At 30.4% G+C, this 57,671-nt stretch carries 55 protein-coding genes (1 of these 55 running past the window's edge); 8 read left to right on the plus strand and 47 right to left on the minus strand.

Going from position 1 to position 57,671, the window contains the following annotated elements; genetic code table 11:
- Positions 1–144 precede the first annotated feature (144 nt).
- The 7 genes from ACK2WN_RS03570 to ACK2WN_RS03600 form a co-directional block, all read right to left on the minus strand.
- Positions 145–1,650, minus strand: a complete 1,506-nt coding sequence (locus tag ACK2WN_RS03570; RefSeq protein ID WP_416154867.1) for a 4Fe-4S dicluster domain-containing protein — start codon at positions 1,648–1,650, stop codon at positions 145–147.
- A gap of 155 nt (positions 1,651–1,805) precedes the next feature.
- Positions 1,806–3,140 (minus strand): MATE family efflux transporter, encoded by a 1,335-nt coding sequence (locus tag ACK2WN_RS03575; protein WP_416154868.1) that lies wholly within the window; start codon positions 3,138–3,140, stop codon positions 1,806–1,808.
- 181 nt (positions 3,141–3,321) lie between these two features.
- A complete protein-coding gene (locus tag ACK2WN_RS03580) occupies positions 3,322–4,323 on the minus strand; it encodes an SPFH domain-containing protein (protein ID WP_416154869.1) in 1,002 nt (333 codons plus the stop codon).
- 59 nt (positions 4,324–4,382) lie between these two features.
- Positions 4,383–4,817: an NfeD family protein gene (locus ACK2WN_RS03585; protein ID WP_300528733.1), complete on the minus strand. Its 435-nt coding sequence runs from the start codon at positions 4,815–4,817 to the stop codon at positions 4,383–4,385.
- Positions 4,818–5,001: 184 nt separating this feature from the next.
- Entirely contained in the window at positions 5,002–6,501 is a 1,500-nt protein-coding gene (locus tag ACK2WN_RS03590) for an NAD(P)H-hydrate dehydratase (RefSeq protein WP_416154870.1), read from the minus strand.
- Between the two features lie 91 nt (positions 6,502–6,592).
- A complete protein-coding gene (locus tag ACK2WN_RS03595) occupies positions 6,593–7,597 on the minus strand; it encodes an anti-sigma factor domain-containing protein (RefSeq protein WP_300528728.1) in 1,005 nt (334 codons plus the stop codon).
- 2 nt (positions 7,598–7,599) lie between these two features.
- Positions 7,600–8,268 carry a sigma factor gene (locus ACK2WN_RS03600; RefSeq protein WP_300528726.1) on the minus strand — a complete coding sequence of 223 codons (669 nt, stop codon included), beginning with the start codon at positions 8,266–8,268 and terminating at the stop codon, positions 7,600–7,602.
- Between the two features lie 756 nt (positions 8,269–9,024).
- Here ACK2WN_RS03600 and ACK2WN_RS03605 point away from each other — a divergent pair.
- From ACK2WN_RS03605 to ACK2WN_RS03620, 4 genes are all read left to right on the plus strand, one after another.
- Positions 9,025–9,864 carry an ABC transporter permease gene (locus tag ACK2WN_RS03605; RefSeq protein WP_416154871.1) on the plus strand — a complete coding sequence of 280 codons (840 nt, stop codon included), beginning with the start codon at positions 9,025–9,027 and terminating at the stop codon, positions 9,862–9,864.
- A 53-nt stretch (positions 9,865–9,917) separates the two neighbouring features.
- Positions 9,918–10,673 carry an ABC transporter ATP-binding protein gene (locus ACK2WN_RS03610; RefSeq protein ID WP_329998965.1) on the plus strand — a complete coding sequence of 252 codons (756 nt, stop codon included), beginning with the start codon at positions 9,918–9,920 and terminating at the stop codon, positions 10,671–10,673.
- A 47-nt stretch (positions 10,674–10,720) separates the two neighbouring features.
- Positions 10,721–11,719: an ABC transporter substrate-binding protein gene (locus ACK2WN_RS03615; protein WP_416154872.1), complete on the plus strand. Its 999-nt coding sequence runs from the start codon at positions 10,721–10,723 to the stop codon at positions 11,717–11,719.
- A 529-nt stretch (positions 11,720–12,248) separates the two neighbouring features.
- Complete coding sequence (locus ACK2WN_RS03620) at positions 12,249–13,238, plus strand: ABC transporter substrate-binding protein (protein WP_416154873.1); 990 nt, start codon at positions 12,249–12,251, stop codon at positions 13,236–13,238.
- Positions 13,239–13,574: 336 nt separating this feature from the next.
- Here ACK2WN_RS03620 and dut read toward each other — a convergent pair whose 3' ends face one another.
- A complete protein-coding gene (gene dut / locus ACK2WN_RS03625) occupies positions 13,575–14,009 on the minus strand; it encodes a dUTP diphosphatase (RefSeq protein WP_300528715.1) in 435 nt (144 codons plus the stop codon).
- 166 nt (positions 14,010–14,175) lie between these two features.
- Here dut and ACK2WN_RS03630 point away from each other — a divergent pair, with 166 nt between their 5' ends.
- Complete coding sequence (locus tag ACK2WN_RS03630; RefSeq protein WP_416154874.1) at positions 14,176–16,428, plus strand: type IA DNA topoisomerase; 2,253 nt, start codon at positions 14,176–14,178, stop codon at positions 16,426–16,428.
- A 48-nt stretch (positions 16,429–16,476) separates the two neighbouring features.
- On the opposite strand, the gene ACK2WN_RS03635 is transcribed toward ACK2WN_RS03630, so the two are convergent.
- The 5 genes from ACK2WN_RS03635 to ACK2WN_RS03655 form a co-directional block, all read right to left on the minus strand.
- Positions 16,477–17,271: a PIG-L family deacetylase gene (locus tag ACK2WN_RS03635; RefSeq protein ID WP_329998959.1), complete on the minus strand. Its 795-nt coding sequence runs from the start codon at positions 17,269–17,271 to the stop codon at positions 16,477–16,479.
- A 228-nt stretch (positions 17,272–17,499) separates the two neighbouring features.
- Positions 17,500–17,976: an HD domain-containing protein gene (locus tag ACK2WN_RS03640; RefSeq protein ID WP_416154875.1), complete on the minus strand. Its 477-nt coding sequence runs from the start codon at positions 17,974–17,976 to the stop codon at positions 17,500–17,502.
- A 409-nt stretch (positions 17,977–18,385) separates the two neighbouring features.
- Entirely contained in the window at positions 18,386–20,275 is a 1,890-nt protein-coding gene (locus tag ACK2WN_RS03645) for an IS1096 element passenger TnpR family protein (protein WP_416154876.1), read from the minus strand.
- Positions 20,276–20,388: 113 nt separating this feature from the next.
- Positions 20,389–20,805, minus strand: a complete 417-nt coding sequence (locus ACK2WN_RS03650; protein ID WP_300528704.1) for a hypothetical protein — start codon at positions 20,803–20,805, stop codon at positions 20,389–20,391.
- A 2-nt stretch (positions 20,806–20,807) separates the two neighbouring features.
- Complete coding sequence (locus ACK2WN_RS03655) at positions 20,808–21,869, minus strand: sulfurtransferase (RefSeq protein WP_329998954.1); 1,062 nt, start codon at positions 21,867–21,869, stop codon at positions 20,808–20,810.
- Positions 21,870–22,094: 225 nt separating this feature from the next.
- On the opposite strand from ACK2WN_RS03655, the gene ACK2WN_RS03660 reads away from it, so the two are divergent.
- Positions 22,095–22,256, plus strand: coding sequence for a hypothetical protein (locus ACK2WN_RS03660; protein WP_300528700.1), 162 nt, complete (start codon positions 22,095–22,097; stop codon positions 22,254–22,256).
- 93 nt (positions 22,257–22,349) lie between these two features.
- Here the strand turns inward: ACK2WN_RS03660 and ACK2WN_RS03665 are convergent, their stop codons facing one another.
- The 3 genes from ACK2WN_RS03665 to ACK2WN_RS03675 form a co-directional block, all read right to left on the minus strand.
- Positions 22,350–23,333, minus strand: a complete 984-nt coding sequence (locus ACK2WN_RS03665; RefSeq protein WP_416154877.1) for a diaminopimelate dehydrogenase — start codon at positions 23,331–23,333, stop codon at positions 22,350–22,352.
- A 208-nt stretch (positions 23,334–23,541) separates the two neighbouring features.
- On the minus strand, positions 23,542–24,186 hold the full coding sequence (locus ACK2WN_RS03670; RefSeq protein WP_416154878.1) for a vWA domain-containing protein: 645 nt from the start codon (positions 24,184–24,186) through the stop codon (positions 23,542–23,544).
- Positions 24,187–24,338: 152 nt separating this feature from the next.
- Complete coding sequence (locus ACK2WN_RS03675) at positions 24,339–24,896, minus strand: helix-turn-helix domain-containing protein (RefSeq protein ID WP_300528693.1); 558 nt, start codon at positions 24,894–24,896, stop codon at positions 24,339–24,341.
- Between the two features lie 142 nt (positions 24,897–25,038).
- On the opposite strand from ACK2WN_RS03675, the gene ACK2WN_RS03680 reads away from it, so the two are divergent.
- Positions 25,039–25,224, plus strand: coding sequence for a hypothetical protein (locus ACK2WN_RS03680; RefSeq protein ID WP_270840193.1), 186 nt, complete (start codon positions 25,039–25,041; stop codon positions 25,222–25,224).
- 214 nt (positions 25,225–25,438) lie between these two features.
- Here ACK2WN_RS03680 and ppdK read toward each other — a convergent pair whose 3' ends face one another.
- From ppdK to ACK2WN_RS03695, 3 genes are all read right to left on the minus strand, one after another.
- Positions 25,439–28,066, minus strand: a complete 2,628-nt coding sequence (gene ppdK / locus ACK2WN_RS03685; RefSeq protein ID WP_300531670.1) for a pyruvate, phosphate dikinase — start codon at positions 28,064–28,066, stop codon at positions 25,439–25,441.
- 134 nt (positions 28,067–28,200) lie between these two features.
- The gene (locus ACK2WN_RS03690; protein ID WP_300531667.1) at positions 28,201–29,046 is read right to left on the minus strand and encodes a pyruvate, water dikinase regulatory protein; all 846 of its coding nucleotides are present in this window, start codon (positions 29,044–29,046) and stop codon (positions 28,201–28,203) included.
- Between the two features lie 5 nt (positions 29,047–29,051).
- Positions 29,052–29,690, minus strand: a complete 639-nt coding sequence (locus ACK2WN_RS03695; RefSeq protein WP_118549809.1) for a helix-turn-helix transcriptional regulator — start codon at positions 29,688–29,690, stop codon at positions 29,052–29,054.
- 589 nt (positions 29,691–30,279) lie between these two features.
- Between ACK2WN_RS03695 and ACK2WN_RS03700 the strand changes: the two genes are divergently transcribed.
- Positions 30,280–30,714 (plus strand): C-GCAxxG-C-C family protein, encoded by a 435-nt coding sequence (locus ACK2WN_RS03700; RefSeq protein WP_286164326.1) that lies wholly within the window; start codon positions 30,280–30,282, stop codon positions 30,712–30,714.
- A gap of 62 nt (positions 30,715–30,776) precedes the next feature.
- Here ACK2WN_RS03700 and arsS read toward each other — a convergent pair whose 3' ends face one another.
- The 28 genes from arsS to mtaB form a co-directional block, all read right to left on the minus strand.
- Positions 30,777–31,754, minus strand: a complete 978-nt coding sequence (gene arsS, locus ACK2WN_RS03705) for an arsenosugar biosynthesis radical SAM (seleno)protein ArsS (protein ID WP_416154879.1) — start codon at positions 31,752–31,754, stop codon at positions 30,777–30,779.
- Between the two features lie 18 nt (positions 31,755–31,772).
- Positions 31,773–32,111: an arsenosugar biosynthesis-associated peroxidase-like protein gene (locus tag ACK2WN_RS03710; protein WP_118549811.1), complete on the minus strand. Its 339-nt coding sequence runs from the start codon at positions 32,109–32,111 to the stop codon at positions 31,773–31,775.
- A 119-nt stretch (positions 32,112–32,230) separates the two neighbouring features.
- Positions 32,231–33,244 (minus strand): heterodisulfide reductase-related iron-sulfur binding cluster, encoded by a 1,014-nt coding sequence (locus ACK2WN_RS03715; protein WP_416154880.1) that lies wholly within the window; start codon positions 33,242–33,244, stop codon positions 32,231–32,233.
- Between the two features lie 52 nt (positions 33,245–33,296).
- A complete protein-coding gene (locus ACK2WN_RS03720; RefSeq protein ID WP_329998492.1) occupies positions 33,297–33,995 on the minus strand; it encodes a TIGR04283 family arsenosugar biosynthesis glycosyltransferase in 699 nt (232 codons plus the stop codon).
- 22 nt (positions 33,996–34,017) lie between these two features.
- The gene (locus tag ACK2WN_RS03725; protein ID WP_300531612.1) at positions 34,018–34,701 is read right to left on the minus strand and encodes a TVP38/TMEM64 family protein; all 684 of its coding nucleotides are present in this window, start codon (positions 34,699–34,701) and stop codon (positions 34,018–34,020) included.
- 54 nt (positions 34,702–34,755) lie between these two features.
- Entirely contained in the window at positions 34,756–35,769 is a 1,014-nt protein-coding gene (locus tag ACK2WN_RS03730) for a phosphotransferase (protein WP_416154881.1), read from the minus strand.
- On the minus strand, positions 35,763–36,449 hold the full coding sequence (locus ACK2WN_RS03735) for a TIGR04282 family arsenosugar biosynthesis glycosyltransferase (RefSeq protein WP_416154882.1): 687 nt from the start codon (positions 36,447–36,449) through the stop codon (positions 35,763–35,765). The genes ACK2WN_RS03730 and ACK2WN_RS03735 overlap by 7 nt, the downstream gene beginning before the upstream one ends.
- A gap of 207 nt (positions 36,450–36,656) precedes the next feature.
- On the minus strand, positions 36,657–37,340 hold the full coding sequence (locus tag ACK2WN_RS03740) for a TVP38/TMEM64 family protein (protein ID WP_329998501.1): 684 nt from the start codon (positions 37,338–37,340) through the stop codon (positions 36,657–36,659).
- A gap of 162 nt (positions 37,341–37,502) precedes the next feature.
- Positions 37,503–38,330: a sulfurtransferase gene (locus tag ACK2WN_RS03745; protein WP_329998503.1), complete on the minus strand. Its 828-nt coding sequence runs from the start codon at positions 38,328–38,330 to the stop codon at positions 37,503–37,505.
- A 336-nt stretch (positions 38,331–38,666) separates the two neighbouring features.
- On the minus strand, positions 38,667–40,736 hold the full coding sequence (gene glyS, locus ACK2WN_RS03750) for a glycine--tRNA ligase subunit beta (RefSeq protein WP_416154883.1): 2,070 nt from the start codon (positions 40,734–40,736) through the stop codon (positions 38,667–38,669).
- Positions 40,736–41,617 carry a glycine--tRNA ligase subunit alpha gene (glyQ, locus tag ACK2WN_RS03755; protein ID WP_118549820.1) on the minus strand — a complete coding sequence of 294 codons (882 nt, stop codon included), beginning with the start codon at positions 41,615–41,617 and terminating at the stop codon, positions 40,736–40,738. Before glyQ ends, glyS begins: the two co-directional genes overlap by 1 nt.
- A gap of 138 nt (positions 41,618–41,755) precedes the next feature.
- Positions 41,756–42,382: a DUF4342 domain-containing protein gene (locus ACK2WN_RS03760; RefSeq protein WP_300528591.1), complete on the minus strand. Its 627-nt coding sequence runs from the start codon at positions 42,380–42,382 to the stop codon at positions 41,756–41,758.
- Positions 42,383–42,397: 15 nt separating this feature from the next.
- Positions 42,398–43,150, minus strand: a complete 753-nt coding sequence (gene recO, locus ACK2WN_RS03765) for a DNA repair protein RecO (protein WP_300528589.1) — start codon at positions 43,148–43,150, stop codon at positions 42,398–42,400.
- A gap of 83 nt (positions 43,151–43,233) precedes the next feature.
- Positions 43,234–44,619, minus strand: a complete 1,386-nt coding sequence (mgtE, locus tag ACK2WN_RS03770) for a magnesium transporter (RefSeq protein ID WP_300528586.1) — start codon at positions 44,617–44,619, stop codon at positions 43,234–43,236.
- Between the two features lie 38 nt (positions 44,620–44,657).
- Entirely contained in the window at positions 44,658–45,557 is a 900-nt protein-coding gene (gene era / locus ACK2WN_RS03775) for a GTPase Era (protein WP_416154884.1), read from the minus strand.
- 26 nt (positions 45,558–45,583) lie between these two features.
- Complete coding sequence (locus tag ACK2WN_RS03780; RefSeq protein WP_006440920.1) at positions 45,584–46,315, minus strand: diacylglycerol kinase; 732 nt, start codon at positions 46,313–46,315, stop codon at positions 45,584–45,586.
- 35 nt (positions 46,316–46,350) lie between these two features.
- Positions 46,351–46,812 carry an rRNA maturation RNase YbeY gene (gene ybeY / locus ACK2WN_RS03785; RefSeq protein ID WP_006440919.1) on the minus strand — a complete coding sequence of 154 codons (462 nt, stop codon included), beginning with the start codon at positions 46,810–46,812 and terminating at the stop codon, positions 46,351–46,353.
- A 57-nt stretch (positions 46,813–46,869) separates the two neighbouring features.
- A complete protein-coding gene (locus ACK2WN_RS03790) occupies positions 46,870–47,871 on the minus strand; it encodes a PhoH family protein (RefSeq protein WP_300528580.1) in 1,002 nt (333 codons plus the stop codon).
- Between the two features lie 244 nt (positions 47,872–48,115).
- Complete coding sequence (locus ACK2WN_RS03795) at positions 48,116–49,231, minus strand: rubredoxin-like domain-containing protein (RefSeq protein ID WP_416154885.1); 1,116 nt, start codon at positions 49,229–49,231, stop codon at positions 48,116–48,118.
- A 153-nt stretch (positions 49,232–49,384) separates the two neighbouring features.
- Complete coding sequence (hpf, locus tag ACK2WN_RS03800) at positions 49,385–49,933, minus strand: ribosome hibernation-promoting factor, HPF/YfiA family (protein ID WP_300528575.1); 549 nt, start codon at positions 49,931–49,933, stop codon at positions 49,385–49,387.
- 344 nt (positions 49,934–50,277) lie between these two features.
- Positions 50,278–52,317, minus strand: coding sequence for a CocE/NonD family hydrolase (locus ACK2WN_RS03805; protein ID WP_300528572.1), 2,040 nt, complete (start codon positions 52,315–52,317; stop codon positions 50,278–50,280).
- 47 nt (positions 52,318–52,364) lie between these two features.
- Positions 52,365–53,765 carry an APC family permease gene (locus tag ACK2WN_RS03810; protein WP_329998516.1) on the minus strand — a complete coding sequence of 467 codons (1,401 nt, stop codon included), beginning with the start codon at positions 53,763–53,765 and terminating at the stop codon, positions 52,365–52,367.
- Positions 53,766–53,787: 22 nt separating this feature from the next.
- The gene (locus ACK2WN_RS03815) at positions 53,788–54,456 is read right to left on the minus strand and encodes a TetR/AcrR family transcriptional regulator (protein ID WP_300528567.1); all 669 of its coding nucleotides are present in this window, start codon (positions 54,454–54,456) and stop codon (positions 53,788–53,790) included.
- Between the two features lie 90 nt (positions 54,457–54,546).
- Complete coding sequence (locus ACK2WN_RS03820) at positions 54,547–55,842, minus strand: MFS transporter (protein WP_300528565.1); 1,296 nt, start codon at positions 55,840–55,842, stop codon at positions 54,547–54,549.
- A 351-nt stretch (positions 55,843–56,193) separates the two neighbouring features.
- Positions 56,194–56,637: a GatB/YqeY domain-containing protein gene (locus ACK2WN_RS03825; protein ID WP_006440915.1), complete on the minus strand. Its 444-nt coding sequence runs from the start codon at positions 56,635–56,637 to the stop codon at positions 56,194–56,196.
- Positions 56,638–56,667: 30 nt separating this feature from the next.
- Positions 56,668–56,847, minus strand: coding sequence for a 30S ribosomal protein S21 (gene rpsU / locus ACK2WN_RS03830; RefSeq protein ID WP_002844447.1), 180 nt, complete (start codon positions 56,845–56,847; stop codon positions 56,668–56,670).
- Positions 56,848–57,046: 199 nt separating this feature from the next.
- Positions 57,047–57,397, minus strand: a complete 351-nt coding sequence (locus ACK2WN_RS03835; protein ID WP_006440914.1) for a histidine triad nucleotide-binding protein — start codon at positions 57,395–57,397, stop codon at positions 57,047–57,049.
- Between the two features lie 128 nt (positions 57,398–57,525).
- A protein-coding gene (gene mtaB, locus ACK2WN_RS03840; RefSeq protein ID WP_416154886.1) for a tRNA (N(6)-L-threonylcarbamoyladenosine(37)-C(2))-methylthiotransferase MtaB crosses the window boundary here: on the minus strand, positions 57,526–57,671 show its 3' portion. 1,153 nt of this gene lie beyond the right edge of the window; the window shows 146 of its 1,299 coding nt (coding positions 1,154–1,299); the start codon falls outside the window, past its right edge; it ends in the stop codon at positions 57,526–57,528.

Here is a 57,671-nt window from a genome sequence, read left to right on the forward strand (position 1 = left end):
TTATCTGTCTTATTTGTGTGTTTAAAATATAAAAATAGCAGGAAAGCAAAAATCTTTCCTGCTATTTTTCTTTTAGATAACCTCATTAACAATGCTAACTTAATGACATTGAATAATTCGCATCTTTTTTTATTTTATCTATAATTATAATTTTCTTTCTAAATCTATATCTTCATATTCTGATAATGTTTCATTAGATAATACTGTCTTTATACTAGACTGTGAATTCTTTTTATCAAATGCTGGTTTTGCTTTTGGCATAGATATAAATTTACCTGCACCATTTATACATCCACCTTCACACATCATACCTTCTATAAAGTTTCCTCCAGCTTTATTAACTTTAGAAAGAGTTAATACCTTTTTAGCTTCTTTTCCTCCAGATACTTTTACTGGTTTAAAATCTACATCTACACCTTTGTCAGCTATATAGTTTTCTATAGCTTTTGTAAGACCACCTGCTGCACCAAATCCTCTACCGAATATAGAGGCTCCATCAGTATCTTCATTCTGGCATTTTGCTAATTCTATACCAAATCCTTCAAATAAAGCCATTAACTCTTCAAATGTAAGTACATAATCAATAGCTCCAACTACATCTTTTCTAAATGCTTCTTTTTTCTTAGCTGTACATGGTCCTATGAACACAACCACAGAATCTGGATCCATATTTTTTATATATCTTCCTGTCGCTATCATAGGAGATACTGTATGAGATATTTTATCTGCCATATCTGGGAACATTACATCTATATATGATACAAATCCTGGACAACATGAATTTGTCATTATATTTGCACCATCTTCCATTCTCTCAACAAATTCATTTGCTTCATGAACTGTAACGGCATCTGCTCCACAAGCAGCTTCGTACATATCTTTAAACCCTAATGATTTTATTGCATTTTTAACCTGACCATAAGTTATTATAGCAGGAACCTGACCTGTTATAGCAGGAGCAACAACTGCATATATATTTTTTTCTTTCTTTTCTAATAATCTAGCAACTGGTGCTATAAGACTTCTATCTGATATAGCTCCAAATGGACATGCAGACATACACGCACCACAGTTTACACATTTTTCCTCGTGTATTATTGCCTTTGATGTTTCTTTATTTATATCAAGAGCTCCTGTAGGACATACTGACTTACAAGGTCTAACCATTTCTGATATAGCATCATACTGACATGCCTTTTTACAAGCACCACAAGATTTACATTTATCCTGATCTATATAAGCTCTACCATTTATATAAGATATAGCTCCAAATTTACAAGCTTCTTTACATCTATGAGCTAAACAACCTCTACATAAATCAGTTACTGTAAAGTCATTTATAGGGCAGCTATCACAAGCTGCTTCTAGTACATATATTATCTGTTCTCCATCTTTTATGTTTATTTTTTCTGTATCTACTTTTTTATTTTCGCCATTTGGATCTAGGTCTAGCGCGATTCTAGCTCTTTCAGCTACAACTTCTCTTTCCTTGTATACACAACATCTATATATAGCTTTATCGCCTTTTATTATTTTATTTGGAATTTTATCTAGTTCCTTTTTTGTTATGTTGTTCTCTCTTGCTAGTTTTACTACTTCTACTAATACTTCATGTTTAAGCTTTTTTAATTGAGTTTCAAATTGAAACACTAATATCCACCCCTTTTTTTACTTTATTTTCACAACTTCGAATTTTATTATATCACAATAGATATATGGTTGTCATTTTTTTATCAATTTTTAGATATTTTTAACATTTCTTTTAATATTTCAAAACTAGCCTTTTCTTAATTTTTTTATTACCTTTATACAGTTTTCATACCAGTATATCTTTCCTTGCTCTTTATAGCTAAATCAGTTTTATATGATATATTTACTGTAATTCCAATAAATACCATTACTATACATTCTGCTACTAACTGACTAGCCCATATCCCATTTACACCAAATTTAGATGCAAATACAAATAAAACTACAGGCAGAATAACTACTGATCTTAAAAGCCCCATTATATTTGAGTATATTGTTTTCTCTATTGCTTGATAATAAATTGTCCTAGTTAGGTTAACTCCTAGGAATATATATGCTGCATTAGTCAGATTAAGACCTATAACAGCCATATCTATTACTTCAGGCGAATTAGAGAATACTCCTGCTATAAATCTACCGCATCCTGCATATGCTAATGTTACTGCAGCTGATACAAATATACACATTTTTATAGTCATATTATAGAAAGTAAGCATATTTTCTTTGTTTTCTGTACCAAAGTTGTAGCTTATTAATGGTTGAACACCCATAGTTATTCCCAATACTATATTGTATATATTAGATGTAGCATAGTTTATTATTGCATATGCTGCTATTCCACTTTCCCCAACAGTATTTGAAAGTGCAATATTGTGGAAGAATATTATTACAGAAAATGCCGCTTCTGCTAAGAAAGATGGAAATCCTATCTTCATAGCTTCAACGAATGCTGATATACCTATATTTGTCTTACCAAATGAAAGCTGACCATGTTTAAATATAAAGTGAGGTAGCATCATCATAAGTGCAATACTGTTTCCTATACCTGTCGCAACTGCTGCACTTTTCACACCCTGCTGAAGTACAAATATAAATACATAATTTAATATAATATTTATCACTGTAGCTGTCATACTGGCAACCATAGCTAGTTTTGGAGCATTATCATTTCTTAAAAAGCTACCAAAAACAACCATAAGTACACTTGAGATACAGAATATAGAGTAGTATCTTAAATATTCAGCAGCTATAGGAACTAATCTTCCTTTTGCTCCAAGAAGTACAACTATAGCTTCTGAAAATGCAACACATACTACACTAATCAACAAGCTCATTACTATTAATGATTTTATAACCTGTCTAAATATATTTACAGCCTTATCAGAATCTCCTTCTCCAAAATTCTTAGATACTAAAGATCCTCCCCCAACAGCTGCCATATTAGATATTCCTATAAAAATCATTATAACCGGTATAACTATATTTACACCAGCTATAGCATCATCTCCTACACCTATCCCTAAAAACATACCATCAAGGACAGTATTAAATGATGCTACAAACATCGCCAATGCAGATGGAACTGTAAGTGATAAAAATTTTTTCTTCATTTCTCTCCTCCATAATATAAACCTTTTTTAACATGCATCTATCCCTCCAACTTATTCCAAAAACAATCCATGCATGTTCTTTACAAAAGAAAAAGAATATCCGAAACGGATATTCTTTTCCACGACTTGTATTATATACCATTTTTATTTTTTAATCTACAATAAAATCAAAAATCTTATACTAATTTTCTTTTGCATCTTCCATTACTTCTTTTATACCTTTAAAAGTACCTAATAGACTAACTGCATCTGAAGGAAGAACTAACTTAGCTGACTCACTCTGACCTAGTTTTTCTAAAGCTTCCATAGATTTTAATGCAAGCATGTTATCATCTATATCTGCTTCTTTCATAGCTTTAAATACTAAAGCTAAACCTTGTGCAGTAGCTTCCTGACTTCTTCTAATCATTTCAGCTTCTCCAGTTGCTCTAGCTATTGCAGTTTCTCTTATCGCTTCTGCTTCCCCTTCTGCTACTAAGATTGCAGACTGTTTCTGACCTTCTGCTTCTCTTATCATAGCTTCTTTCTTAGCTTCTGCTCTAAGTATAGCTGACTGTTTTTCACCTTCTGCCTGAAGGATAGACGCTGATTTGTTACCTTCTGCCTGAAGGATTGCTTCTCTTCTTTCACGTTCAGCTCTCATCTGTTTTTCCATAGCAACCTGTATATCATGAGGAGGCATTATATTTTTAAGTTCTACTCTGTTTACTTTTATACCCCATTTATCAGTAGCTTCGTCTAATATAGTTCTCATCTTAGCATTGATTATATCTCTTGAAGTAAGAGTTTCATCAAGGTCTAACTCACCTATTATATTTCTTAGAGTAGTAGCAGTTAAGTTTTCTATAGCTGATATAGGATTAGCTATTTCGAATACATACTTAACTGGATCTGTTACTTTATAGTAAACTACTGTGTCTATCTGCATAGTAACATTGTCCTTTGTGATAACTGGCTGTGGTGGGAAATCAACAACTAATTCTCTAAGGTCTATAATGTAAGCCATTCTATCTATAAATGGCACTAAAAAATGAACCCCTGTTTTAGCTTCTTTTCTAAATTTTCCAAGTCTCATTATAATACCGACTTTTGACTGTTTTATAACCTTTACACAAGAAAGAGCTATAAGTACAACAACTACAATCAGTACTAAATTTATTATAGTTTTTACTACTGCGGGCATAACGCCACCTCCATTCATCTATTCCTTTTGTATATTATTTAGATATTCTAAATTACAAACTATTTAGTTACAACTAGTTTAACACCGTCAATTTTAACTACTTTTACTTTTTCACCTTTTTTATATGTAACCTCTTTTTCAGATACGGCTGTCCATTTTTCACCTTCTAAATTGACAATTCCATATACTATATTTGATACATCTTTTTCTACAATAGCATATTTTCCAATAAGGGCATCTATATTAGTATTAGATACATAGTTTTCATCTTTTTTCACCATTAATTTTGTTGCTATAAAAAGCATTATACTTGAACTTAATCCAAATATAACTAGCTGCATCGGTATACTTTCTACATAAGTAGTTAAAAACATAGTGGCCAATGCTCCAAAGCTAAACCATATTAATGTAAGCCCTGCTGTAAACATTTCGCCTATACCAAATATAACCGCAACTGCCAACCAAACTAGTTTTATATTTATTCCTAAAAGCATATATACCCCTCCCTTCAAGTATTTTACTTTTTAACAATATTATGTAATTTCTTTCAGTATGTTTTCTTTTTTTCATTATATTACATAATTTCTTTTCAATGATTACAAAAAAGTATCAAATTTTTCTAACTTTAATCAATTTTTTAAATTTTGTAACTTTTTTCTTTTTATTTACAATATTTCTTTATCTGTCCTCAAAATCCTTCATTGTATACGAAATTTTTTCTATAATATCACTTGCATTTACTGTATATTTATCTTCAGCTAATTTATCTCCTATATATCCATGTAGATATGTTCCAACTACTGCTGCATCAAACAGAGATATTCCTTGCCCTGCTAGTGATGTTATTATTCCTGTTAGGCAATCTCCCATACCTCCATTTGCCATGGCACTGTTTCCAGTCATATTTATATATGTAGTATATCCATCTGTTATAACAGTTCTATTTCCTTTCAATAATACTATTGACTTAAGATTTCTTGCTGTTTCTTTAGCTGCGTCTATTCTATTATTGTTTATATACTCCATAGAAAATCCTGTTATTCTAGATAATTCTGCTGGATGAGGAGTAATCAATGTATCCACTTTACTATTTTTTAAAATATCTTTATTATTTTTTAGACAGTTTATTCCATCTGCGTCTATGATTACAGGACATTTTGCTACTTTTAAAATATCTGCAACTATCTTCAATGTTGTTTTATTATCTCCCATACCAGGTCCAATTCCTATAGCATTACTATTTTCAATAAGTTTTTTTACTCTTTCTTCTTCTGAATAATTTACAGTCATAGCTTCAGTAAATACCGTACATAATTTTTCCTGAACATCTGAGTCACTTATAAGTGTAACTAATCCACTACCTGTTTTTACAGCTGATTCTGTAGCAATTTTTGCTGCTCCATAGAATCCTCTACTTCCTGCTACTATACTAATTCTTCCAAAATTTCCTTTATGTGCGTTCTTATCTTTCTTTTTTATAAATCTTTTAATTTCATTTTTACCGATTATAAATTCACTATTATGAAATTTATCTTTAATAGATTTTGGGACACCTATATCTTCTACTACGATTTCTCCAGTATAATCATCTGCTTTATAGTTTAAAAATCCTCGCTTATAAAACTCAAAGCTTATTGTTTTACAAGCCTTAGCTGCAATTCCCTTTATATCTCCTGTATCGCTATCCAAACCAGAAGATATATCTATAGAATATATTTTTTTAGAAAATTTATTCATAGATTCTATAACTTCTGCAAATATACCTGTTACATCTCTCTTAAGTCCTGTCCCAAATATAGCATCTACACAAACATCTGTATTTTTTAACGACTCTTCTAAGACATTTATATTTTCGTCATTTATAAACGTTAAATTCACACCCATATTTTCTAAAATTTTAAAGTTTACAGAAGAACAATCTGTCAATTTTTCTTTTTTACCAACTAAAAATACATCTACTCTTTTACCAAGTATGTATAATTTTCTAGCAATTCCAAGTCCATCTCCACCATTATTTCCAACACCGCATACAACAGTATAAGAATTGTTTTTATCTATATCCATGTTTTTCATAGCTGCATTTACAGCATTTTCCATCATTACAATTAATGGTATTTCAAGCTCTGTAACACAAGCATTATCCATATTTTTAGTAAGATTAGAAGTACCTACTAGCATTAATATCACCAATCTTTCTATTATTTATTTTTAAATTATACTTCTCAATATTATTTTACCATTTATTCAGATTTATTTTAATAATAGTAATTTAATCCTCATCGTCATCATCGTCGTCATGATCATCATCTTCTTCATCTTCTTCATCATCGTCATCGTCGTCTGATTCATATTTTTTATTAGAAGAATTAGAGTTAGTATTATTATTTTTTCTATTGCTATTTTTATAGTAGTCTTCAATTTCATCTATATCATCGTCGTCATCATCTTCATATCCTTCACTTCTGTCTTCTAATTCATCAAGAATTTCTTCTCTTAAATATTCGTATTTTCCATCTTTTAACATCTGATTTAATCTATCCATTGTCATTCCTTCGATATCGTCTTCTTCTATCATCTTCATAGCTGCGTACTCGCCCATTGAAATTTCAGCATTTTGATTCATATTAACCTGATTTTTATCAACTCTTACATACATAATATTTAATCCTTTAAATTTCTGACTTATAAGATTTTTTATTTCTTTTTCATAAGCTAAATCCTCAGCATCTTCAAAACAAAGTCCAACTAATACTCTTCCATTTTTATTATTTTTAGAATCCCGTTTTATTTGTTTGTACAACTGATCTAAAACCATTGAAAAATCGTCATCATCTGATATATCTAGGCTTCCGTTTATTAGAGATGTAGAGTTCACTTTTTTATTTTTATCGAGATTAAGCTCCAAGCTGCTTCCATTTTCATCAAATGATACAGTAGCATAAGATTTTGGAGAAGATGTATATATAACTGCTCCTACTATTATTGCGATCGTTGCAGCAACACTAACCAATCTCTTGTAAATTCTACTCATATTATTCTTGCTTTTTTCCTTTTTTTCTTTAAAATCTATAACATTTGATTTCTCTTCATTTTCTTCGCTCTGGTCAGATAAAATTGCATTTTCTTCAGTATTGTATATATCTTCTTCTAAGAAGTATATCTTATCTCCAACCTTCATCCCTTCTTTATTGTTTATTCTTAAAAATTCTGATTCATTAGTCACAACTATCGAATACTCATCCTTAACTTCTATAATAATCCCTTTGTATAACATAATTATCTACCTTTCTTTATCCATAGTTTTAAATTTCTATATCCTCTAAATAGTATAATTATAACTGTTATAATAAATAACTTGCTCTTTCTAATTACTTTTTCGCTTACATCAAACCTGTCAGACATATTTTTTATAGGTAATCTCTTTTTCACAAACATGAAATCAGTTATATCTTTTTCTCTACTTGATTTTTCAGAAATATCTATTGCTTTTTCTCTTGTATCTTTGTGCTTTGGAGCTTCATTTACAAGTTCTTCAAAACCAAAGCCAAAATCGTCTATTTCCTCTTTTAATTTTTTTATCTCGTTTATTGTAAATTCTCTATTTAAATCATCTTTATCGTGATCTTCTAAATTATCTACTAAGTCAGTTCCTCTCTCTTTATAGTCTTCTATAGATTTATTTTTACTATGTTTATTTTCCTTTTCAAAGAAGTTTTTTAGTCTGCTTTCTATTACCAATCTTGAAAACGCATAAAAATCTCCTCTGCTTTCCTTGTACTTTTCTATAGCTTCAACAAAAGCCATCATTCCAATACTATACTCGTCATCATTTTCTATAGAAACATATCTTCCTGTAAATTTACTTATACACGAAATTATAAACGGTATATGTTTTTCTATAAATTCCTCAGTTGCTTGAGGCTCTATTATTTTTTCATTTTCCATAAAATCATATCCTTCTCTTTATAAAAAATTTTATTTTGAATTCTGCTATTCAACTCAAGATAATATTTAAATTTTATTATCGTTAGAATATTATTATTTATTATATAATACAATATTTTTTCATAATTTAGGTAAGTTTATTATTATATTTAAACTCAATTTTAACTAATTTTCTAAAAATTTTTCAAGATTTTTATTTATTTCAGGATAGTATTATTTTCAATGCTTTCAAGTTATTTATTTTAGCAGTAAATATATCAAATTTTCTAAAAAATTAAAAAAATTTTAAATTTTTGTGTTGACAGAAAAAAATCTCTGAGCTAAAATAAGAACCATAGAAAATGAATCACAAAATTTTCAGAAAAATATTTCAAATTTTTAATTATTAAACGAAAGGGAGAGAATGTTATGAAGACTTTAAAGAATAAACAGAGACGATTTTATTTTAGCCACTATTAGATTGGTTTGTATCGATTCCATGCGAATAGGTACAGGCCGTTAGGATTTTACGACTGTATCTATGTTGGCTAAGTTTCGATTTGTTTGTTTTGTAAAGTTTTTATAAAATATATCGGCCACATAGAACAAATACTATGTGGTTTTTTTATATCTATTTTTATATAAATTGTTTTTATATGAATATTGAAGCCGCATAGAAATATAAACTATGCGGCTTTTATTTTTACAATTTTCACTTTGAAAGTTTAGTTATTAAAAATAAAATCAAAAAAATTTTTAAGAGGAGTGTTTAAATTTATGATTTCAGTAGTTACACAAAGTTTAATTTTAGCAATTATGGCGATTGGGGTATACATTACCTTCAAAATACTAGACTTCCCAGATATGACAGCAGATGGAAGTTACACAATGGGAGCTGCAATATCAGCAGCAACACTTGCAGGAGGATTAAATCCACTAGTTGGAGTACTACTTGCAGTAGTTGGAGGAGCTTTAGCCGGAATGGTTACAGGACTTCTTCATATAAAGGTTAAAATATCTAACCTATTATCAGGAATACTTACAATGGGAATGCTTTACTCAATAAATCTTAGAATAATGGGAAAATCAAACATACCACTATTCACATTCCCTAACCTTTTCAAAGGTGATATACCACCAGTAGTAATAGCACTTATATTTGTACTTATAGCAAAAATATTACTTGATTTATTCTTAAAAACAGGGCTTGGATACACTTTAAAAGGTGTTGGAGATAATGAACAGATGATAAAATCACTTGGAATAAATATCGGAAATATAAAAATACTAGGACTTATGATATCAAATGCTTTAATATCTCTATCAGGAGCTCTAATGGCACAGTTCCAAGGATTCGCAGATGTAACAATGGGAATTGGTACTCTAGTACTTGGTATAGCATCAATAATAATAGGACTTACACTATTCAAAAAAATAAGAGCTGTCGAAGCTACAACAGCAATACTAATAGGTGCTTTCATATACCAGTTCACTATCTACTTCGCATTAAACTTAGGAATGCTTTCTACAGATCTAAAACTTATAAGTTCACTTGTAATAGTTGCATTCTTAGCAGTAGGTAATCTTCAGTTAAAGAAAAAAACAGCTAAAGAATAAAATTTATATTAAAAATACAGATAGAATTAAAACATAAAAAAGGAGAGATAAAAATGCTACAGCTTAAAAAAATAACTAAAACCTTCCCAAATCCATGTGGAGATGACAATACAGTTTTAAACAAACTTTCAATAGATATACCAGACGGAGAATTTGTTTGCATAGTAGGTAGTAATGGTACTGGTAAATCTACTCTATTAAATATAATCTCAGGATTATTAAAAGAAACATCAGGACAGATTTTATTAGATGGAACAGATATCAGTAATCTTCCTGAACATAGAAAAACTCAGGTAATCAGTAGAGTTTTCCAAAATCCAAGCTTAGGAACTTGTCCTTCTATGACAGTTAGAGAAAATCTTTCTCTAGCATTAAACAAAGGAAAACTTTTAAATCTTAGAAAATGCCTAAGACATACAGATGATAAACTTGAATCTTTATTAGAAGGCATATCTCTTGATTTAAAAAAATTCCTTGATACTCAGGTTCAGTTCTTATCAGGAGGACAAAGACAGTCATTATCGCTAATAATGTCTTGTTTAGCAGATCCAAAGGTACTACTACTTGATGAACATACAGCAGCTTTAGATCCAAAAACATCAAATGAGGTAATAGCTCTTACTAACGAAATTGTTAGAAAGAAAAACATAACTACTCTTATGGTTACTCATAACTTAAAACACGCTCTAGAATACGGAGATAGACTTGTTATGCTACACAAAGGTGAAATAGTAATGGATGTTAACGGCGAAGATAAGAAAAAAATGACTGTTGAAGACATTTTAGAAAAATTCGAATACGCTGTATAAAAAATACCAAATCAAATCAAAAAACTAAAAAAACGGAGGAAATTATTATGAAAATCAACAAAAAACTAATCGCACTTATAACTACAGGAATTTTATCCGTATCAATGCTTACTGGATGTTCTGGTGGAGGTGAATCTTCTTCGAATGAAGTTAAGAAAGTTGGTATAACCCAGCTTGTAGAACATCCTTCTCTTGACCAGACTAAAGAAGGATTCATAAAAGCACTAGAAGATAACGGATATAAAGACGGAGAAAATGTAGAAATAGATTATCAGAATGCTCAGAACGACAATCCTACTTCTCAGACAATAGCAAGTAATTTCGTAAATGATAAAAAAGATTTAATATATGCAATATCTACTCCATCAGCTCAGGCTGCATTCAACGCTACACAGGATATACCTGTACTATTCACAGCTGTAACTGATCCGGTAGAAGCAGGACTAGTAAAATCTTTAGATAATAAAGATGGCGGAAATGTAACAGGAACATCAGACTTCCTTTCAATAGACAAAACTATGTCTTTAGTTGAAAAATTAACTCCACAAGCTAAAAAAATAGCTGTTATCTACTCTACAAGTGAAGTTAACTCTAAAGTTCAGGTTGATTCTTTAAAAGAATACGCTAAAACTAAAGGTTGGGAAGTAATAGAAAAAGGAATCAGCGCATCTTCAGAAGTAAATCAGGCTATAACTTCAGTTGTTGGTAAAGCAGATGTTCTTTATGTTCCAACAGATAACCTAGTTGTATCTTCAATGCCTATAATAGCAAAAGTTGCTAATGAAAATAAATTACCTATAATAGCATCTGATGAAGGTTCTGTAACATCTGGAGCTCTTGCTTGTGGTGGTGTTGACTATTATCAGCTAGGATACAAAACTGGTGAAATGGCAGTTCAGATATTAAAAGGTGAAAAACAGCCTTCTGATCTAGCTGTAGAAACTATGGACGAACCAGTTATAACTATGAATGAAGATACTATGAAAACTTTAGGCATAGAAAAACCAGCTGATATGGACGTAAAACTTGTAAAAACAGAAAACTAAGATTTATTTATATAACGAAAAACAATTTAATAAATTTTCAAAAAACTCTTGACACTATGCATTTTATATTTTAGAATATATACAAGTTCAAAAGATAATCAATTTTCAGTAAATTAAAAGAATTGTAAAATATTATTTCAAGAACTAATAAATTATAACGAATTAAAAGGAGAAACTATCATGAAAACTAGACTTTATTATTACTATTATAACCTATATATTTAGAGGCTGTATCTAATAAAAACACTTTGTACGGATACAGACCTCGGTAAATACAATCCAGGGCTTTGTGTCTGTGCAGGTTATAATAAGTCAATTTTTATGAAGTTTCATTACTTATATATAAGCCGCATAGATTGAGAATTATGTGGCTTTCTTTTTTATAGTAATATAATAATCAATAAAAGCCATGTAGTCTTAAACTATATGGCTTTTATTTTTTCCCTGGAACTCGAATCATAACATTAAAAAATTAAAAATAGCATAATCGAAACTTCAAATAAAATAAATTAACTTGGAGGAAAATAAATTGAAATTAAATAAAAAATTATTATCTTTAGTATTATCATTAACATTAGGAGTAACATTACTTACAGGATGCTCAGGTAGCAGTGAATCTTCTGATTCAACTGATGAAGTTAAAAAAGTTGGTATAACTCAGTTAGTTGAACATCCAGCACTTGATCAGGCAAAAGAAGGATTTGTAGAAGGACTTAAAGAAAACGGATTTGTAGAAGGTGAAAACTTAGAAATAGATTTCCAGAATGCTCAGAACGACAACCCTACTTCTCAGACAATAGCAAGCAACTTTGTAAACGATAAAAAAGACCTAATATTCGCAATATCTACTCCATCTGCTCAGGCAGCATTAAACGCTACTCAGGATATCCCAATAGTGTTCACAGCAGTTACAGATGCAGTTGAAGCAGGACTTGTAAAAAGCAATGAATCATCAGAAAATAATGTAACAGGTACATCTGACGCAATACCAGTAGCTAAAGCATTAGAACTTATAAAAAAATTCGTACCAGATGTTAAAACAATAGGTGTTGTATGCAATACAAGTGAAATAAACTCTAAATTACAGGTAGATGCTTTAAGAGAAGCAGCTGAAAAAGAAGGAATAAAAGTAGTAGACAAAGGTGCAACTCAGGCAAATGAAGTTAACCAGGCAGTTGCAGCAGTTGCAAAAGAAGCAGATGTAATATTCGCTCCTACAGATAACTTAGTAGCATCTTCAATGCCAATAATAACTAAAGTAGCAACTGAAAACAAAATACCAGTTATAGGTTCTGAAGAAGGACATGTTGAAAATGGTGCACTAGCTTGCAACGGAATAAGCTACAAAGAACTTGGTAAAAAAGCTGGAGAAATGGCAGCTCAGATACTAAAAGATGAAAAACAGCCTTCTGAAATACCTGTAACTACACTTGATGAAACTGAAACAATAATAAACAAATCAACAATGGAAACACTTGGAATAAAAGATCCTCAGATAGAAAACGCAACATTTAAATAAGAATTAGAAAATGGCTGTTGTAGTATTTGCAACAGCCTATTTTTATGTATATAATCGCAATTATATTCCTACGTTAATGCTAGTTCTCTATCGGATTCGGAGCTACAGGCAAAATAGCGAATATATTAAAAAGGCTGTTTCAAATATTTTTAGAATGTAATCATCTTTGCTTAAAATCGCAAATAAATCAAAACCGACAATCTGCAAGCGCCTCGCAACTTTCAAATGTTTTATATTAATGTGCGAGGCGCTGAAGCCTGGAGGTGAGATTATTTGCGATTTCAAGCTTTTAGATATTATACTAAAAAATTTGAAACAGCCTCTTTCTATATATCACTATTTTGTTCCTGTAGATCCGAATCCACCTTTTCCTCTTTCTGAGTCAGTTAGTTCTTCTACTTCTACTACATTTACTTCGTATATTGGTTTTATTACCATCTGAGCAATTTTCATATGTTTTTCTACAACAAATGTTTCTTTCCCATGGTTTATAAGTATTACACCTATTTCTCCTCTATACCCTTCATCTATTGTTCCAGGAGTATTTAAAACAGTTATAGAATGTTTTAAAGCTAGTCCACTTCTTGGTCTAACCTGAGCTTCTGTCATATGAGGAAGCTGTATTGCTATTCCAGTTTTTATTAGTCTAGTTTCCCCTACTGGTATTTCAACTTCAGAAGTTGAGTAAAGGTCCATACCTGCATCGCCTTTGTGTGCAAAATTAGGTATTATCGCATCTTCATTTAATTTTTTTATTTTAAGTTCAAACATGTGTTCCCTCCATTATTGATAAATTTCTACATTTATTATATACTAAGTAAGTGCAATTTTGTATATAATTTAAATGTAAAGTTTTATAGAATCATTTATAAAATAAATTTTAAAAAGTTATAAATATATTTAAAGATTATAAAATAAGTAAAAAGGTGGCGAGCAGATGAAATTAATACTGGCAGAAAAGCCGTCAGTAGCAAAGACCATAGCCTCTTTCTTAGGTGCTAAAACAAGAAATAAAGGCTATTTCGAGGGAAATGGATATATAGTTACTTATGCTGTAGGACATTTAGTTTCCCTTTATGACGTAAAAGACTACGACAAAGAAAAATATTCTGGCTCTTGGAAAATGGAAAACTTCCCCTTTATTCCGCCAGATAAATTTAAATTTAAAGTAGATAAAAGCAAAAGAGAACAGTTTAATATAATAAAATCTCTAATTAAAAGAGATGATATTGAATGCATAATAAACGCAACCGATAATGATAGAGAGGGAGAGCTTATAGCATTTTTAATTTTCTTCCTTATAAAACCAAAAATTCCTATAAAGAGAATACTAGTAAATGAATGGACTCCTGAGGATATAACTAGAGGTATGGAAAACCTTAAGGAAAACAACGAAATGTTAAACCTTCAAGCTGCTGGATACACTCGACTTATAACTGACTGGCTTATAGGGATAAATTTCACATCAGTTGCTACTTTAAAATATGGAAACGGAAAAATGTTAAACATTGGTAGAGTTATCCTACCTACAGTTAAATTAATCTACGATAGAGATATGGAAATCAAAAATTTCGTACCTGAAACATATTACGAAATAGAAGGAAAGTTCGGAGCTGCGAACGGAACTTATAAAGGTAAGTACATATTTAAAGGAAAAGAAAGTAGAATCGACGATTTAGAAGAATGTCAGAAAATAGTATCTGATATAAAATCGGATAAAGGTGTTATAAAAGATAAGAAAGTTACAAATACTAAAGAATATGCTCCAAAGCTATTCTCCCTTACATCTTTACAGGGGTATATTACTTCTAAATACGCTAGATTTACTTCTGACAAGGTACTTAGTGTCTGTCAATCTCTTTATGAAGGAAAGGGAAAAGGTGGATTTATCACATATCCTAGAACAGACTCTATCTATCTAGAAGAAAGTTTAGCATCTAAAGCTGAACAGACTTTAAATAAAATAAAAGAAAATCTTCCTTATAAAGATAAAATCAAATTCACTAAAACTAAAAGAGTTTTTGACTCTTCAAAGGTAGATAGCCACAGTGCCATAATGCCTACTTACATACTTCCAACAGGACTTACTGAAGATGAGATGATAGTATACAACGCTATAAGAGATAGATTTGTCGCAAGCTTCATGCCTCCTGCAGAATTTGAAAATACAGATATAAAAACAGATGTAGACGGAAAAATATTCCAAACTAAAGGAAAAGTTCTAAAATCTAAGGGATACTTAGAAGTATATAATAAAGAAGATAAAAGTGAACTCCTTCCTTTTGTTGAAAAAGGAGAGGAAGTAGATGTGCTAGGTGTTGCACCAGTTGAAAAGCAGACTACTCCACCAAAATCATACACAGAGGATACACTTCTAAAAGCCATGAAAAACTGTGGTAAAAATGTATCTGATGACGATACAACTGTACTTTCTGGATATTCAATCGGTACATCAGCTACTAGAGCTGATGTCCTTAAAAAGATAAAAGATGTCGGTTATGTTAAAAAGAAAGGTAAATCATACTATATAACAGAGCTTGGAATAAATCTCGTTGAAATCTTCCCTGTAAAAGAGCTTTTAGACGTCGATTTTACAGGTAAACTAGAAAAAAGTCTGAGCGATATTCAGAAAGGACAATTCACTAGAAAAGAATACCTTAACAATATCTGCTCTTTCGTGGTAAGAAGTGTAAATACTATGAAAATGGATTCAAGAAAAAATATAAATCCAGAACACTATGTTTACAGTACTAAATATAAAAAATACGTCAAAGAATCTTCTCTAAAATCTATGGAAGAAAAAAGTAAATCTGGTGCTAAAACTACAAAGGCTAAAAAATCAGATTCAAGCTCAACAAAAGCATCTTCTTCAAAATCCACTTCAAAAGATTCTGGAGAAAAACAAAGCTTAGGTAAATGTCCTGTATGTGGTTCTAACGTATATGAATATGAAAAAGGATTCTTCTGTGAAAACTACAAAGAATGTAGATATGGAATTTGGAACGAAGATCAATGTTTTAAAAAGTTTAAAAAGAAACCTAACAAAACTATGGTAAAATCACTGCTAAAAAAAGGTGAAGCTAAAGTAAAATCATTTACCGATGCAAGTGGGAATAAGTTTGATGCTATAGTTAAATATCAAAAAAATCCAGCCAATGGAGCTTATGGTTGGATAATAGAAAGAATATAATTATAATAACAAACCAAAGGCGATTGAAATCTCTCAATCGCCTTTTATTTAGTAAATACTTAATACTGATGTATAGTCAGGATCTTTATATAAATGATCGAAGTATGAGTGGGCAGAGGTATATCCTATTCCCAATTTTCCTCTATTTTCATCTATAACCTTGTACTGATCCATAGCTTTTTTAGCTCTATCTCTTTCAGCTTCAGTTTCTGATTTATAGTATTCTCTTTTGTCTTCTGGTATATATTTTATGTATTTTGGTTTCATAAAATATCTAGCATCCTTTATTTTGTGCTCATCGCTAAGTCTTTTCAAAACTTCTCCATTTTTTCTGTGCATTATATGATCATCGTATTTATAATGATGTGCCACATGTGTAACACTTCCAAGTTCATTTTCAAATTTCAGCATAGTCTTTTCCATAAGTTCATAATGAGTTCCAGATTTATTATCATCATCTGCAAGTATTATTATATTCTTTTCTTTAACACCAAGTTCAAATAAAGCTGCTTTGAATTCATTATTTCTAAGTGTTTCTTTTTCTTTTCTAGAAAGTCCTTTAAATCTAGGATTTCTTGCAAAAACATTTACACCTGAACCATCTGAAACTAGTACAACATATACATTGTCAGCTCCACGCTCTTCTATTGCCTTTGTAATTGCACTAACTCCCCATAAAATTTCATCATCTTGATGTTGTGGATAAAATACAACATGTTGTTTAAAGCTTTTGTTTGTTATTTTATCAATTATATTATCTTGAGCACCTAAAGCTGTATTCGCTATTCCTAAAAACAAAATTGAAAGCATACTAATAATTATTTTTATTTTTTTATTTTTCATATTATCACCTCTAGTATTCTTTATTTTGTAAACAAGTTATTACTTTGATTTTGCATATATTAACATACTTCATTATTTAATGCTAGGATATGGCTAATCTTGTTATAATTTGTCATAGTTTAAGGTGATTTTTTAATAAATTAAATCAATTTTGTATTATTATTTAAATTTTATATGAATTATTATATTAAAATATAACAATTTTGTATTTTTTAAAACTAATTTTCTTTAAGATATAGCTATTCTCTTCACCTTATTCCAAACTTTTTTGTATCTTGGCTCTACAGTTTCTTTCATAGCACATATTTTATCTGCCATACAAACTAACCAACCTTCTTTTGTTTTTGGCGGAACTGGTGTCAGTGGAAACATATGCTTCTTAATTATATCTTCTTCTATTTCTGAAATATCAAAATCTCTCATAGCATTTTTTAAAGATTTCATTGGATGGAAAAATCCATGCCACTTGTGACTATCATCCTTTTCATGCCAATCGTATAAAAAATAATCGTGAAGCAACGCACCTCTGATAAGTGCTTCTTCGTCTACATCTATATTAAATTTCTCAGCAAGTTCTAAACTCTTTTTAGCAACTAATATACTATGCTCATATACAGAAACATCTCCATGCTGAATGAAATTTTTAGTTTCTTTAAATCTACCTTTTTCTTCTAATATTTGTATCATGTCGTTTATTTTTTCCATAAGCATGCCCCCTTTGTTCATACTTATATTAACACTTTTTCCTTAATTAGTTCTAAAGTTTTTATAAAAAATAATTAATTATTGTAAACTTATTTCGAATTATTTTCTAATTATTTTTCATCTACTTCTTTTTCTTGTTCTAGCTTTTCTTTATCTAATTTTGCATAATACTCTTTAGCTTCCCTATCTGCTTTTTTAACTTTTTCAACTACATCATCTTTATAAATATCAGTAGTTGTTATTATTTTTTTTCGAAATATACCACACTATTTACAACATATATAATAAATACATAACAAATAATAATACATCATATTATTATCATTCATTTTTTCTTAATATATTCATAAACCTCAAATATAAAAAGCACAGAAAACTATACTACAGTATAATCTTCTGTGCTAATCTTTTACATCTTATCTATAGATAACTCTTTTTTTAATTTCAACTTAATTCCAGATATCCTACAAATTTCTCTAAGTGCAACCTCTAAAATAGCATTTGAAACATGTACTTCTTTTGGTCTTTTAGAAAATATCTGATGAATAAATTTATCTGCTATTGACTTAATTATATTATCAGATGGACTCATATATATTTCATCCTCTATTTTTTTATTATTTCCAAATACAAAAGCTATAGAAATTGTATATTTATTATAAGTTCTATCATAATAAAGCTCATTTGGAACAAATATTTTCAATTCTAGAATTCCTTTGTGTTCGTTTATACCTTCTAAGAGCATTATATCCTTTTTATCTTCTATCTTTATTTCTTCAAATACATAATCCTCTATTAAAAGTGGTTTAAACCTAGATTCACCTATACTTCCATCTTCTTTCAATTCAACATAAAATATTTCATCTAAAAGAAGAGAAAACTTTTTATCAGATTTTTCATATACTTCTAGAGCTCTTTCTAAAATTTTAAAGTTTTCAATAGTAGAAGATACTTCTTCTTTATTTAATGTCATAAAATCGAATCCTGGTTCATCTTTTACAAAGTTTAACCAATTTCCTCTTCCTCTATATTTATAACCTAATTCTTTTATAATTTTTCTTTGAGTTTCTTTTAAATCCTCTCTATCATCCCAATAACAAGCTATTTTATTCTGTGAATATATTACATAATCTAATGGTATATTTAGTTTTTTATATTCATATTCTCCAAGAAGTGAATTAAAGGCTTCTTCTCCTTCAAACATTTCTATTCCTTTCACCATTTCCATAAATCCTCTTATTCTATAATATAATACATCTTCAGAGAATTCCCTTTTAACAGCTATTATATGATTGGTCATTATATTTTCCCAAGGTTTTAATTGACCTATTCTTGTAGCAATTTCATAAAGTTCACGCCATTGTTCTATTGTCGCTTTTTCATAATTTCTCTTTTTGGGTGTAATATTGCTCCAAACATACTCTAATAATATTTGTTTATAACGTCTACCTTTAGCGTCTACCTTATATTCATTTTTTTCAGATTCTACAAATTCAGATTTAGATAATTCTTCATTAGAAACTTTTTTAATTTTATTTGCATCATCTACTACATCTGGCTCAAACTGCTCTGGATAAATATTACTTCCTTCATACGCACAAACTCCCATTCTAGGAGAATTACAAATTGGTAGTACATATTCTGGAATATCTTCTCCATTTTCTAAGCATTCATCACACCAAAAAATATTATTATCAAACGATATACCTTCTGGTGTTATCCATTTTGCTTTGTTTTTTCTGCAATTTTGACATATAAATTGAGGAGGATTATTTCTTGATAAAATTTCTACATCATTATCTAACTTTTTCCCTCCAACCCTATGTCTATCTACTTTTAAAGTTAATTCTGTAGTTGAACCATAGTCGTATTCATATTTAAATTTTTGACCTACTTCAAGAGCATCTTTTAATTTATAATCCATGCTTTTTACTTGTGTTCTTCCAAAAATACTTGCTAGAAAATCATCATCACTACAAAATTCATCATTAGGAATAATATCATAATTTATATTACCTACTATAAATGAGCTCAAATGACCGCAACATTCAACCCAAATATCTCTTATAAAGCTATCTAATTCTCTTAAAGTTGCTTTTTCATTTATCTCTATAATTATCCAATAATCTTTGTCGTATTTGTCTGAAATAGATATTTGAAAATATCCTTGCTTACTTCTTTTATTTTCTTCTTTAAAACTTTCTTCTCTCTTTTTACAAGTGTCCAAATGACGCAACATTCCACCTTTAGTGTATTCTTTTCCACAATACTTACAAAATCCTTTACTTTTTTCAGACATAGAATCATCCTCTTTTCTATTTTCAATTTAACTTCTTACTCGAATTTTATCATATTTTAAAAAAAGTGTGTAGCTAGAAAATTAGCTACACACTTTTTTTATCTACTATTTAATTATTTATTTTTTGTGAATAGAACACTTATTAATGTTTTTAGTATTTGCAGTAATGCTGCACATCCTATAAGCGGACTTATAAGATAAAATGCTGTGTACGTGTCTTTTGAGTTTAGGATTGTAAACCCACAGTATAGTACTGTCATTAACAACGTAAGAACAATCATTGATATTTTTACATTCTTCTTTCTAATAAAATATAAAATTATTGTTATTAAAGTTAACAAAACAATTATCCCAACAGCCATGCTCTTCATACTCTGTAAATTACTATACTGCTCTTCTATCATCATATTTTTATACATAACAAATCTAGCCATCCCCATTTTTCTAGGTGTAAAATAATTTACAAGATACGCTCCTACTAAAAATGCTATCTCTAATAAATTTACTATCCAATATATTACTTTATTCATTATTATTTCGCTGCCTTATCGTTTGATAATTCTCCAACTGTTGTATAAACACAATCATCACTAGCTGGATCTCCTACCTGAACAGGGTTGCTGTCATCCATCTGCCATTCATTCCATCCACCATCGAATACAGTCATGTTTGTCATTCCATTTTCATAGCATATTAACCATGGTACACAAGCTCTCCAACCAGTTCCACAGTAGAATGAAAGTTCGTTATCTGTAGTGAAATCACAGTCAGACCATAATTCTTTCATCTGATCCATATTTATGCAAGTTCCATCTTCATTAAGATAATCATTCATATTGTATGGATCTGTTCCAGCATGTCCCCAAACCGCTCCTTTTGGTTCAGCTGCTTTATTTATATAGCTATATCCACTAGTTTTTCCTAAGAATTCATCTTTACTTCTTATACTTACTAGTTTGAAATTATCATCATTTTCTAATTTATCTTTAGCATCTTCTATAGATAACTGATATTCTGGATGTGCTGGTATTTTTGTTCCAAAGTCTTCAGCTTTTTTAGCTTCAACTACCTCTGTTTCTGTTTTATATCCAGCTTTTTCCCAAGCTTTTATTCCACCATTTAATACTTTAACATTATCTACTCCTGCCCAAAGATAAGCAAATGCAACTCTTGAAGTCGCTGATATATCATCTCCGTAAAGTATAACTGTCGTATCTTTTGTTATCCCATTATCTAATATACCTTTTTCCATTTTTTCTGGTGATACTAAGTTCCATACAGGCCCTTCTTCTACACTATCTGTGTTTATATGTATAGCTCCAGGTATATGACCTTTTGTGTAACTAGGACTATCTTTATAAGTTCCCCAAGATACTTCACCTACAATATATTTTTCAGATTCTTTCTGGTTTCCATCTATAACACTCTGAACCCACTCAGGTGTTACAAATACAGTTTTAGTGTCAACTGCTTCAGCTGTTACTTTTTCTGTATTAGTATCAGCTTCTTTTGATTCTTCTTTTGATGAGCAACCAGTAAGCACACCAAGAGAAAGAACCGCTGTTAGTAAAAGACTAACTAATTTCTTATTCATATTAAATTCCTCCTTTTTAATATTTTCATTTTTATTTTATTATCTTAACTTTATTAGGTCAAATATTAAATTTCTATTTTATACAGATTTTATATAGTTTTTTTCTATACTAGTATAGTTAATCTTTATAAGTGTTATCAATTATTAAATAAATACATCAAGCCTAGATATTCATTTATAGCATAATTAAATATATAATATTTTAATAAATTGGGAGGAATTAAAATGAAATATAGAAAAGCTACACTAGATGATATTAAATCTTTATCTGAAATACGAAAAAAACAATTAATCGATGAAGGTAGTTCACCAGATAAAGATATAAATCAAAATCTTTTTGTCTGCTTCAAAAATGGAAAAAACTGTCTATTTAAAATTTGGTTTTAAAGAGTCTGATGAATGGCTTCAAATGGATACATTTAAATAAATTATAAAAAAGTGTGTAGCTAGAAAATTAGCTGCACACTTTTTTTATTTTAATTATAACATTTTTGCTCTTAATTCTTCATTTGATAATGGATGTAAATAACTTGGCGCTACATCAAATGGAGTTTTGCATCCTTTCATACCTTCCTGATTCATACGGTATGCTGCTCTAGCATAAGCAACTAACACACTTGAAGTGAATTCTGGGTTAGAGTCAAGCTGTAAGCTGTATTCTATAACATGTTTATTTTCATTTTCCCATCCAGTTTTACCACTGTATATTACAAATCCACCATGAGGTATTCCACCATGTTCTCTCTGAAGTGTTTCTTCATCTATGAAATGTACTGTTGTATCATATTCATCGAAATAGTTAGGCATTGTAACTATTTCTTCTCTAATTCTATCTAAATCTGCACCTTCTTCTGCTACAGCAAATACTTCTCTTGTATGTTTCTGACGAGTAGTTAGGGTTGGATTAGCTCCACTTCTAACTGCATCTAATGCTTCTGGTACAGGTATTGTGTACTGTCTAGCATCTTTTATCCCTTCAACACGTCTTACTGCATCACTATGTCCCTGGCTAACACCTTTTCCCCAGAATGTATATGCTTCTCCTTCTGGTAATATTGCACTAGCGTAAACACGATTTAATGAGAACATACCTGGATCCCAACCAGTTGATATAACTGCTATTTTATTTGATTCTTTACATTCTGCATCAACTGCTGCAAAATGTTCTGGTATTCTTGCATGTGTGTCAAAACTATCAACTACATTGAAGTATTTAGCAAACTCTTTAGTCTGTTCTGGTAAATCTTTTGCACTTCCTCCGCATAATACCATAACATCTATATCATCTTTCATATTTACTGCATCTTCCATTTTATATACAGGAATATTTGCATCATGTGGATGTATGCTACTTGGATCTCTTCTTGAGAATATTCCTACTATTTCCATATCTTTTGTTTTACTTACGGCTGATTCTACACCTCTCCCAAGGTTTCCATAGCCAACTATTCCAACTCTTATCATAGTTAAACCTCCATCGTTTATAAAATATAGTATAATAATATCATTAATTCTTTTTGTTTGTATATATATTTTTTTAAAAATTTTGAAACTATTATGAGCAAATTTTTCAATTTTTTCGCAAATATTTAATACCCTTCAACTTCTTCTTTCAAACATATAAAAAGACAACTAATATTTTTAACTAGTTGTCTTTATATTCTATAATTATTTATTTTCTATCTTTTAAATCTTTTTCAATATTTCTTTTCCAATCACCACTTAATTTTTCATCGCAGCATCTCATCATTTTAACAGCATCAGAAACTGCCTCATAGTTTAATTCTATTCCTTTTTCGTCACAACAAAACTCAACTGCATAATCTTCTTCAATTCCAAGATTTTTAGCCTCACCTATTGCATCTATATTCGCACCTAAGAAAAGAAACTCCCAATTATTTTCTTCTTTAGCTCTTTCAATTAATCTTTTAACATCATGATATCTGTATTTTTCACTGGCATTTTCAAGTCCATCTGTCATAATAACGAAAACAGTTTTTTCAGGAATATCTTCTTTTCTTGCATATTTGTGAATATTTCTTATATGTTTTATAGACTCTCCAACAGCATCCAAAAGTGCTGTACAACTCATACAAACATAATCTTCCTCTGTAAGTTCTTTAACTTTATTTATATCAACTCTATCCAAAACCACATCTTGATTATCATTAAAAAATACAACAGATATAAGAGCATCTCCTTCTTCTTTTTTATGCTTCTTTATAAGTGAATTAAATCCACCTATTGTATCACTCTCTAATCCGCTCATAGATCCTGATTTATCAATTATAAATACTAGTTCAGTCAAATTTTTCATACCATCATCTCCCATTTATATTTTTTCTCTATATTCACAGTATAGAATATTTCAAAATACAAATGGTCGCACAATAGGTGACAATTAAAAATCGACCTATATATTATAAATCTAACAAGATATTCAATCAATCTAATAATCTATTCTTTAATCTAACATCCTATTAAATTTTCTCCAAAATCATATAAAATATCATTTACTTCTAATACATCATATATTTTATTTTCTATACAATACTCAATTATAATATCAAATCTGCTACTATGTGTTAACTTATACCCAGCCTTCCCAATAAAATCATCTGTTTCATCCAAATCTAATTCAAAAGCTAATGCAAATGCAATTGCAGTTATTTTGCTAGGCCTATAATCTGGATTATTCTTTATCTTTGAAAAATGCTTTCTATCTATATTCGCCTTTCTATAAACATCTGATGTCTTAAGATTTCTTTTTTCTATAATAAAAAGAAGCTCCTCAGAAAAAGATTTCTCTAACTGTTGCTCCAAATCATATTCAGATATTTTTCTTCTATGCTTCAGAAAATCTGGCATCTCACAAACTTTTACATCCTCATCAATTTGCAAACACTTTTCCTCTAATGGCAAAGAACTTATACCAACATCATTAAATAATATATCTTGATCTACATATCTATCTTTTATATATTTACTAATATCATCAAAAAGTTTACTACTTATTCTTTCATTCATATGATCACCTTCAAACTAAATAAAATCATTACTAATTACATTTTATATATAATAAAGAAAATAATCAAAATTTTTCTTATAAAAGAGGATTTTTGATAAAAATATAGAAATTCTTATTAAAGGAATTAAGGAGGGATATACTATGCTAAACAAAAGAATATCTCCAAAAGAAATATACAGTCCAATACTACTATCTTGGAACAGAATAAAAGATGACGAAGAAGAATTTGATGATGAGGAATTCGATGACGAGTACTACGATGAATTCAACGACGATGAAGATTACTTTGAAGATGAGGACGATAACTTCGATTACTTTGACGACTAAAATTAAATAAAATGTTATTAGCCTAGGCTAATAACATAAAAAAGGCTACTAAGCAATGCTTAGTAGCCTCATTATTTACTCTTGCAATAAATCGAGGATGTTATACCCTTTCGACAATCTGCAGAACATTTTTTCTTATTTTGTTAGCTTGAAAAGCTAACATTTAAATCAGAAAAATGTTCGAAGCCTGGAGAAAGGTATAATTCCGAGATTTTTAGTATCTTGGGTTCTTTATAGAAGCCTGTGCAGCTGCAAGTCTTGCTATTGGCACTCTGTATGGAGAGCAAGATACATAGTTTAATCCTGTGTTGTAGCAGAATTCAACTGAAGATGGTTCTCCACCGTGTTCACCACATATACCAAGTTTTAATTCTGGTTTAACACTTCTACCTAATTTAGCACCCATCTGAACAAGTTTTCCTATACCTTTCTGGTCTAGTACCTGGAATGGATCTTTTTCAAGTATTTCTTTTTCTACGTATTCACCTAAGAATTTACCAGCGTCATCTCTTGAATATCCGAATCCCATCTGAGTAAGGTCATTAGTACCGAAACTGAAGAAGTCTGCAACTTCTGCTATTTCATCAGCAGTTAAGCAAGCTCTTGGTATTTCTATCATTGTACCTACTGTGTAGTCAACTTTAACACCTTTTTCTTCCATAACTTTTTCAGCTGTTTCTTCTATCATTCCTCTTATAAGTTTTAATTCGTTTACTTCACCTACTAGTGGAACCATTATTTCTGGATGAACTTCTACACCTTTGTTTATTGCTTCTATAGCACCTTCTATTATAGCTCTAGCCTGCATTACGCATATTTCTGGGTAAGTAACAGCAAGTCTACAACCTCTGTGTCCTAGCATTGGGTTGAATTCTTCAAGATCAACTATTCTCTTTCTTATTTCTGATTCATCTATTCCCATACTTGCTGCAAGTTCAGCTATTGTTTCATCATCCTGTGGTAAGAATTCATGTAGAGGTGGGTCAAGAAGTCTTATATTAACCGGTTTACCTTCCATAACTTCGAATATTTCTAAGAAGTCCTGTCTCTGCATTGGAAGTATTTTAGCTAAAGCTTTTTCTCTCTGTTCAACGTCTTTAGAAAGTATCATTTCTCTAACTGCTGGTATTCTATCTTCTTCAAAGAACATGTGCTCAGTTCTACATAATCCTATACCTTCAGCACCAAATTCTACTGCTGCTTTAGCATCTCTTGGGTTATCTGCGTTTGTTCTAACCATCATCTGTTTAGTTTCATCAACCCAGTTCATTAATTTTTCGAAGTTTCCTGTAACTTCTACTGGAGACTGTTTAACTTCTCCTAAGTATACTTTACCAGTTGAACCATCTATTGATAAGAAGTCACCTTCTTTTATAGTAAGTTCTCCTGCTCTTATTTCTTTAGCTGCTTCGTCAACTTTTATTTCTCCACAACCAGCTACACAACATTTACCCATACCTCTGGCAACAACTGCTGCATGAGATGTCATACCACCTCTAGCTGTTAATATCCCTTCAGCTTTTACCATACCTTCTATATCTTCTGGAGAAGTTTCCTGTCTAACAAGAAGAACTTTTTCTCCATCTTCAACTGCAGCAACAACATCGTCAGCATTGAAGTAAACTTTACCACAAGCTGCACCTGGAGATGCTGGAAGACCTTTAGCTAATACAGTAGCTTCTTTTAAAGCTTTATCTTCAAATGTTGGATGTAATAATTGGTCTAACTGGTTAGGTTCAACTCTCATTATAGCTTCTTTTTTATCTATTATTCCTGCTTCAACTAAATCAACAGCAACGTTTATAGCAGCTTTAGCTGTTCTCTTACCATTTCTAGTCTGAAGTATGAATAATTTTTCATTTTCTATAGTAAATTCTATATCCTGCATATCTTTGTAATGATTTTCAAGTATCTGAGTTACTTTTACGAACTGGTCGTATATTTCTGGCATTACATTCTGAAGAGTAGATATATCCTGTGGAGTTCTTATACCTGCAACAACGTCTTCACCCTGTGCATTTATTAAGTATTCACCGAATAATTTATTTTCTCCAGTAGCTGGGTTTCTTGTGAAAGCAACACCTGTACCACTTGTTTCACCCATATTACCGAATACCATTGACTGTATATTTACTGCTGTACCAAGTTTATGAGATATATCGTTTAATTTACGATATACTATAGCTCTTGGGTTGTTCCAAGATCTGAACACTGCTTCTATAGCAAGCATTAACTGTTCTTTTGGATCCTGTGGGAAGTCAGTTTTAACTTCTTTTTTGTATATAGCTTTGAATTCTTCAACTATACCTTTTAAATCTTCAGTAGTTAAATCAGTATCGAATTTGTATCCTTTTTCTTCTTTAACTCTGTCTAATACGTTTTCAAATTTATATTTTGGAACTTCCATAGCAACATCTGAGAACATCTGTATGAATCTTCTGTAACTATCATAAGCAAATCTTTCATTCTGAGTTGCATCTGCTAATCCTAATACACTGTTATCATTTAAACCAAGGTTTAATATAGTATCCATCATACCTGGCATTGAGAATACAGCACCTGAACGAACTGATACTAATAAAGGATTTTTAGTGCATCCTAATTTTTTACCCTGTAATTCTTCTAATTCTGCAAGATGTTTTTCTATTTCTGCTACGATTTCTGCTCTTATAGTTTTTTCATTATCGTAGTAATCATTACAAGCATCTGTAGTTATTGTAAATCCCTGAGGAACTGGTAGTCCTATTTTAGTCATTTCTGCTAAATTGGCTCCTTTACCTCCTAGTAAAGATTTCATTTCTTTACTACCTTCACTAAAACTATAAACATACTTAGTTTCCATTTTTTAACCCCCATTAAATTTAAAAATTTATAACCTTAAACTTTTTGATATTATATTTATTTAAAGTGGTTGTATTTTTCAACCACTATTTAACATTTTTTACACACTTTACATTCTATTCAATTACGTTAGAATTATATTTCTCCGTCCTTGAATATGTTTAACCCATTTTCTTTCATTATATCTAGAATTATTCCAGCTGTTTCTTCTATAGCCTTATTTGCTACATTGATAACTGGACATCCTAATCTTTTGAATACGTTTTCAGAATAGTCAAGCTCATCTAGTATTCTTTCAAAGTTAGCGTAGTTTGCTTTGCTTGAAAGTCCTAATGCTTTAAGTCTTTCAGTTCTGATTTCATTTAATTTTTCTGGTGAATTAGTAAGCCCTATAATTTTTTTAGTACTTACTTCAGATAATTCTTTTGGAATCGGAACTTCTGGAACTAGAGGAACATTTGCCACTTTTATATGTTTATTAGCTAAATACATACTAAGTGGAGTTTTTGATGTTCTTGATATACCTACAAGAACTAAATCAGCTTTAAGAACTCCTCTTGGATCTTTACCATCGTCATACTTAACAGCAAACTCTATTGCGTCTATTCTCTTGAAGTATGATTCATCTAACTTTCTTATTATTCCTGGTTCTCTTTTTGGTTTTTTTTCTAAACGACTGCTTATTTTTTTTAGCATATCTGACATAAGGTCTATTGAGCTGATTCCTTCTCTTTCTGAGAATTCTGTTATAATATCGCACATTTCATCTTCAACTAATGTGTAAACTACTATAGCATCTTCTTTTTTAGCATTTTCTAATATATCTAAAAGCATTTCCTTTTCTGTTACAAAAGGAAATCTTTTTATCTCGTATGGATCACGACCGTAGAACTGTGACATAGCCGCCTTTATCATATTTCTAGCAGTTTCTCCAATCGAATCAGATATTGCATATATCATCAACTTATTATCCACTGACATTCCTCCTAACTATCTACCATTTCTAAAAATAATTTGGTTATATTCGTTTTAGATATTCTTCCAACAACTCTCATTTTTGACTCATCGTCCTTATCTCTTTCAACTATAGGAACTGAATCAACTTCATGCTCTATTATCTTTTTAGCTGCTGTAGTTATTGAATCATCTTTATTCAACGTTACTATGTTAGGCATTCTAGTCATTATCATACCAATAGGCATCTTATTTATATCTGCACCACCTATTGTTGCCTTTAGAAGGTCTTTTCTTGAAACAACACCACATAGATTGTCATTATCGTCAATTATAACTATACTTCCTACATCAGATAGGAACATTGTAACAATTGTATCGTATATACTCGAATCTTTCTTTACTAGTGTTGGAATACTCATAACACTTTCAACTTTTCTCTCTTTTATATTACTTCCTATTAGATTGATTTCGTTTACTCCTGAGTAAAAATATCCAACTTTAGGTCTTGCATCAAGTATTCCTGTCATAGTTAATATGGCAAGATCTGATCTAAGTGTAGCACGAGTGACATTTAAACTTGCGGCAATTCTTTCACTTGTTATAGGTTCATGTTCCTTAACTATATCTATTATCTTTAACTGCCTATCATTAAGCTGAATTTTAATCACCTTCCTCCATTGTGCTATACTTTATTCCTTAGCACGCTTATATTGTATATTATATAACCTTATGTACCATTCTGTAAATAGAAAAATTATATTTTATTTATAAATACAGTACATTATTTATAATTTATACCATATTTATGATATATTAATATATTTTTTATGTCTATTTACATGATATCAGCTCATCCTATTTATAATTATAACTCATATTTAATGTATTATAAATAGTATATTATAATTTTTCTATTTTATTTTTTATTTTCTTTTAATAATTAATTATTTTTGAATATTTTCTAAGCTTTTATCTTTAATTTTTAATTAATTATATTAAATATACCCTATGTATTTAAAATACATACAATCTTTTTAAAGATTTTTAAATAAATTGTTATAGACTAATCTATTATTTAGTATGTTTTATTTGTATTAATAATGAATAATTAAATATATTTTTTGATTTTCAAATTTATATAAAATTTCAATAGTTTTTTTCTATTTTTAATTGCTATAGATTATATTTTATTTATAATCTTTTATTTTATTGACGCAAATTATTTTTTTCTATATTCTTAATTTGAGGTGATAAATTATGATAACAACAAATGAAGTTGCAGAATTATTTGCACAGGGATTCGACTGCTCTCAGGTAATTGTTTCTTATTTTGCAGAAGATTTAGGAATTGATGACAAAACAGCAAAAAAAATGGCTGCTTGTTTTGGAGCAGGTATGTTTGCCGGAGAAACATGTGGCGCATATGCTGGTGCATTAATGGTTATAGGTCTAAAATATGGTCATTATGAGCCAAATACTCCAGATGTCAAAAATCAAAACATAGGAAAACTTATGGAATTCAAGCAGAAATTCGCAGAAAAACACAACTCTTGTGTATGTAAAAATCTACTTGATGGCTTAAATCCATCTATACCTGAAGATATGAATGTATTACTAGAAAGTGGTAAAATGATGTCATTCTGTCCTCAGCTAGTAGTAGATATAATAGAAGTTTTAGAAGAAATATTATAAAAAAACAGCTGTTGTAATTTTATTTTTACAACAGCCTATTTTTTATTTATTTGTTATATATTTTATTCAGTTGTACATCCACCACAACTTGATCCTTCTCCAGCGCAACAAGCATAGCAGTGTTTTCCAGTTATTATATTTCTTACTTCTATTCCATCTTTACATAAATCAAATATGTTTTTCTTTCCCTCGATTTCAAGATCTTCAGCCTGGTTGAAGTCACAGTCGTAAACCTTTCCATCCCAACCTACTGATATCTGATCTCTACACATCATATTTTCTACAGCACTTTCATTGAAACTTCCTTCTAGTTTACACATATATGGTACTAGATTTCCACTTCTTTCAAGAAATGCTCCAAATCTTCCTATTGGATTGTTTATTATATTAAATACACAGTTAAATACTATTCCATGATCAGCAAATAATTTTGATTTATACTGTTTTGTTAAACTTTCCTGAGATGGTGGGAAGAATGCTCCACCTGGATTGTATACTAAGTTTAATACTAAGTCTTTATCTTTTCCGTATCCAAGTTCATTTAATCTCTGAAGTCCAGATATTACTTTTTTAAATACTCCTTTACCTCTCTGTCTATCACAGTCTTTTTCTGAGTAGTATGGTAAAGATGCAACCACTTCTATTTTATTTTCAGCAAATTTTTCTGGAAGGTGAGTATATTCTTCTTCCTGAAGTATTACTATATTACTTCTAACTATTACTCTATCAACTAATTTTGCAGATTCTTCCATGAACCATTCAAAATTAGGGTTCATTTCTGGAGCACCACCAGTTATGTCTATTGTAGTAAATGAAGGATTCTTTTTAACTAATTCTAAACAAGCTTCCATCACTTCTTTTGGCATTATTTCTTTTCTATTTGGACCTGCTTCAACATGACAGTGTTTACAAGCTAAGTTACATAAAGTCCCTATATTTACCTGTAAAGTTGATAAATTTTCGTTAGTTTTTAGCCATTCTTTATGCTCTACTTTTTCTGCAAATGGTGTTATACATTCAAGACAGTCTAATCTATTCATAATAAAATCCCCCTAATTTTATAATTCCAATTTGTTTGCATTATTTTTCATCTGAACTCCGAATGCTAGAGTTGCTCCACCACTTATAGCTGCAGCAACGTGAAGAGCTTCTGTCATCTGTTCCTGGTTAGCACCACTTTCTAAACATCCAGTAGTATATGCATCTATACAATATGGACATTTAACAGCGTGAGCAACTGCTAATGCTATTAAAGATTTTTCTCTCTTTGTTAATGCTCCATCTTCAAATACTGATCCATAGTAACTCATGAATTTATTCCATAAATCCGGAGCATCTTCACCTATTATACCTGAGCCAAATTTCATTAAGTCTTCTTTTTCAAAATAACAATCCATTTTTAATTCCTCCAATTCCTATTTATATAAAAATCGGTATTTTCACAGGAAATATTAATATATTTGAAGTTCAAAATACGATTTTTATCGACTACTTCTAATTTTTTGATATATACTTACTATCTTTTAAACTTAAACTTCATCCTATTAGTTAAACTTTTTATTCCCTTTTCTGGCTTTTCATCTATTTCAAGAATTTCATTTAATATATGAAGTACATTCTCTGCTCCACCACGTCTAAAGTTTCCAGCACACGATGCACAGTAAACATAGAAATCATCTCCACCTTTTTTTATTGCATCACTTGTAAATCCTGCTGATAATTCACTTTCTTTAGCAGAAGCACAACCTCCTAATCCGCAGCACTGAGCTTTTATTATTTCAACTTTCTTATCGTCATCTCCCAAATTATCAGTATTTGGTAGGAATTTTTCTATATCTTTAAATATAAACCTAGCTTCTTTATCTGGACATGGCATAAATATCTTCATATCTCTATCCAATTTTTTGCCTATATTTAATTCATCAAGCTTCTGATAAATGCTTACAACCTTCGCATCTATTTTATTTCTTAGGAAGTAATAGCAGTTAGGACAAAGCATAACTACCTCTTCCACATCTCTTTTTTTCAACTCTTTATTTATATTATCTATTATTTTTTCAGCCTCTTTTTTTAGTCCTAGTTCAGATATAGGCTTACCACAACAATCATAAACCGTATCTATTCCATGTTCTTTTAAGATAGATGATATTTTATTTGTCGCACTAGGATAAAAAGATGGAAAGTTGCAGCCTGTAAATAACACAGTCCTACTATTTGCTGCTTTATAATTTTTAAACTTATAGTTTATTTTTTCTTTTAATAGCATTGAATACCCGTCCTCTGCTATTTTATCACCGTTCTTTTCAACAGAATCTTCTCTCATCATAAGTGCTATTTTTCTTCCATCTATATCCTCAGGACATACTCTCTCACAATCTCCACATAAAAAACAATTATATGCAAGATCTGGTCTTTTTGAAAAATCTGCTAAATTTAGTCCGTATTTATCTAAAAAGCTGCAATTCTTAGTACACAGCCCACATTCAATACAATTAGCCACTTCATTTTGAAGTTTTTCCTGTACTTCCATATTACTCACATCCAATTTTTAATTATTTTAATCAAACTATTTATATTTAGGCTTATTTATACATAGATGCAATTTTATCTATATCTTCTCCATCTCTATACATCTTTTGAAGAACTTGCATCCTATACATAGTCTTTAATTTTCCATTTTTTTCAAATCTTATACCTGAAGTTGTTATATACGAATCTATTTGCTCAACTGGATATTTTTCCTTCATGTCAATAGATAACTGATAGTCTTCCATAAGTGGTATACTTCTGTATCCTCCATTTTCAAAGAACACATTTCTATCTATAAAAATCCCCTGATCTCCAAATGCTATTTTCCTATGTTTCACTCTAAAATTAGACATAAATCCACATATCTTCATTAGAATTCCTCTACTATCAAATCTTAGCTTTGCACATCCAAACTTGACACCTCTATTTACAGCTGCTTCTATCTTTTCTAAAATATCAGATTCTACTTGACTATCACAATGTAAGAAAAATAGTGTATCCCCTATAGATGCCTTTGCCCCATTATTCATCTGATTTGCTCTACCTTTTTCAGATTTTATTAGCTTATAATTAGGTTTATCTTTTATTCTCTCATCTATAATTTGACATGTCTTATCCTTACATCCACCATCAGAAAAGATAACTTCAAAATCTCCAGTAAATTTTTCTAAATTATCAATAATTTTTCCTATATTATTTTCTTCGTTATATACTGGTATTATTATTGAAATATAATCTTTTTTTATACTCATTATACTTATTCCTTGTACATATTTACTCTATTTTTTTCTTTTCATCGTCCTTTGCAGGCATTACTTTTTTAGCTAGCACTAAAGAAACTACTGTTAATATTACTAAAAGTGCTATTGCAATCATGAAATTAGGGTCACCCATATCTAATGCTTTATCTCCTATATTTATAAACACTAGTGTTCCTGGGAATATCCCAACCATAGTAGCTATTATATAACTTTTAAAACTCATTCCACTAAGACCCGCGCCATAGTTTATTACATTGTACGGAACTGCTGGAATTAATCTAAGTACAAATATTATAAAGAAAGATTTTTTGCCATCTGCCTCTATAAATGCCTGCCACATACTAGGTGATAATTTATCTTTTAAAAAGTTTAATATCATCTCTCTAGCCATTACTTTTGCCATAATAAACATTACTGCACTATTCATCCAAGCACCTATTAATGTATAAATTGTCCCTTTGAACATTCCAAAAACAACTCCTGCTACAACGGCAAGTATTGGAACTGGGAAAAATGCTATTGGAAGTATCGTAAATGCTAAAATGTATGCAATTGGTGCAAATACTCCCCATCCTTCTATATATACTCTAAGATCTTCAACAGATATTCCACTTAAATATTTTTTATATATAAATACACATAATAAAAGTAGTACTACTATTGAAGCCTGTTTTATTCTTTTATTTACCTGTATCAATAACTCTGCTCCTTTCAACTCATCTTCTATTTGTTTATTTTGTCATACTCTATATTATCTAAAATATGTTTTTTCTATATTTTCTAGGAACTCATCCTCAAGATAAGCCTTTATTTTGTTATAAGTAAATTCATTTTTTATAGCTCTGTCTGGTGCCTGATATTCAACCCATGCCATAGAGCACCAAGTTGTACCTCTTAAGCAAGTCATTTTTAGATATATATCCAATTTTTCTTCAACTTTTGATGTATCTATTCTTCCATCTACAGCTTTTTTGTATTCCTCAACAAATCCATCTATATCTTCTCTTGTAAGTATTGTATCTGTTTTCCAAAATGTTGTAGTTGGAGCTAAGAAATGTCCTAAATCCTGTTCTATTTCTCCAAGTATCGGCTTTTCCCAATCTATAAGATAGTTTTTAAACCCTTCTTTTTCATCTCCATTTATTAAGAAATTACCTGAGTTTAGCTCTGTATTTATTATTCTATACTCTCCACATTCGTACTCTCCCTCAAGAGATTTTTCTGCATTTGATATTAATCTTTTTATAGTTTCCTTTGTTTTTTCATTGCCTAATTCTGAATTTATATATACAGATGCCATATTTTTACACTCATCAAGCATTGCATATAATGGATTTTCTGGAATTACAAAAGTATTTTCACTTGGCACCTCTACAGAATGTATATCAGCTAATATGTAAGCTGCCTTTTTTAAATCATTCTCGTATACTAATGGCTTTCCTGGTAGGTATTCCATTACCAAAACACCATAATCTAATTCTCTTTTGCTATCATCTAGGTAGTATACATGCGGTGTTCTTCCTGATTTTTCAAGTATTTTAAGTGCATTGTATTCATATCCTATCTGATTTTCTAAATCCATCTGGCTCTTTGTGTTAAATCTTATTACTCTTTTAATCCCATCTTCTAAAGTAAATATATAATTTATATTGTATTCACCCCGTCCTAATAGTTCTGACTTTAATCTATAATCATCACTTACATTGAAAAACTTTTTAAATTCTTTTCTATTTATATAACTATCCACTATATTTTTATCTAACATAATTTATCCAGCCTTTCTTTAATTACTTCATCGATATATTTTTTAGTATTACAACATTCATACTCTTCACTCTCTATTCTCTCATATAAAAGTTTTAAGTCCTCTTTTGTATCTATATCAACATATAAATCGGAAAGTCCTACCGTAAGCCCAGCTTTTTCTGCTGCTAATATAGTATTTTCAATAACCTTTCCACTTCCGTAATGCTGATTAGTAAATATAGCATCCGTTGCTTTTTTCATACCTACCATATAGTATCCGTCATCCGCTGTTGGAGCTAGTACTATATCTTTTTCTTTTAAAATTTCAAATCCCTTTTCTAAGCTAGAAACTGTAATCTCTGGAATATCTGCCCCCGTCAATATACAACTATCATATCCCTTTGATAATACATAATCTATTGCATTAAACATCTTAGCACCCAAGTCTTCCCCGCTCTGTACGTGCTTTTCAACATATCCTTCAAAATTATTCTCTATATAATTATTTAAATCATCTGGTGTGTGGAATATAAATATCTCTCTTCCCATATTTTTAAATGTATTGAATATATCTTTTAGAAATGCTGAGTGTAGTTCAGCACATTCTTCTCCCGATAAAAAAGGCATCAATCTCGTTTTTGTATGCCCTGCTATCGGAATTCTACTAAATAGTATTAATGCTTCTTTTGTTTCTTTCATTATCTATCCTCTTTTTCCGTTTTCATTTTTAATTTAACTTATTAATTATATATTTAAAGTATACTCTATATATTTTGGTAAAACAAATATTATAGATATTTAAATTACTTTAATTATTTCTATATATTTTTTCTATAGCATTATAAATTTTTCTTTTATAACACAATAAAAATAGCTGTAATTATTTACAGCTATCTTTATTATATATTATTTAGATTTTCTATCGTTATATATTTTTTTGAACATATATATAAGAACTGATAATGCAAATAGTATCATTAAACCAGTTACAAATAATTTAGCTCCTCCTGTAAGCATACCTCCAACATAAGAATATACTATCGTTGCAGGTAACTGCCCTATTCCAGTAGCTATAAAGAATGGTAAAAATTTCATAGATGTAAGACCAGCTGCATAACTTACTATATCAAAAGATATAAATGGCAATAGTCTGCACACTAAAATAGTGTATTTACCATACTTATCAAAAAATTCATCTATACTATCTATAGCATATTTGCTTGTCAATCTTTCCACTACATCTCTACCTAAAAATTTAGCTATAAAGAAACATAGCGCTGCTCCAGCCATTGCACTTGACCAAGATAAAACTGCTCCCCATACCCAGCCAAATAATGCAGCATTTGCAAATGTTATTAAAAAAGCTGGAAGCGGTGCTGCTACTGATTGAACTAACATTAATACGAATGATATTATCGGTGCTAATGCCCCATAAGATAATATATATTGCTTAAGCGAATCTATATCTAAGTTAGATAAATAAAATATCATTTGGTTTATCGTAACTTTTAATGGTGTTACGAAAAAATATAACATCAATACAAGAACAACTGCTCCTATTTTCATTAATGTTCTTTTATTTTTTATCATTTAAATTCTCCTTACCACTAACTTCCTATGTCTTTATTATTTTTCCATAGGCATTGAAGAATCTCCTCCCCATTCGTAAATTGATCCTTCATAGTTTTTAACATTATCGAAGCCAACGGCTTCAAGTATCATAGTCACATAACCTGACCTGATACCCATAGTTCAGTATACGCAGAATGTATCTTCTGGTTTTACATTATGCTCTGCCATTATTTTCTTGATTTCTTCTTTACTTTTTATTACACCATTTGAATACATTAAATCTTGCCATAACATATATTCAGCACCTTTTATATGGCCACCTCTTGGCTCTCCAACATCCTGAGATCCTTTATACTCTTTTTCAGTTCTAACATCTATAACTGTTTCTTTACCTAAATTATTATAAAGCTCTTCTTTTGTTGTAGAATTGTGTGTGTCATAATCTTTTAATACAACTTCTTTTGTTGTAGGAACGGCTTCTGAAGCTTCTTTTGTTGTTTCATATCCTTTTTCATTCCAATATGTTAAACCACCATTTAAGAACTTAACATTATCCATTCCAGCCATTCTTAACTGCCAAACTGCTCTACCATCTGCTCCTGGTCCTTTAGTTGTATCAGAGTAGAAAACTATAGTTTTATCATTATCTATACCTAGATTTTTTAGCCTTTTAGCTAATTCTTCTTTATCAACTATTGTTCCCCAACCTTCTTCACCTATTTTTCCATCCGCTCTAGTAAAAGCCTGTAACCCTATATTTACAGCTCCAGGTATATGACCTTTTTCATACACTTCTGGCTTATTACAGTCAAATAATAGCACATCTTTATTACCTAAAATACTATTTAATTCATCTGCACTAATTAAAAAATCAACATCTTTGTAATCGTTTATCCGGGCTTCTATTTGGCTCGAATCTACAGATTCTGTCTTTTTACTGCATCCAACAAAAAGACTTGATGTTAAGCATAAAACTAATGCAAATATTACACTTAACTTCTTTTTCATAACTAGACCTCCCACTTAAATTATTTAAAATTATTTTTGATAAAGTTTTCAATAACTTTATTTAATAGAATTATAGCTTTTTCCTATCCTTCGTTATTATATTATAGATTTTATCAAAATGAAAGTATTTATCTATCAGTATAGTTTTTTTCTATATAGTAAGATTTGAACCTTTATTTTTTCTATACTTTTTATAATGAAATAATTTTATATTTTCATAATAAATCGAATTTATACAATATTATTCAAATTTAATTAGTTATAAAAAAAGTATCTAACCTAAACTAACAAAACTGTCAATCTAAAAGTTAGATACTTCCTTTTTATTATAATTTATTATTTGTATTCTATTTTGTTAAGATCACATATAGTTAACATTGTATCAGATATGTTCTTTAACATATTTAATCTATTATTTCTTATAGCATCATCTTTGTCCATTACCATTACGTTGTCAAACATATTATCAACTGCTGGTTTTAATGTGGCAAATGAATCAAGTGCTTTTCCATAATCTTTATTAGCAAGATGTCCTTTAACTTCTTCTTTAACTGATTTGAATGCTTCGTATAATTCTTTTTCTGGCACTTCAACTAGTAAAGCTTCATCTATGTTTATACCTTCTGCTTTTTCAGCTAAAGTAGAAACTCTGTTGAATGCAGTAAGCATTTCAACTAATTCATCTTTATTTATCCATTCGTTAAGTTCTAATGCTCTGTGATGCATATCTGCTATGTCGTTTATGTCAGCATTTAATATAGCTTCAACAACATCGTATCTTATTCCCATATCTCTGAATAAGTTTTTGATTCTTTCTGAGCAGAAGTCTAACATCTGTCCAACTACTTCTTCTTTGTTGAATTCTAATTCAGTATAGTTGTCTAATGCAGCTTCAGTTATTTCTTTTAAGTCTAATGTTATTTTATTTTCCATTAGTATGTTTAATATACCTAAAGCCTGTCTTCTTAATGCGAATGGGTCCTGAGATCCTGTTGGCTGTATACCTATTGCAAAGAAACCAGCTATTGAGTCTAGTTTATCTGCTATAGATACTACTGAACCTTCTATAGAAGATGGAACTTCTGCACCAGCTGATACTGGCATATAGTGTTCGTATATAGCTTTTGAAACTGCTGGATTTTCTCCTTCAAGTTTAGAGTATTCCATACCCATGTATCCCTGAAGTTCATCGAATTCGAATACCATGTTAGTAACAAGGTCAGCTTTACAAAGTTCAGCTGCTCTTACTATATCAGCTTTTTTATCTGCACATCCTAAAGAATCTGCTATTACAGCTGAAAGTTTAGTTATTCTTTCTGATTTATCGTATATTGTTCCAAGTTTTTCCTGGAATACAACAGTTTTTAATCTTTCTTTGAAGAATGCTAAGTTTCTCTTAGTATCTTCTCTGTAGAAGAATAATGCATCTGCTAGTCTAGCTTCAAGAACTTTTTCATTACCAGCTTTTACATTTTCTATACCGAAGCTGTCACCATTTCTAACAGCTATAAAGTTTGGAAGAAGGTCTCCATTAGCGTCTTCTACTGGGAAATATCTCTGATGATCCTGCATTGGAGTTATTACAACTCTTTTAGGAAGTTTTAAGTATTCTTTATCAAATTCTCCGTAGAATGCAGTTGGATATTCAACTATGCAAGTTACTTCATCTAGTAGGTCTGGATCCATTATTACTTTTCCACCTAAAGATTCAGCTACTTTGTTAGCCTGTTCAACTATCATAGCTTTTCTTTCGTCCTGATCAAGTATTACATAGTTTTCTCTTAATTTAGCTTTGTAGTCTTCTAATGAGTTTACAACTATTTCTTTAGAGCCTAAGAATCTATGTCCTTTAGTTACATTAGAAGCTATTATTCCTTCAAGGTCTACTGGAAGTACTTCATCATTAAGAAGTGCTACTAACCATCTTATAGGTCTAACAAATCTTATATCTTTTCCTGCCCAGTGCATAGCTTTAGGGAATACTACTGATTTTACAGCTAGAGGAAGTATTTCTTTTAATACTTCTGCTGTTTCAGCACCATTTTCTCTTATTGTAGCAAATAGATACTCATCTTTTCCTACTTCTTTAAAGTATATATCTTCTGGATTTAATCCTTTACTTCTCATGAATCCCTGAGCTGGTTTAGTAAAGTTTCCATCAGCATCTAATGATATTTTTTTAGAAGGTCCTTTTACTTCTTCTTCAAGGTCTTCCTGTCTTTCTGCTAAACCATTTATAACAAATGTTAATCTTCTTGGAGTTGCGAAAGTTTCTATATTATCAAATTTAACTCTTTTTTCGTCTAACATTTTTTCAGTACTTTCTTTTATCTGTTTTAAAGTACTTGCAACGAATCTTGATGGCATTTCTTCAACGCCTACTTCAAATAAAAGGTAGTTATTCATTATTTGTCACCATCCTTTTTTAATAGAGGGAATCCCATTTCTTCTCTCTGTTTTATATATGTTTCGGCTACTACTTTTGCCATATTTCTTACTCTACCTATAAATGCAGCTCTCTGGCTTACCCCAATTGCTCCTCTTGCATCAAGAGTATTGAAAGTATGAGAACATTTTAATACGTAGTCATAAGAAGGTATAACAAGGCCTTTGTCCATTAATTTTAATGCTTCTTTTTCATATTCGTCGAATAAGTGGAATAATAATTCTGCATTACATTCATCAAATGAGTAAACAGAGTTTTCATATTCCTGTTTCTGGAATACATCGCCGTAAGTTAATTCATCATTCCATTTTAAGTCATATACACTATCTACATCCTGTATGTACATAGCTATTCTTTCAAGACCGTAAGTTATTTCTCCTGTTTCTAATTCACATTCCTGATTTCCTACCTGCTGGAAATAAGTAAACTGAGTGATTTCCATTCCATCAAGCCAAACTTCCCAGCCTAGCCCCCAAGCACCTACAGTAGCTCCTTCCCAGTTATCTTCAACGAATCTTATATCGTGTTCTAGTGGGTTTATACCTATTTCTTTTAAACTGTCTAAGTATAAATCCTGTATATCATCTGGTGATGGTTTTAATATAACCTGGAACTGATGATGCTGATATAATCTGTTTGGGTTTTCTCCGTATCTACCATCTGCTGGTCTTCTTGATGGTTCAACGTAGCATACTTTCCATGGTTCTGGACCAAGTGATCTTAAGAAAGTATTTGGATTCATTGTTCCTGCACCTTTTTCAACATCATAAGGCTGTGTAATGATACATCCTTGCTTAGACCAATATCTCTGTAAAGCAAGAATCATCTCCTGAAAATTCATAAAAATCCCTCCTAAATATATATAGCCTTCCGCGTACACGAAAGGCTACTTTGCAATACTTTTATGTTTTAAATACCAATTACGTTGTAATAGATATTAAATAAACTTTATCAATAAAAATTTGATATTTTTAACCTGCTATTCAGCATTTTCGTCTTTTTCACATTCATTTATTAAATCATCTGTTATATCTTTATCGTCTTTTTCTTCTTTTTTCTTTACAACTGTTTCTTTTAAGTCTTTAGCTGTGTTGACAAACATATCTTTTAGTACAACAGCTTTTTCTTCATTAAGTTCACCTAAATCAACAGTTTCTCCATCAGCTTCATTCTGTATTTTTATTCTATATTTAGATAATACAGCTGCTGATAAACCAAGAAGTGTAATAAGAGGCATAATAGCTATTCCTAGAACACCAACTGTAAACGGAATATTCATTATTGTCTTGCCTTCTTTTTCAACGATAACTCTTACTCTATTACTTTTATCAAATAATTCTTTTAACTGAGCTTTAAGCTCTTCTACATCTTTACCAATTTTTTCTTCTGTATTTTTTCTAACTTCCTCAGCGTCTTCTTTGCTCTTTTCAAAGAAGTCTTCAACTTTTTTCTTTGCTTTTACTGCTCCTGAATTTTCTTCAAGGTAGATTATAGCTTCTAAGATATCTCCATCTGAATGAATAAGTGCCTCTTTTACTTCTTTGTAACTAGCTGATGGCACTCTCTCCATTACTTTATCCACCATTTCAATTGTTATACTGCTCATAATATCAGCTCCTTTTTAAAACTTATGTAAATCATCTAATATGTTTAGAGATTTCATGTTCAAATTACTTACATATGCTGTTAAGTACTGCTTCATTAATTTTGAAAGCTCCTTAGTAAGCACTTTATTGACTTTTGCTCTACTAACAGTTTCAATTTCATTTGCCAGTATATAATTCATAAGCTTTCTCGTCGTTGCATCAAGTCTTATATTTCCCGAGAAATTTTCTGCACATTTTTTACAAAGCATTCCACCTTCTTCTATATTGAAGATAGCCCTTTGATCTGATTCATCTCCACAAACAGAGCATCTATCAGTAATAGGTCTAAATCCCATACAATCAGAAAACTTTAATTCAAAAGCTGCTGTTATAAACTCTTTATCTACATCTTTTTGAGATAATAAATACATTGTTTTAACTATTAAATTAAACAGCTTCCGATTTGTCTGATTTTCAAGAAGAGAATTTTCTACTAATCTAGATATATAAGACGCATATGAAAATGCATCTATATCATATGATATATCGTAAAAACTTTTTATTATCTCACTTTGAGATACTCTATACATTCCCCTCTGCTTTTTTAAAGTGAAATTACTATATGCAAAAAGCTGTGCTGAAGGAAGTAGTGCTGATTTGTTTCTCTTTGCACCTTTGGCTATTGCTGATACTTTACCTAAATTTCTAGTAAAAATAGTAAGTATCACATCATTTTCGGAATATCTAGATGTTCTAAGAACTATTCCTTGTGTGTTGAATATAACCAAATTTATCAATCCTTTTTATTATATTAATTATACTATACTTTCATTAACTTTTATATATTTATATTATTATAATCTTTAATTTATTATCCTATTATCTGTGAAAGTAGTATGCTAGACGTTAAATAATAAGCTCCTATACCAATTATATCTAAAATAGTAGAGATAACTGGTGCAGATATTGTAGCTGGATCTGAATCTAGTTTAGTAAGCATAACTGGTGCTAATACACCTATTAAAGCTCCTATAACCATATTCACAAATAAAGATATTGAAATAACCAATGCCATATTAATATTGTCTTTTACAAAGAATATTACAGCAGCTGTAATTATCCCACATATCAATCCTGTAATTATCCCAACTAAACTTTCTTTTGCAATATCTTTACCTGATATTTCTCTGTTAGATAGAGTTATTATTGTAACTGAAGATGCCTGGCATCCTATATTTCCACCCATTCCTATAACTAACGGAACAAAGAATAGAAGTTCCACAAAATTTGTTCTTATTAAAGTGTCGAAGTTTGCCATTAAGCTTGAAGCCAATAATCCTCCAATTAAAGTTAATAAAAGCCAAGGCATTCTACCTCTTATTGACGATAATATCTGCTGTGATAAAGTTGAATTTTCATCTTCTGCAGTATCTCTTTCGTGTTCAGAGCTTCCTGCTAACTTATACATATCTTCGTTAGCTTCTTCCTCCATAACATCTATTATATCGTCTACTTTTATTATACCTCTAAGTTTTCCTTCTTTGTCTACAACTGGAATTGCAACTAAATTATATTTTGATACCAATCTAACTGCTTCTTCCCTATCTTCATAGTCGTAAACTGATATAAGATTTTCTATCATAAGATCTTCTACTATAGCTTCATCTCTAGCTACGATAAGTTCTCTAAGAGAAAGTACTCCAACTAATTTTTCCTCATCGTCAACTACATATATATAGTAGATAGTTTCTGCATCTTCTGCCTCTTCTCTCATTTTTTCTATAGCCTGAAGTGCAGTCATATCTTTATTTATAGATATATAACCTTTTGTCATAGTTCCACCAGCTGTGTCATCTTCATAGAATAGAAGCTCTTTAACCTCTTCTGCATCTTCTGGATTTAGGTAATCTATTATCTTTAATCTCTCATCTTCTTCAAGTTCATTTAAAATATCCGCCATATCACCTAATGACATACATTCTAAAATATTTTTAGCATGCTCTATTTCTAATTTAGAAAGCATTCTACTGAAAAATTCAACTCCACTTTCTTCTAGTATAGAAGCTGCCATATCACTTGGAAGTATTTCAAATAATTTTACCTGCATACCTTCATCTTCTAGATTTTCCATAACATCATATATATCTATAATATGATATTCCTCTAATAGTTCTCTAAGTTCGAAGTATTTGTGATTTTCGATTAACGACTTGACCTCGTCTAATAAATCTTGTGATGTTTCTTGCGTCCTGTCCATTTTATCCACCTTTTTAATATATTTTGTATTGAATACAATTATTTGCTATTATCATTGAGCCCAAAATTGTTGATATAGTTCTGTAAGTTTCTCCAGTTTTCTTTAACTTTTACCCATAACTGAAGATTTATCTGAGATCCTAAAAGTAATTCTATATCCTGTCTAGCAGATTTTCCTATTCCTTTTAGTTTTCTTCCACCTTTACCTATGATTATTCCCTTATGAGAATCTCTCTCACAATAAATAACCGCAGATATATCTATTATTTCTTTATCTTTTCTAGCCTTCATTCTTTCTATCTCAACTGCTACTCCATGAGGTACCTCGTCATCAACATAATGAAGAACTTTTTCTCTTATAAGTTCAGCTATTAGGACTCTTTCTGGCTGATCTGTTACCATATAATCCGGGAAGTATTTTGGTCCTTCTTCTAAATCCTCTTTGATAACATTTATAAGAGTTTTTACATTTTTACCTTTTAATGCAGATATAGGCACTATTTCTTTAAACATTTTTTCATCATCGTACATTTTTATTATGTCGAATAATTCATCTTTGTCCTCTATCTGGTCTATTTTGTTTATTACTAGGACTATTGGAGTCTTAGAACCTCTAAGTTCTTCCATTATTCTTCTATCTCCAGGTCCTATTTTTCTTGAGCTGTCTACAACAAATAGTATTAAATCTACATTGCTAAATGCGTCTGTAGCAGCTTTTACCATTATTTCTCCTAGTTTATTTTTGGGTTTATGTATTCCAGGAGTATCTAGGAATACTACCTGTGATTCATCATCAGTGTAAACTGCCTGAATTGTATTTCTAGTTGTCTGAGGTTTATCGCTCATTATAGCTATTTTTTCTCCAACAACATTATTCATCAAAGTAGATTTACCAACATTTGGTCTACCTACTATACTGACAAAACCTGATTTAAACATATATTATTCTCCTAACTTTTTATAAATTAATAGAAAAGACCCAATTGGAATACTAGTATTGCAATTAGTGTACCAAGTACACCTCCAGCCACAGTTTCCCAAAATGTATGTATCTTTCCTTCTATTCTACTCTGTGCAACTAAAAATGCCATCAAATATGCTAGTGTTGATGCTTCTACTCTTTCTGTCATAAGTGTTATAGCTGTAGCTATTGCAAATGAAAGTGCTGCATGCCCACTAGGCATTCCACCTTTTAATGGTGTTCCTGTATTTGTAAGGGCCTTTGCAACAACAACTGCTAAAAGCACCATAACTATACATATTAATGTGATATGCATTTCTGATTCTCTTATTGAATAAATAAGATATCCTGAAAGCTCAGTCAACTTATCATAGAAAATTATATATCCTACCGCAACAGCATTTAATGATACAACTAACACCGCACCTGCTGCTACGTCTTTAGCTATCTTCGCCAATTCATGATACTCGGATGTAACCAAGTCTACTGTTTTTTCTATAGCTGTATTAAACATTTCGGCTACTATAACAAGTGTTATAGCAACTAAAAGCATTATAAATTCTAGCTTTGATAACTTAAATAGCAAACTCACTACTAATATTCCAAAAGCTATCATATAATGAATTTTCATATTTCTTTCTGATTTGAATGTATATATAACACCCTCTATTGCAGCATTAAATGATCTGATTATGTTTTGTTTCTTTTTCTTTTTTTTCTTACCATTTTCTTCCATAGGACTCGACTCCCTTTTTCAAATATTAGTAAAAACTAATCTCTAGTTATATTTAGTTTAGTAAGAACTGCTTCTTCTTTTTCTCTCATTTCTCTAGTATTTTCATCTGTATCATGGTCGTAACCTAATAAATGGAACATACTATGACATACTAAAAAGCAAACTTCTCTTTCAAAACTATGTCCATATTCTATGCTCTGCTCAAGAGCTCTTTCAAGTGATACAACTATATCACCTAAAGACATTTCTTCATATTCTACATCTTCAAATTCATCAGATAACATAGGGAATGATAGTACGTCTGTAGCTCTATCAACACCTCTAAATTGTTTATTAAGCTCGTGTATTTCTTTATTATCAACAAAAGATATACTTATATCATAATCATCACTATATCCTTCATAGTCTAATACTTCTTCTACTATATCCTCTATTTTTTCATAAAGTTCATCCTTTATATCTATTTTGTCCTGTCTATCATCAAATATATATCTCATAATTTCCACCTGCTTATTTAATTTTTATATTAATTTATTTAATTTTCAATTTGCAAACTATTTATTCTGTCTTTTTCTTTCTTCCTTTTTTTCTCTTTTATAGGCTTCTTTTTTCTCATATTTGTCATATGCCTTTATTATTCTCTGAACAAGCTCATGTCTAACAACATCTCTGTCTGTAAGCTCTTTTATGCCTATTCCATTGACATCTTTTAATATATATGTAGCCTGAACTAAACCACTTTTCTTGTTTGAAGGAAGGTCTGTCTGTGTAACATCTCCTGTTACAACAGCTTTTGATCCAAATCCTAGTCTTGTAAGGAACATCTTCATCTGCTCAGATGTAGTATTCTGTGCTTCATCAAGTATTATAAATGCATTATCAAGTGTTCTACCTCTCATAAATGCAAGAGGTGCAACTTCTATAATACCTCTTTCTATATATTTATTAACCTTATCTCCACCTAGCATTTCAAATAATGCATCGTAAAGTGGTCTTAAATATGGGTCTATTTTTTCCTGTAAATCTCCAGGAAGATATCCTAAACTTTCTCCTGCCTCAACAGCTGGTCTTGTAAGTACTATTCTAGTTACTTCATCTCTTTTAAACGCCTGAACTGCCATCGCAACTGCTAGATATGTCTTACCAGTACCTGCTGGTCCTATACCAAAAGTAATATCGTTGTTTTCTATTAATTTTACGTATTCTTTCTGACCTAAAGTTTTTGGCTGAACTGGATTACCTTTCTTAGTAAGTACTATTGTTCCTTCAAGTTCCTGTATTCTATTTTCATCCCCATCATTAAGAAGAGATAAAGAGTATAGTATAGACTGTTTGTCTAGTGATTTTCCTTTAGATACTGAAGTGTGAAGCTCGCCCATTAAACTATTAGCTGCTTCTACATTTTTTTCTTCACCTATTAAAATTAGAGTCCCTTCTCTAAGTGTTACATCTATGTTTAGTGACTTTTCTATAAGCTTAATATTTTCATCAAAGTTTCCAAATAATTCTCTTTCAAAATTTGGCTCTGATATAAGAAATTTCTTTTGTATAATCAAACTTTTTTCCCTCCAATAAAAAACTACTACAATAATAATTTGTAAATAATTATCTAAAATTCTACATAATACATTATAACACATTATTTTCATATACACACATATAAATAAAGATGAAGAACTTTACGAATAAAAAAATAACTTTTATATAAATATTTTTCCTTCTTCTTACTGTATAAAATTTAAGAACAATAAAAAAGCTGTTGCATATTTTGCAACAGCTTTTTGTTTTAATCTATATTTATTACTGTTTTATAAAATGAGATTTATCTACATGACATAATGGGCATTCATAATCATCTGGTTCTTTTGTTATATCTCCTTCGTATACATAGCCACATACATCACAGTAGTAACTTACATTTTCTTCTGCTTTTGGTTCTTCTTTAACAGGTTCTTCTTTTTCTACTTTTATAAAATGTGATTTGTCTACTGCACATAATGGACATACATAATCGTCTGGTTCTTTTGTTATATCTCCTTCGTATACATAGCCACATACGTCACAGTAGTAGCTTACTCCTGCATCTTCTGCTTTTGGTTCTTCTTTTGCAGCAGATTTTTCTTCAGATTTTATAAAGTGTGACTTATCTACTCCACATAATGGACATACATAGTCATCTGGTTCTTTTGTTATATCTCCTTCGTATACATAGCCACATACATCACAGTAATAACTTACATTTTCTTCTACTGGTTCTTCTTCAACTTTTACAAAGTGTGATTTATCCATATGGCATAATGGACATTTATAGTCGTCTGGTTCTTTTGTTATATCACCTTCATATACATATCCGCATACATCACAGTAGTAGCTTACTTTTCCTTCTGCTTTAGGAGATTCTTCTTTTTTAACTTCCTCTTCAATATATGTAGGAGCATTCTTTGGTGCTTTACCTTTTATTACTTTATGATAATAATCATAAGTCATAGGTTTGTGATTTCCTACAAATCCTGTGTTTGTTACTTTTGCAAGTATTAAAGAATGTGTTTCTGCATCTGTAAATGATACAACTTCACATATTAAATATCCACTTATATCCTGAATCATTACTGGCATTTTATCTACATAATCATATTTGAAACCATCGTATTTATCATTTTTTTCTGATGACTGGAAACCAAATGCTCTTATTATAGCTGGATCTGTATCTTCTGATAGTATAGATACACTAAATCTTCCTTCTTCTTTTATACAATCATGTGTAAAGTTATCTTTGTTCATACTTATACATATTAGTGCCGGATCCGCAGAAACCTGGAATACTGTGTTTACAACACATCCAACTTTTCTTCCGTATTTTAATGTCCCTATTGTATAAAGTCCATAAGATAAGTTCTGTAAAACTTTCATATCCATAATTTGTTTCCTCCTTAAAATTTATATAATATATGTTTACCCAAATTTACTATCTATTAAACATTTTTATAATTATATTTTAAAAAAGGAGTCGTCAATTGACAACTCCCTTGTTTACATTTTATATACTATCTATTTATGGCTTTATAGAATTTAAACTTCCTGTTCTATTAATCCATATCCGCCTTCTTTTCTCTTATATACTAAGCATATTTCGAAGCTTTCCCGATCTTTAAACATATAGAAATCATGGTCTGTTAAGTTCATCTGTAGTATAGCTTCTTCTACACTCATAGGTTTTAAATTGAATTTTTTTCTTCTTTCTATTACTACTTCTGGTTCTTCAACTTCGTAATCTAATTCCTGAGCCAATTCTTCTATTCCTTCATATCTTATAGAGAAGTTGCCTGGTACTCTAGTTTTAAATTTATCTTTATATTTTACGATTTGTCTGTTTAACTTATCGCAAACTAAATCTATTGCAGGATATAAATTATCCTGTTCTTCTTCCACTCTTATTGTGTGTCCATTTACATTAGGTATCATAACTTCTACCTTCTGTCTATTTTTCCCAGCGCTAACAGTTACTTTAACTTCTGTATCTTCATCTAGGTATTTTCCAAGTTTTTTTAATTTATCTTCTGTATACCCTTTTATTCCATCTGTTAATTTAACATGTTTTCCAGTTACTGTAACTCTCATAAAACTCTCTCCCTTCGCTAACATATATCGTTTTCCCTAAGTATTTTTATATTTTATGTTTGATATATGTTTTTTTAGCTTATATATATAATAACTTATATTTTTGTGAATTTACAGACTTTTTATTTAATTGAAAGTATGTTACTATAAATATAACCGAGTGTCAATTTCATTTTCATTTTATTGCTATGAATTTTATTGAGATAGCCTTTTAAAACTATCTCTTTTTTTATACATTTTTTTATTTAACTATATTTTTTAGATAACCAAATAAAAAAATCGCCTAGCTTACAATAGGCGATTTTTTTATTAGATTTTTTATATCTTATTTTTATAGAATATAATTACATTCCGAAACGTTTTATTTTCTGATCCCAAACTTTGTGGAATGCTTTTTCTTCATTTGCAGTTACATCCATGTATCCTTTTAAGTAGAAGTATTCTTCGTCAGCAGTCTGAGTTACAACTATATCAGAGTTTGTCCACCAGCCTTCTCTTCCTAATCTCATATTCTGAGTTATAGTGTATTCAGCTGATAATGGATCTCCATTTGTTAAGTTAAGTTCTCTCTTTAAGTTGTGTTCAACTGTAACATCTACATCATCAAATCTGTATATACCTTCACCAAATACTCCACCAACACCGTCAGTTACACAAGTCCAAGTATCTGTTAATATATCGTAGTATACTGATCTATCAACTCTACCTTCTGTTAAGAATGTAGCTGGAGTTAATGGTGCTGATTCTGGCTGCATATTAGGTCCTTCACAGTCTTTTCCTGTAAATACTGGTAAACTGAATTTAGCAGTATCTAATGATAAAGTAAGAGCTGCGTCTTCAGGCATAGGCCAGAACATAGGCCAGAATGTAGTAGCAAGAGATACTCTTATTCTATGTCCAGCTGGGAAATTATGTCCACAGCAGTCTAAGTTTACAAATGCTTTAGTTTTCTGTCCTGGAACTAATTCTACAACTTTGTCATGTCCTTCTAAGTGAGTTAAGTTCATTACACCATAAGAAACTCTAGTAACAGCTCCGTTTGGTGCTACATCTGATAACTGTGCAAATAACATTGCTTTTGGTTTATCACTTGTTAATTCAACTTCGAATCTTGGGTATCCTAATATTTCTATTGCTTCTTCTAATACATCTGTTTCGAATACCATTGCCATACCATCATCAACTCTCTGGTCAGCTGGGCTTTCACCAAGTACACCTGCACCCATCCATTCACCAGCAAGAAGACCGTGGTTCTGTGGAGTCTGAAGTACTACTTCTTCTTTATTTTCATTTGCTGTTTCCATTAATTTACCATGAGTAAATGACATTACTTTGTCGTTTACATCTTTACTTGGCCAAGAATCTAGACCAACCCATCTACCTTCACTAACTGGATGTTTAGCTTCTGGTAACATACTTTCTTCTAACCATGCCTGTATCTGTGGGCAATCAAGAGCATCATTGTCTATTTTCTTTAACCATTTATCCCACCATTTTGTAGCTTCCTGTAAGAATCCCATAGCTGGTCCTGGTACACCATCATGAGCATAAACGTGTGCCCAAGGTCCTATTATACCTTTTCTTGGAACGCTTAATCCGTTCATTAATGTCATTACTGTATTTGTGTAAGAGTCTGCCCAACCATCTATTGCCATTACTGGTACTTTTATTGCTGAGTAATCTTCACAAACTGATCCATGTTTCCAGTATTCATCTCTAGTCTGGTGTTCTAACCAGTTAGCCATCCATAAAGGCATCTGATCTAATCTATTTATCCAAGCATCTTTCCATGCATCTCCAACTATATGTGGATCAAGTGGTCTAGCCTGGTATGCAAGCATTATACATCCCCACCAGAAGTTGTCATTTAATAAACATCCGCCTTTGTAGTGTATATCCTGATTAAATCTATCATCTGTAAATCCAACTGTTATAACTGCTCTTAATGCTTCTGGCTGTCTTGCAGCTACCTGTAAAGAGTTGAATCCTCCCCATGATTTACCCATCATACCTACATTTCCATCGCACCAAGGCTGTTTGCTTATCCAATCTATTACTTCAAGAGCATCGTCCTGTTCCTGTTTGATGTATTCATCTCTTAAAAGACCATCAGATTCTCCTGTACCTCTCATATCTACACGAACAACAACGTAACCATGTCCTGCAAAATATCCATGCATAGGTTCATCTCTCATTCTTGTTCCATCAGTTTTTCTATAAGGAATATATTCTAGTATTGCTGGTAATGGTTCATCAGTTTCTGGGAACCATATTCTTGAAGATAATTTTGTACCATCTTTTAATGTTATCCATTCATTTTCAACAGCATTAAATTTGTAAGGCTGTTCAGTTAGAATTATTCTTTCTTTGCATTCAACACCCATTTTATATTTCCTCCTTGATTTTAGACGACTAACCTATTTATTATTATTTATTTTTTTTTTATATATCTGTTCCATAAGTAAAGACCAGACATTATTACTATTAAACCGCCGCCTATCATTTCTAATTCATATATTATATTTTCTCTAAGTGAGCCCATAACTGGTGCACAAGAGAATAATATACCTAATACACATAAGAATAGTGTTTCATATCCTATTCCTATACAAACTTTATTGCTCTTTGCCATAACATAACCATCATAGTTATCATCTTTAGATTCTTTTCTTATTTTTATATAAGATATTAAAAGTAATCCATATGGTAGTAATGCTGTAAGAGCTGTCATTGTTACTAATATATTATAAATAACATCAACACCTGGCATAACCGCTGTTGCTATTAATAATAACGAAACTATTACTGTCTGAAGTATAACTGCTTTTTCAGGTATACCAACAGAATTTACTTTTGTAAATTTATCTGGGAACATTCCCTTTGGCACAGATCCAAATAGCATTTTTATAGGTGAAGCTATGTATATTATTGTAGCTCCTAGCATTGAAAACGCTACTCCTCCAGCTATAAGTTTTACAAGCCAGTCTCCTATTCCTAGAAGTGCTGCAACCCTACCTATTGAATCAAGTATTCCAGTAGATGCTTGTATTTCTTCAGGTGGTAATATCATAGTAATTGCTATAGATCCTAGTATATATAATCCAGCAACTAAGACTGCTGATATTAATATAGCTTTTGGATAAGTCTTTTTAGGATTATCTATTTCTGTTATAAAGTTTGCTATAACCTCTGCTCCAGTGAATCCAAATATTATTCCTGATACAGCTACCAATGAATCTGCATTAAATTTTGGAGTCATAGTTGCAACAGTATATACTGAAGCCGAAGGCCGTTTTTTAAGAACAACTATTGCTATAAAAGCAAATGATATTAGTATTACAGATGGTATGAAAGAACCAAATGCTCCAAAACTAGTAAATATTTTTGAGCCACCCATTCCTTTCATACTCATCATAGATAGTAGCCAGAATATGACAACTGAAAATATCATTACTACTATTTTATTATCTGCAAGTTCTGGTCTCCCTATAAAATAACTTATATTTATAACAAAGAATGTCATAAAAGAAGCATACCAAAATATTTTAGATGTCCAATTTAGCCAAGCTGCCATAAATCCATATTTTTCTCCTAGAGCTTCTTTTACCCATACGTATAATCCCCCATCACTTTTATCCGAGAACCTATTTGCCAATTCTGCACATATAAGTGCTTGTGGAATAAAGAATAGTACTGCAAATATTAACCATGAAGGTATTGCAGCAAGACCTAATCCAAAAGATGATGCAGTCGATTTTGCAATCCATCTTATACCGTACAGAGTAGATATACTCATTAGAATTAAATCAAATAATTTAATTTTTTTAGCCATTTGAACACCTCTTATCTTTATTTTATTTATCTTTGTTTATAAGATAATTTATACACGAAATGAATTTTTTGATGTACTTATCTTTGTCAAATCCCTCTTTTTGTTTAGCTGCTATTGATATATATTCATGAGCAATACATTTAGTTATCTCATTAATTATACCTATATTTTCTTTCTTTATATAACCACCTTTAGAGAATTCCTCAAGACATTTTTCATTTCTGTATCCGAAATTAGCTAATTTTAAAAGTTCGTGCATTTCCTCCAAATCATCCTTAGAATCAACTTCAACTGGAAATATTTCATAATATTCTTTCATTATTTCCCCTATATTCTCATTTCCGCTAAAGAAAATATATTCAAAAGCTATTGGATGTTCAAATGCATTTTTGAAAAACACCTTCCATTCGACAATAAATTTTTCGTATTCATCATCATATTGTTTTATAGCCTCAAGAAACTCCTTATTATAGTTTTCTAGATATTGAATAGATGCAAAAGCTATCATATGATTAAGATTTTTAAAATAATTATATATAGTCGCACTATTATACCCAGCTATATCTGCAACTCTTCTTATAGTTACATGATCTGTTCCCTCTTCTTCCATTATCTTTTGTGTAGCTTCTATGAAATACATCATTTTTCTTTTTCTCTGTATTTCCTTATTTCTTTCTTTTATACTTTCCAAAACTGTCCCCTCCCCTTTGTCAATTGATTTTAGATTTTATAATTTATAATACCATATAATCATACTAAAATTAACATAAGGGTTAATTTTTTATGCTTCTGCTACATTTGTAGCTGTTTCAGCTTCTTTTTCTTTTAAACTTTCTCTATAATCTTTTGTTATTCTCTTCCAAATTAATACAAATACAACACCTGCAACAGCTAATGCTAGTAATATTCCAAAGAATACTTTGTATCCTAATACGCCCTGGAATTTATCTATACATTTACCTGCTATAATTGGCATTATTATTTCTGGGCTGTATCCTAACATCATAAGAGGCATTGTTACTGCACCAGTAACTTCAACAGGATAATCAGCTTCAGATAGTATAGCGAAATGCATTGCCTGAAGAGCATACATAGTTGTGTATATTAAAGCTATTGAAACTAATAGCATAAATATCATAGAAGGTTTTCCTGGTACTAAGATTAATCCTACTATACCTATTATCATTAATATGTAAGATATTATAACCATATTTGAAACACCTATTTTATCACCTATAACACCACTTCCCATACAACCTATTGGTCTACAGTACTGTGATAGATAACCTATTGCTGCTGAGATAACAGCTGTTGTTCCAAATGCTAATGATGCATATGGTGTTATGTAGTAGTAACTTATTATCATTGCATAAGACGGGAATATTATTAATGCTGCAACCCAAGTTGTAGGCATTTTTAATATCTTTTTAAGAGCTGCCCAGTCAAATACTGCTTTTTTGTCTTCTTTTTTAGTTCCATCTTCAACTTCTTTAAATAAGAACATTATTGCAACTGCAAGTACTAAGCATATAACTGAGTACACTATTATAACAGCAGATAAAGCCATTTTTTCACTCATTCTTTTTGAGAAGAATGCAAATATTGCTAGTACAAACATAGACTGTATTATGTTTGTTACACCTCTACCACCTTCAAAGAATCCAAATGCTTTTCCTTGTTCGTTTTCACTTGCTAGTGATCTAACAGCTTTTACAAGTGCACTCCAGAAAGTAAGAATTGAAGTTATTCCCCAAGCTGCATGTATTGCTAATAATACAGGATATGGAGGATATGTTAATAATGTAAATCCTAATAATCCAGTTGAAATAAGTGATATCATTAATAGATTTTTTGTTTTCCATCTATCTGCACAATAACCACCAAATACATAAGATATTAAACAACATACTCCATAAGCACTTCCTAATGTACCCATTTGAGTATTAGTTAATTTAAATGCTGCTAAAAAAGTATCATAATAATAATTTCTAAAGTACGGTAACGCATATATAAGCGCACCTGCTATTGAAAGAATTACCAATGTTGGCATATTCTTTTTTAATCTTCCTTCATTCATACAGTTTTTTACCTCCTCTTCGTTATGACTATATCATAACATAATCATGATTATATTACAAGCATGTTTTATTTTTTTGATTAAGATTATTTTATTATATAGATTATTTATTTCAATGTGTTTATTTTATATATGATGATTACTTTTTAGTACAAAATTTATTTTTCAGAATATATATATTCATCTTGAATATACATCAAATTTTAGTTTCAAAACTTTTTCAAAAAAACAAAAATACCATTTTAAAAGTCTATTATTATCTAACTCTTAAAACGGTATTTTCTATCTTTAATAAATTTATTCAAAAAAGATTAAAAGCCTGGATAAAATATCCAGGCCATATATACATATTTATTGTAAGTTTTCCTTAACTAATTTATTAATTAGTTTTCCGTCAGCTCTACCTTTTGTTTTAGGTTTTATAACTGACATTATTTTTCCCATATCCTTCATAGAAGTTGCTCCTACTTCAGATATAGTCTGTTTTACAATCTCATTTAGCTCTTCTTCGCTTAATTGTTGAGGTAGGTACTCTTTTAATACTTCTATTTCTGATCTAGTCTCTTCAACTAAATCTTCCCTTCCAGCATCTAGAAATTGTTCTAAACTGTCATTGCGCTGTTTTAGCTGTTTTGATATTATATCAATAATATCATCATCGTTCAATTCGATTCGTTTATCAACTTCTACTTGCTTTATTGAAGATCTTATTAAAGTTATAACTGATTTTCTCAATGTATCTTTGTTTTTCATTGAAGTCTTTAGATCTTCTTGTAATTTTTGTTTAAGGGTCATTTCCCCTCACCTCTTTGCTTTTATTTGCTACTATCTTTTAGCGTTTTTTCTTCTAGCTGCTTCAGCTTTTTTCTTACGTTTTACACTTGGTTTATCGTAGTGTTCTCTTTTTCTAACTTCAGACATTATGCCAGACATTGCACACTGACGTTTAAATCTTCTTAAAGCACTGTCTAATGATTCATTTTCTCTTACTCTAACTTCTGACATTCTTTTTCCCTCCCTCCGATAGCGCAATTATGCTGGGACTGTAACAACTGTTAAGGATTACAAACCTAACACTTAATCTAGTATAAACTAAATCTTTACTTTTATCAAGTATTTTTATTCCTAATCCGACATTTTTTTTAACATTTTTTTAAAATTACCCTAGCATCAATTTAGCCGAGATTGATATAGGAAAATACTCCTATTTTTCTTCTGCTTCGTAGTTAGGAAGTTTTTTACCTGCTAGTACATGGTAGTGTATGTGTTTAACTTCCTGACCACCATCTTCACCACAGTTATTTATTATTCTGAATCCAGTTTTATCGAATCCTTTTTCTTTAGCTATTGTGTTTATAGCGTTGTGTATATCAGCTATTATCCCCATTTCTTCTGCTGGCACGTCTAATATACTAGCGTAGTGTTTTTTAGGTATTACAAGTATATGATATGGCGCAACAGGATTAAGGTCGTTAAACGCTAATATTTTATCATCTTCATAAACTTTTGATGATGGTATTTCTCCATTTGCTATTTTACAGAATATACAATCCATAGTTAATTCACCTCCGATTTGTTATCTTTATAAAATTCTACACTAAAATAAAAAATCCTTCTTTTTTCACCAAATTAATTGGCAAAATCAGAAGGATTTTATCTCTAGTTTATATTTTTTATTTTCTACTATATTAATACACCTTCAACATAGTCTTCTTTTATTCCTGTTATTTTTACTTTTCTTATCTGTCCAGAAATATCTTCTTCACTTGGAGCTTCAACTCTCATGTAGTTCATTGTAAGCCCTTCATAGTTTCCAGATTTAGTAGTTT

It is taken from the genome of Peptacetobacter sp. AB800 (assembly GCF_047807365.1).
Taxonomy (GTDB): Bacteria; Bacillota; Clostridia; order Peptostreptococcales; family Peptostreptococcaceae; genus Peptacetobacter.

Bases quoted from the DNA above. Each gene is read 5' to 3' on its own strand.
- ACK2WN_RS03585 (WP_300528733.1), bottom strand. From the start codon at position 4,817: ATGCTTTTAGGAATAAATATAAAACTAGTTTGGTTGGCAGTTGCGGTT.
- hpf (WP_300528575.1), bottom strand. From the start codon at position 49,933: ATGAGAGTTACAGTAACTGGAAAACATGTTAAATTAACAGATGGAATA.
- ACK2WN_RS03650 (WP_300528704.1), bottom strand. From the start codon at position 20,805: ATGAATAAAGTAATATATTGGATAGTAAATTTATTAGAGATAGCATTT.
- ACK2WN_RS03670 (WP_416154878.1), bottom strand. From the start codon at position 24,186: ATGAAAAATTTGACTGAACTAGTATTTATAATTGATAAATCAGGATCT.
- ppdK (WP_300531670.1), bottom strand. From the start codon at position 28,066: ATGGAAACTAAGTATGTTTATAGTTTTAGTGAAGGTAGTAAAGAAATG.
- glyS (WP_416154883.1), bottom strand. From the start codon at position 40,736: ATGAATAACTACCTTTTATTTGAAGTAGGCGTTGAAGAAATGCCATCA.
- ACK2WN_RS03690 (WP_300531667.1), bottom strand. From the start codon at position 29,046: ATGTCAGTGGATAATAAGTTGATGATATATGCAATATCTGATTCGATT.
- ACK2WN_RS03835 (WP_006440914.1), bottom strand. From the start codon at position 57,397: ATGGATTGTATATTCTGTAAAATAGCAAATGGAGAAATACCATCATCA.
- ACK2WN_RS03795 (WP_416154885.1), bottom strand. From the start codon at position 49,231: ATGGATATGAAAGTTTTACAGAACTTATCTTATGGACTTTATACAATA.
- ACK2WN_RS03715 (WP_416154880.1), bottom strand. From the start codon at position 33,244: ATGGAAGTACAGGAAAAACTTCAAAATGAAGTGGCTAATTGTATTGAA.
- ACK2WN_RS03720 (WP_329998492.1), bottom strand. From the start codon at position 33,995: ATGAGTATAAAAAAAGATTATATTTCAATAATAATACCAGTATATAAC.
- ACK2WN_RS03825 (WP_006440915.1), bottom strand. From the start codon at position 56,637: ATGACCCTTAAACAAAAATTACAAGAAGATCTAAAGACTTCAATGAAA.
- ACK2WN_RS03810 (WP_329998516.1), bottom strand. From the start codon at position 53,765: ATGGCTAAAAAAATTAAATTATTTGATTTAATTCTAATGAGTATATCT.
- ACK2WN_RS03660 (WP_300528700.1), top strand. From the start codon at position 22,095: ATGAAATATAGAAAAGCTACACTAGATGATATTAAATCTTTATCTGAA.
- ACK2WN_RS03615 (WP_416154872.1), top strand. From the start codon at position 10,721: ATGAAAATCAACAAAAAACTAATCGCACTTATAACTACAGGAATTTTA.
- arsS (WP_416154879.1), bottom strand. From the start codon at position 31,754: ATGAATAGATTAGACTGTCTTGAATGTATAACACCATTTGCAGAAAAA.
- ACK2WN_RS03590 (WP_416154870.1), bottom strand. From the start codon at position 6,501: ATGCTAGTAGGTACTTCTAATCTTACTAAAAATATGGATAATGCTTGT.
- ACK2WN_RS03635 (WP_329998959.1), bottom strand. From the start codon at position 17,271: ATGAAAAATAAAAAAATAAAAATAATTATTAGTATGCTTTCAATTTTG.
- ACK2WN_RS03740 (WP_329998501.1), bottom strand. From the start codon at position 37,340: ATGATAAAAAATAAAAGAACATTAATGAAAATAGGAGCAGTTGTTCTT.
- ACK2WN_RS03580 (WP_416154869.1), bottom strand. From the start codon at position 4,323: ATGCCCGCAGTAGTAAAAACTATAATAAATTTAGTACTGATTGTAGTT.
- ACK2WN_RS03655 (WP_329998954.1), bottom strand. From the start codon at position 21,869: ATGAATAAGAAATTAGTTAGTCTTTTACTAACAGCGGTTCTTTCTCTT.
- ACK2WN_RS03745 (WP_329998503.1), bottom strand. From the start codon at position 38,330: ATGAAAAAGAAGTTAAGTGTAATATTTGCATTAGTTTTATGCTTAACA.
- ACK2WN_RS03710 (WP_118549811.1), bottom strand. From the start codon at position 32,111: ATGGATTGTTATTTTGAAAAAGAAGACTTAATGAAATTTGGCTCAGGT.
- ACK2WN_RS03605 (WP_416154871.1), top strand. From the start codon at position 9,025: ATGATTTCAGTAGTTACACAAAGTTTAATTTTAGCAATTATGGCGATT.
- ybeY (WP_006440919.1), bottom strand. From the start codon at position 46,812: ATGAGATATATATTTGATGATAGACAGGACAAAATAGATATAAAGGAT.
- era (WP_416154884.1), bottom strand. From the start codon at position 45,557: ATGTTTAAATCAGGTTTTGTCAGTATAGTAGGTAGACCAAATGTTGGT.
- rpsU (WP_002844447.1), bottom strand. From the start codon at position 56,847: ATGTCAGAAGTTAGAGTAAGAGAAAATGAATCATTAGACAGTGCTTTA.
- ACK2WN_RS03665 (WP_416154877.1), bottom strand. From the start codon at position 23,333: ATGATAAGAGTTGGAATAGTTGGCTATGGAAACCTTGGGAGAGGTGTA.
- mgtE (WP_300528586.1), bottom strand. From the start codon at position 44,619: ATGGACAGGACGCAAGAAACATCACAAGATTTATTAGACGAGGTCAAG.
- ACK2WN_RS03600 (WP_300528726.1), bottom strand. From the start codon at position 8,268: ATGGAAAATGAAAAAATAATAGAGCCTCAAGCAACTGAGGAATTTATA.
- ACK2WN_RS03680 (WP_270840193.1), top strand. From the start codon at position 25,039: ATGCTAAACAAAAGAATATCTCCAAAAGAAATATACAGTCCAATACTA.
- ACK2WN_RS03630 (WP_416154874.1), top strand. From the start codon at position 14,176: ATGAAATTAATACTGGCAGAAAAGCCGTCAGTAGCAAAGACCATAGCC.
- ACK2WN_RS03805 (WP_300528572.1), bottom strand. From the start codon at position 52,317: ATGGGTGTTGAATGCAAAGAAAGAATAATTCTAACTGAACAGCCTTAC.
- ACK2WN_RS03640 (WP_416154875.1), bottom strand. From the start codon at position 17,976: ATGGAAAAAATAAACGACATGATACAAATATTAGAAGAAAAAGGTAGA.
- ACK2WN_RS03730 (WP_416154881.1), bottom strand. From the start codon at position 35,769: ATGTTAGATAAAAATATAGTGGATAGTTATATAAATAGAAAAGAATTT.
- ACK2WN_RS03760 (WP_300528591.1), bottom strand. From the start codon at position 42,382: ATGAGCAGTATAACAATTGAAATGGTGGATAAAGTAATGGAGAGAGTG.
- ACK2WN_RS03780 (WP_006440920.1), bottom strand. From the start codon at position 46,315: ATGGAAGAAAATGGTAAGAAAAAAAAGAAAAAGAAACAAAACATAATC.
- ACK2WN_RS03700 (WP_286164326.1), top strand. From the start codon at position 30,280: ATGATAACAACAAATGAAGTTGCAGAATTATTTGCACAGGGATTCGAC.
- ACK2WN_RS03735 (WP_416154882.1), bottom strand. From the start codon at position 36,449: ATGAAAGAAACAAAAGAAGCATTAATACTATTTAGTAGAATTCCGATA.
- ACK2WN_RS03645 (WP_416154876.1), bottom strand. From the start codon at position 20,275: ATGTCTGAAAAAAGTAAAGGATTTTGTAAGTATTGTGGAAAAGAATAC.
- dut (WP_300528715.1), bottom strand. From the start codon at position 14,009: ATGTTTGAACTTAAAATAAAAAAATTAAATGAAGATGCGATAATACCT.
- ACK2WN_RS03610 (WP_329998965.1), top strand. From the start codon at position 9,918: ATGCTACAGCTTAAAAAAATAACTAAAACCTTCCCAAATCCATGTGGA.
- ACK2WN_RS03595 (WP_300528728.1), bottom strand. From the start codon at position 7,597: ATGTTATACAAAGGGATTATTATAGAAGTTAAGGATGAGTATTCGATA.
- ACK2WN_RS03820 (WP_300528565.1), bottom strand. From the start codon at position 55,842: ATGAATGAAGGAAGATTAAAAAAGAATATGCCAACATTGGTAATTCTT.
- ACK2WN_RS03575 (WP_416154868.1), bottom strand. From the start codon at position 3,140: ATGAAGAAAAAATTTTTATCACTTACAGTTCCATCTGCATTGGCGATG.
- ACK2WN_RS03675 (WP_300528693.1), bottom strand. From the start codon at position 24,896: ATGAATGAAAGAATAAGTAGTAAACTTTTTGATGATATTAGTAAATAT.
- glyQ (WP_118549820.1), bottom strand. From the start codon at position 41,617: ATGAATTTTCAGGAGATGATTCTTGCTTTACAGAGATATTGGTCTAAG.